Genomic DNA, 57671 nt, shown 5'->3' with positions numbered 1-57671 from the left:
CGTAGTTCGAGGGCGCATCTTCGGCCTTCGGCTTCTCGACCATGCCTTTGAGCTTCATCACGTTCGGGTTGATCGCGTCGGGCAGTTCCTCGACGTCGAAGACGCCGTAGGCGCTGAGCTTGTTGGTGGGGACCTCGATCGCGCACAGGACGGTGCCGCCACGCCGCGCGCGGGTCCGCGCCATCACTTCGAGCACGCCGGAGGGCATCACGAGGTCGTCGGGCAGCAACACCGCGACCGCGTCCTCATCGTCGTCGAGCTGTGCCTCGACGCAGCCGACCGCGTGGCCCAGACCGAGCGGCTTCTCCTGGATCACCGAGGCGACCTCCAGCAACGACGGCGCGTTGCGGACCTTCGCCAGCATCTTGTCCTTGCCGCGCGACTCCAGCGTGTGCTCGAGCACGAGGTCCTCGACGAAGTGGGCGACGACGCCGTCCTTGCCGGGCGAGGTGATGATCAGCAGGCGCTCGGCACCGGCGGCCTTGGCCTCTTCTGCCACCAGTTCGATGCCCGGGGTATCGACAACCGGGAGAAGCTCTTTCGGGACCGTTTTGGTCGCGGGAAGAAAGCGTGTTCCCAAACCCGCGGCAGGAACTATTGCGGTCCGCGGAATAGGGGGTGTTCCGGGGACCGATTCGTATTCCATCTCATCGGTCGGGCTCATCTTCGCATCAATCATTTTCCACCCTACTTTGCTTAATGACGGCATCCAGGGATAAACCTATCGGCAGATCGCTTCGGATGAGAGGCTGCACCCCATCAAATACACGAAGATTACTTTGCGAAAACACCTACAGAGGGCTCGCGCGAATATGTCACCGCAGGTTAAAGCGGCGGCGGACACCCGCCTTGTGACATGGATCGCCCACCTGGAAGATACCGAGCAGTTGGCAGGCGACACCGCCACGATCGCCGCGTACGTGCCGGTCGGTACCGAACCCGGATCGGTCGCCATGCTCGACGCGCTGCGCGATCGTGGTCACCGCGTGTTGCTCCCGGTGGTCGGCCCCGGTCCCCCCGCCCCGCTGAGCTGGTCGGATTACGACGGACCCGAGTCGCTGGCAACGGGCCGGTTCGGCCTGCTGGAACCGACGGGCGCGATCCTGACGAGCGACGCGATCACCACCGCCGACCTGGTCCTGGTCCCGGCGCTGGCCGTCGATCGCAACGGGGTCCGGCTCGGTCGAGGCGCGGGCTATTACGACCGCACCATCGCTGCGGTCGACACAAAACGCCTGGTGGCCGTCGTGTACGACGACGAGGTGCTCGACGCGATCCCCGCAGACGAGCTGGACGTGCCGATGGGATGGAGTCTGACACCCGCAGGCGGCTTCACCGCCCTGGAACAACCCGACCCTGGCACTCGTTAACGTAGAGTGCCAACTGCGCTGTAGAATCCACAAAGTTCTCGGCTAAATACTTCCGGAGGTCCTCGGTGCCCACTTATTCGTATGCTTGTACACAGTGCGATAACCGCTTCGACATCGTGCAGTCGTTCAGCGACGATTCGCTGACCGAATGCCCACAATGTGCCGGTAAGCTGCGCAAACTGTTCAACAGCGTCGGCATCGTCTTCAAGGGCAGCGGCTTCTACCGCAACGACAGCCGGTCGACCTCGACCAGCAGCGAGGCGAGCTCCAGCGACTCCTCGAGCAAGAAGGAGTCGAGTTCCTCATCGTCGTCGAGCGATTCGAGCAGCAGCTCGTCGACCAGCTCTTCAACCCCCAGCGCGCCGGCCGCAACAGCGTCCTGAACCAGCGTTGGTCCACAGTGGCAGCGCCTGCCCACAGCTCGGCCGGGTAGGCGCCTGTCCACCGGATTTTGCAGTGCTGCTGACCTAGCGTTCGGCCATGCCCGAACGCAATCCACTTCAACCCACCGCCCTCGACCGCTTGAGGCACGCACTGCGCCCCGGCTGGACGCGCGCGCTTCTGCTTCGACGGATCTGCGCCGCGGCATTGCTGGTGACGGCGCTGGTCGCGGCCGCGGCGGCCCAGCGCGACCACGAGCTGCGGTCCGTCGTTGTCGCCGCCCGTGACATCGCGCCCGGGATCCATCTGACCTCTGATGACCTCGAGGTCCGCCAGATCAACGCCGCCGCCATCCCGGCGGGCGCGGTCACCGACCCCTCGAAGCTGGTCGAACAAACGGTCACGGGCCCGGTCCACCCGGGTGAGATCTTCACCGACACCCGGGTGCTGTCCAGCCGCCTGCCCGCTGCCCTGTTGGGGCGCGAGGACGCGCGCCTGGTCCCGGTGACCCTGTCCGACTCGTCCATCGTCGACCTTCTCCGGGAAGGCGACGTGGTGGACGTGCTGAGCATCGACGACTCCCCCGATGGCGAAGCACCTTCGGCGTCAACCGTTTTGGTGAAGAACGCCGTGGTGGCACTCGTATTCGCCCCCGGCCCAGCGGGATCAGGCCGCGATGCCCGACCGACCATCTTGGCCATGCCCGAACGGGATGCGCACCGTGTCGCCGTCGCAACCCTCGCCTCGCCGATCACCGTGGTCTTTCACTGAATCCGCATGTTCCATCCACTATCGGGGTCGATAGATGGTTAAGATCGAAAAATGTTCCCCAGCATATGCGCGTTTTCCCAGGTGGGAAGGACCACGACATGTTAAAGGGCTTCAAAGACTTCCTCATGCGAGGGAACGTCGTCGACCTGGCCACCGCCGTTGTGGTCGGTGCTGCATTCACCGCCATTGTCACGGCGTTCACCACCAACATCATTGAACCTCTGATCAATTCACTCGGAGGAACAGATGCGGCAGAGGGCCTCGGTTTCACAATTCTCGACGGCAACCCCGAGACGTTTGTAGATATCGGTGGATTGATCACCGCGATCATCAACTTCGTGATCATTGCCGCAATTGTGTATTTCGTAATTGTGATGCCTTACGAAAAATTGAAGGCATTTGCCGCCCAGGACGGTGACGACGCGGTCGCGTTGTCTGAATCCGAATTGCTCACCGAGATTCGCGACATTCTGCAAGGTAAAGATCCGTCGGAGGAGAAGGCCAAGATCGCGGCGGCCAAGAGCACACAGACCGATAAGGACGAGGCATACATCGAGCGGGCCAACGAGGGCCGCTCGTCCGCACCGATGGCGGGGGCCGCCGGCGCTGCCGGCGCCTACGGCGCGTCCGAGGCAGGCACCCAGCAGTTCTCCGCCCAGACCGAACAACCCGGGCGCCGGCCCGAACAGCCGGGCCGCCCGCTGTCGTACCCACCGAGCCCCCCGTCGGGCTTCCAGCCGCCGACAGGCCCGCCGCCCCATAACGATCCACTCAGCGGCCCACCGCAGGGCTACCAGCCACCGGCAGGCCCCCCTCCCGGCTACAACCCGAATCAGCCGCCGCAGCGTTCAGGACCGCCTCAATACGGGCCCCCGGACTACGGTCCACAGAACCCCGGGTACCGACCCGATCCGTTGAGCGGCCCGCCCCCGGGTTACGTTCCGCCCCCGGAGCGCCCCGACGACGGCCCGGGACGACACAGCCAGTAATTCGAACCGGCATATCCACAAACCAGCTGCCCGCACATTCTTTGTGCGGGCAGTTGGCATTTCGTGACCACTGGACCCGCCGGTTGAACGACTTTCCGGTCGCCGGGGGTGCTGCACAGCAGTAATGCGCGGTCCGGCCTCGCGCAGTTCAAGTGGTTTACTCCCACGGCACGAATTGATCCGTGGCCCTTCCCATTCAGCCGTGGGCGCAGCAATTCGAAATCGGATCACCAACACCGGGTGCGGAAACAACAAAAGCCGGGACACCTTGTGGCGTCCCGGCTTTCGTTGATATTCAGTTGTCGAGCAGGCTTGCTATCAGCCGATGCTGAACGGCTTGCCGTACAGGGTCACAATGCCGGTGGTCGATTCGGTCTCGACGGTCACCTTCACGTAGGCCTTGGCCTCAGCGAAACCGGCGCAGCCGTGGACTGCGAAGGTTTCCTGGCTGTAGGCGATGCCACCGGTCGCGCCCTCGAAATCGAAGCCGCTGTTGTTGCCGTCGGAATCAGAGAAGAAGGCAACGTACTTGGCTTCACCGGGAGAAAGCGTGAAGCTTGCTTCACCACCGGCGTTGTATGCCGGTTCGATCATCGAACCGGAATCTTCGCCGGTCGGCAATGTCGCCTCTACACCGCCGCCGGCACCGGCGCCGGCACCGAAGTTCAGCTGGCAACCAACGATGTAACCGGCTTCGACGTTGCCGCCTTCAGCGCCACCGGAGATGTTGACGGCGATTTTGCCGTCCATCCATACGTTGCGGCTGGTCGGGATGGCAGACATCGCCGGGCTGATGGTCGACTTCTCGCCGAACAGGCTGACAGTCACCGAGGTGCCGTCGTCGAGGGTCTGGGTTACTTTGCCACCGGGGAGCGGTCCGGCGCCTGCGGCACCGACGCCCATCGTGGCGAGCGCCACTGCGGATACACCGGCGATACCGGCGGCCGCCGCGAGACGACGCGAGGTTGTGTTCTTCATGATTCCCCTTACGGAAATATCAATCTGCTTGCGGCAGATAAAAGTGTTTCAAGACTTGGGCGGGATTATCTGCCGACGATCAGTTGAGGCTGAACGGCTGGCCGTAGAGGGTCGACTTCACAACGAAGTCACCGGTGGTGACGACGGTCGAGAAGGCGCGAGCCTGGGCGTATCCGCCACACTGCTGCACGTCGATGCCCTGGTTCTTGTACTGGATCGACGCGTCATTTCCGTCGAAGTCCTTGCTGCCCAGGGAAACAAAGACAGCCTGACCCGGGCTCAGCGGGATCGACAGCGAACCGGAGAGTCCACCGGTGAGACTGAGGACGTCAAGGCTGGCGCCCAGTCCGCCGGAGAAGCCGGTGATGTCGATCTGGCAGCCAACGATGTAACCGGTGGTCAGCGTTCCCGCCGAACCGCCCGAGTAGACCTTGACCTTGCCGTTGACCTCGGCGGAGCGGCCTGCACCGTTGTTGGCGAGCGACGGAACCGGGTAAGCACTCTCGCCGGTGCGCTCGATCTTGATCACGGTGCCATCGATGCCTTCAGTGACCTTGCTGCCCGAAGCCAGCGGGCCTGCGGCGGCGTTTCCGGCGCCCATGCTGGCCAACCCGATGGCAGCAACCGCGGTAATGGCTCCAGCGCCGACAACGCGGCGCAGACCGAACATGCTGAACTTGCTCATTCGTTCCCTCTCACAGGATTGCTGTGTAATCCAAACTCAACCAAATCGTGAGCCTGAAGTGACCTGACGGTTGGTCGGAATACTCCATGGAACGCGTTAACAGGCGGCAAGCCCGACGTTTCCCTGACGTTAATTCCAGCCGTACGTTCATGTCCTTCCACGAACACCCTCGGGGGCGCATCGCGGGACACTTCCAGCCCCCGCACTGGTACTGGACGTATCGAGCGGAACGTTAGTGTGCTGGGCGAATGCAAGCAACAGTTAGCAGTAAGCCTGACCTAAATACCGAGATCCGCTGTCCTGCACCGACAATTGTTGATAATACATATAATTTGGTTAACAACTCGTTAAACCGCAGGACCCGGGCTGTGACGAAAACGGTATTCACTCGTGATGTGGTGGCCGGTTAACGATAAACCATTCGTCAGACTGCATATCCACCCGTGTGTGATCTTCGTCACACTGGCCGTTTGGACGCTCATCACGGGTGGTCGCCGGCAGTTCGTCGCCGAATATTTTGTCCAGCTCCGCTCGCGACAACTTGCGTTTGCCCACCGATTTCTCCGCCACGACAACCAGATTCAGAACTCTGAGATCGACGCGATGAGGTGCTTGGCCATGGGCGTGATGGTGGCCATCCCGTCGCGTACGGCCGCCCGCGAGTTGGCGAGGTTGACAACGATCGTCTGTCCCGAGATACCGGCCAGGCCCCGCGACAAACCGGCGTCCATCGCACCGGCCGCCAAACCCGAACTCCGCAGGGCTTCTTCGATGCCAGGCAACTTGCGGTCGAGCAGATCTTCGGTCGCCTCCGGGGCAACGTCACGTCCACCGACACCGACAGCACCGACCGAGATCACCAGGTCGACGCCACCGATCACCGCGGTGTTGAGGGCGTTACGAATCTCGACCTCGTCAGATTCCACGGCGACGACCGCATCGACGTGAAAACCTGCCTCTTCGAGCAACTCCCCGACCAGGGGCCCGATCAGCGCCTGATCTTCGCCATGCGCGGCACGATCGTCGACAATGACCACCAGAGCCCGTCCCAGAACCTCTTCGGCCAAGTTCAACGACCTCATCTGATTTCCTTCCGCCTCGACCTCTCCCACCTGGGCGGCGAGCCGGGCTGCCGCGGCATCTGCCGCAACCGCATCGGCCTCGCGGATCTCCAGGCCGGAGATGACACCATCTCCGAGTGGAACTCTATCTGTCGGGATGACCGACACCGAGCGCAGTGGTCCACCCGCTGCGGCGTCGGTCGATTTCGGATCAGCAATTGTCAGGTCTGGGAATTTCACGATCTATCGGCCTCCGGTATCCAGGGTGTCGAGGGTTACCTCGGCTGTTTTGCTTTGTCCGTTCACCTCGTAGGTGATTTCGACCTTGTCGCCGGGTGCGTATGACCGAACAGCGGCGATCAGGGCATCGCCCGAGGAGATCACCCGGTCGTTGACCCTGGTGACCAACGCCCCGTTCGGGATACCGGCGTCTGCGGCCGCGCCACCCGGTTGTACGTCACTGATCAGCGCACCGGGTTGGTCGGCCGACGGTGAACCCGAACGGACCGACACACCCAAGCCCGCCTGGGTGGCCTTGCCCGTCGTCTCGAGTTCGTTCGCGACGCGGATCGCCTGGTCTACGGGGATGGCGAACCCGAGCCCGATGCTGCCGCCCGACTCACCCTCGGAAAGGCTGGCGATGGCGGTGTTGATCCCGATCAGTGCCCCGTTGGCATTCACCAGCGCACCGCCGGAGTTACCGGGGTTGATCGCGGCGTCGGTCTGGATCGCATCCATCACCGAGGCCTGGCCGCTCTGGGCGCCCTGCGTCGAGACCGGCCGGTTGAGCGCACTGATGATGCCCGTGGTCACCGTGCCGTCAAGGCCCAACGGGGCGCCGATCGCGATCACTTCCTGACCGACCACCAAATTGTCCGACGTGCCGATCTGAATCGGGGTCAACCCGGTCTTGTCGACCTTGATCACCGCGATGTCGGAGATGGTGTCGGCTCCGACAATCGTTGCAGTGGCGGTGCTTTCGTCGTTGAAGACCACGATCACCTCGGCGTTGGAACCAGCCCCGGAGACCACGTGGTTGTTGGTCATGATCGTGCCGTCCTCGGTGAGGACCACACCGGACCCCGACCCCGCCGATTGACTGCCGATGACCTTGATCGACACGACCGACGGGAGCACCTTCTGCGCCACCGCCTGCACGGACCCTTCGGGAGCGGCGACCGGTTGCGTATTGTCGCGGTCCCCACCGAGAACTCCGCTGCTGTTACCGGGAGAGCCCGACGAATCATCTGCGACGTTCGCCCCGATGACGCCACCCACACCGCCGGCGACCAGGGCCACGACCAGTGCCCCGATGGCGATCCCGGCCTTGAGACCACCCGAGCGTCCGGCCGGCTGCGATGCCGGGGCGGTCCCCGGCGGGTATGACTGAGGACCTGCCGACCGGGCGTCACCGGCGCCGAATTGGCTTGTCGGATTGGCTGATCCATAGCCGGGGTACGGCGACTGCTGACCGGGGTGGGCACCCGGTGACTGCGGATCAGCTTGTGGGCCATAGGGATTGCCGGGCTGCTGCCCGTAAGACGAAGGCTGCTGGGCAGATCGGGGATCAAACGACGCGGGACGAGAAATGGGCTCGCCGCCCTGACCCCATCCCGCCGGTCCGGCAGGACCACCGGCACCTGGTTGGTTCGAGAATCCGCCACCCCCGGGGGTGCTCGATCCCCGTTCGTTGTCGTCGTTGCCGCCCATATCCCACGCGCTTTCTGCCAGGCGCACCAATGCGCTCTCGTTGCCGGCCGAAATCCCGGCACTGCTACATACCCTGCTACGTCGGCCTGAGATGTCGCTGAGACGCCGCTGTTGGTTTGCCCCTCAATTCTCGCACTCACGGGGGCCGCCAACGAGCGGTTCGGCCCGTTCAGATGACACGGACGATCAAAGAGGCGACGAGAGCACCGAACACACCGTCCGCAACGGACTACTGCTGAACGACGCGCGGCGCGATCTCGGCAGGGGTGGGCGAACCGGGCAATGTAATGGTCAGCAGCGCACCACCGGCATCGGACTGGCCGGCGACCACGGTCCCGCCATGGCGAACCACCACCTGCCGGACGATCGCCAGACCGAGGCCCGAACCCGGCATCGAACGGGCTGCGGTCGACCGGTAGAACCGTTCGAAGATCAGTTGCCGGTCCTCCGGCGGAATGCCCGGTCCGGCATCGGCGACGGTCAATTCCGCGCGGTTGGGCTCGACCTGGGTCAGTTTCACCACCACGGGACATCCCGGCGGACTCCATTTGGCCGCGTTGTCGAGCACGTTGAGCACAGCCCGCGACAGGCCCGCACTCTCCCCGAACACGAACCACGGGTTGACATGGACATCGAAATCCACGTCGCTGCGGCGTCGACGCACCCGTTCCAGGCTGCGGTCGATCACCTCCGCGAGATCGATCTCCTCGTGCACCACCTCTGGGGCGTCCTCCCGGGCGAGGTCGACGAGGTCCCCGACCAACGTCGACAACTCCTCGATCTGCGCCATCAGATCGGCGCGCAACTCGGCCATGTCGGACTCGGGAACCTCCCGGGCGCCGGGCTCGGACGAGGCGATCAGCAGTTCGAGGTTGGTCCGCAACGACGTCAGTGGCGTCCGCAGCTCGTGACCGGCGTCGGCGACCAACCGGGACTGGCGGTCCCGCGATTCGGCCAGCGCCCGCAGCATGAGGTTGAAACTCTCTGTCAGTCTTGCCAACTCGTCGTTGCCGACCACCGGGATCGGTGTCAGGTCGTCGGTTCTGGCCACCCGTTCGGCAGCGCGGGTCAACCGCGCCACCGGCCGCAAACCCGCTCTGGCGACGGTTGTTCCGGCCACCGCTGCCAGGATGATGCCGCAGCCGCCGATCACCCCGAGCACCCACGCCAACCGCCCGAGCACGTCGTCGGTGTCCCCGAGGCTCTGCGAGATGATCAGCGTATTGCCGTCGACGAGCTTGCGCGCCAACACCCGCTGATTGTTCGAGGTCCGCAACGACGACTCCGACTCGCCGTCGACGACCTCCTGCTCGGCATCACCGTAGGGCACACTGCCGATCTGAAAACCCCGCCCGCCGGGCATGACCAGCGCCACGGACATGTCGGTGGAGTACACCGTGCCGGCGACCAGGGACTCCGGCGAATCATCGAGGACGCCCATCCGGGCCAGCTCGGTCATCCCGTTGGCCCGGTTGGTCAGCTGTGAATCGACATCGGCGTACATCGCCCGGTACACCACCGCGAAGGCGGCGGCGGCCATGACGGCCACCGCGATACCGACCACGGTGGCGGCCAGGATGGTGATCCGCCAACGCAGAGAGATGGTGCGGGTCAGCGGCGTCGGCTTACGCATCTGACGCGGCAGTTGATCGGCCGGGACGAGGTTCGTCGGACGTTGTGGAGTGATCGGCCCGGTCGGGGTCGACTGCCGATGGTAAAAACTCACAGTTCACAGCTCACGATCTACGGCGGGGTCTCCCGCAGGACGTAACCGACGCCCCGCACGGTGTGGATGAGTCGGATCTCGCCCTCGGCTTCGGTCTTACGACGCAGATAGCCCACGTAGACCTCCAGCGCGTTGCCCGACGTCGGAAAGTCGTAGCCCCACACCTCTTCCAGGATGCGGCTACGGGTCAGGACGCGACGCGGGTTGGCCATCAGCATCTCCAGAAGCGCAAACTCGGTGCGCGTCAAGCTGATCGGCCGGCCGTTACGGGTGACGTCCCGGGTGACCGGATCCATCGTGAGATCTTCGAAGGTCATCGCCTCCGAGTCCGGCGGCGCTTCGGTTGCCGCACGGCGCATCAACGCCCGCAGTCGCGCCAGGAGTTCTTCGAGGGCAAAAGGCTTGGGCAGATAGTCGTCGGCACCGGCGTCGAGGCCCGCCACCCGCTCGGACACCGAGTCGCGTGCGGTCAGGACCAGGATCGGCAGATCGTCGCCGGTGCTGCGGAGTCGACGGCAGACCTCCAACCCGTCCAGGCGCGGCATCATCACATCGAGCACGACCGCATCGGGCCGCTCGCTGGTGATTTTCTCCAGAGCTTCCACACCGTCTCCGGCAGTGACCACCGTGTACCCGTTGAACGTCAGGGACCGGCGCAGAGATTCGCGAACGGCGCGATCGTCGTCCACAACAAGAATGCGCATGACAACAGTCTTACGTGACCTGCTGAGAGAGCGCTGAGTAATCCCCCGGCGCGCCGCGCCTCACCGCATCGGTATCGGGCTTCGGACCCGGCCGGCCAGGTGCCCGTCGACAGGTCAGGCCGACCGCCGCGGGGCCATCGGCAGATGCCAGTTGAACTGCAGGCTCGCCATCCGCAACGCGGTTGCCAGGACGGCGCCGCCGACCATGCCCCACGCCGGCCAGCCCTGCCCGGCTGCGATCACCACGAGCAGCGCCCCGCACATCGCCGGGACCGCGTAGAGGTCGGTCGGGCGCAACAGCAACGGCACCTCCCCGGCGAGGACATCGCGCAGGACGCCGCCACCGATGGCCGTGGTGATACCGATGAGGACGGCAGCCATCGCACTCGCGTCGTGGTCGAGGGCAAGTGACGCGCCGGTGACCGCGAACACGGCCATGCCGACCGCGTCGAGGACCAGGATCGCCCGAAACAACTTGTTGAACGCCGGATGGAAGAAGAACGTGATCAGCCCGGAGATCAATGCAATGGTCAGGTTGGGCCAATGCTGCACCGAGGTGGGCGGCGTGATGCCGAGCAGGAGGTCGCGGACGATGCCACCACCGACACCGGTGACCGCGCCCATCGACAGGATCCCGAAGAGGTCGAAGTCCTTGCGGATGCCGACCAGGGCGCCCGAGCATGCGAAGACCGCGATGCCCGCGTAATTCAGTACGTCCTGCAACACCGCAGGCCTTCCCTGCCTCAGGTTCCGGGCACAACAAAAGGCTGACCGTCAGTTCGACGGCCAGCCTCTGCGTTGAGCCTTGGGGGCTAGATCAGCGGCGATCGAGATCGACGAGGCCCAGCTTCACGGCCTTGACCAGGCGACGGGGCACGCGATGAGCGACGCCACCAACCTTGACCTCTTGCAAGACCGGGTTGTCGGCCTTCCACTGCGAGCGGCGGCTACGAGTATTCGACCGCGACATCCGGCGCTTCGGTACAGCCATGATTCAGCCCTTCATTTCTTCGTTTACGTATCGGGGTTTGTGCGTGTCCGTTCGCCATCTCGGCATTCGGACTTCTGCACTCGTCCTGCGGTGCCTGGTACCCGATGCGCACCCCAGTGGAAAGGAGTGCGAGTCGGAGCTGACATCGACAACCTCTAGAGGGTACCGGTTACCCCCCTCTCAATCCAAAGCGAGTCCGAATCCAGGGCCCGACCAGGGCATCAAGTCCATCGACGGTCACTATACTTGCAGTGTTGGAAAGTTGTTCCTATGCTTTCCAACATGGAAAGTGATGAGGCGCGTGAACTCCTGAAAATCGCCGAACGCGCCGAAGCCTCGCCCTATGTCGACCACCCACCGACACCGTGGTGGTACTACCCCGCAGTCGGCGGCTGGGCGGCGGCGATGATCGGCGCCTTCGCCTGGTGGCGCGAGAGCATCGGACTCTTCGTTGGATCGATGGCCGCACTGATCGTCGTCGAGTTCGTCTTCCTCGGCTGGATGAGCAGGCGGCACGGCGCGTTTCCCATGCCAGGCAAGGGCGCGCCGCCTGCCGAGATCCGGGTGGAATGGAATCGCTACTTCCTGGCACTGCCGATTGTCGCCGGGCTGATCGCCTTGGCGTGGTGGCTCGGTGGCGTTGCGCCGGCAGCGGTGGTCGCCTTCGTCCTCATCACCTGCGGGCTGATGATCTACGAACGGCGCTACGCCAAGGCAGCGGCGGCGGTTCGGGTGCGGCTGGCATGATCGACGGCCTCGACCCGGTGATCCATGCCCCAAAACGCCTCGCCGCCATGGCGATTCTGGCCAACAGCACCACGGCGTCGTTCAAGTTCCTCAAGGAACACCTGGACCTCACCGATTCGGACTTGTCCAAGCAGATGTCGGCCCTCGAGTCGGCCGGGTACCTGACGGCGTCAAAAGCCGGCCACGGCCGGGGCAGCAGCACCACCTACCGGATCACCGCATCCGGCAAACGGGCCTACCTCGCGCATAGAACTGCACTACAAATCCTGCTCAACGGCGCCCCCGCCCCCCGATGATGTGCCGTTTTGGCGACAGAATGCCCAGGTCGGCTCCGCCAAAACGGCACATCATCGGGATTTACACTGGCCTGACCGGGCCGAAGCCCACTACGGTGAGCGGGTGAGCGATCTGACACCCACCGGAGATTCCGAACCCGCCGCCAGTCTGAGCAACGTCCGAGCCGGCGACGCCGACCGGCGTCTGGCTCTCGACATCCTTTCCTTGGCGATGACCAAGGGACACCTGAGCCCGGTGGAGTACGAGGAGCGCGCCGACAGGGCGATCGCGGCCAAGACCTTCGGCGAACTCGACGCCCTCACCGACGATCTGCCCACCAATCAACTACGGCCGCCGACGGCCCAGGCCACCCGGCCCACCTACGCCGCCGATGTCGAACCGACCACCCATCGGATCGCCGTGATGAGCGGTTCCGAACTCAAGGGCCGCCGGGCCGCGGTCGGCGAGACGCTCACCGCGTTCGCCCTCATGGGTGGAGTGGAGATCGACCTGCGTGAGGTGACCTTCACGTCTCCGACGCTGACGATCCGGGCCAACGCGATCATGGGCGGCATCGAGATCGTGGTCCCCCAGGACGCCACCGTCCGGATCAACGGCATCGGGATCATGGGCGGCTTCGACGGCGAGGCCGACGCCGAAGGTTCCGGCACCCCGGGCGCACCGACCATCACCGTCGCCGGACTGGCGCTGATGGGCGGGGTCAGTGTGGTTCGCCGGCCACTGGAACATCACACCCCACCGGCGCTGAAGAAGTGCTGACGATTTATCGGCCCGGTCAACGGGTGTTGCGACGTCGCTTTCCGCCGAGGTAGTCGCCCACCACGGCTGCACCGAGACCGTCGAGATCGGGCGCCACGACCCGGCCCGACACCCTGCGCGCCATCTGATCCACGAAGTGCACCAGGCCGGGGTCGTCCCCGAGACGGAAAAAGCTGACCTGGGCGCCCATTCGCCCGACATTGTCGAGTTCGCGGACGGTGGCGCCGAGCGTCGCCGGATGAGGCGGGTAGTAGAAGAACGGTTCGCCCCCGGGCAGCAGATGTGCGGTCGGCTCCCCGTCGGTCACGATCAGGACCACCGGCTGGGCATTGGGGTGGCGACGAAAGTGCCGCTGCGCGAGCAGGAGCGCGTGGTGCAGGTTCGTACCCTGTTGGCGCATACCGTCCAGGCCGATGAGTTCGCTCATCTCGAGTGTCCTGGCGTAGTGACCGAACGAGATCAGCTGCAGTTCGTCGCTGCGGAATCGGGTGGAGATCAGATGATTCAGCGCCATCGCCGTGCGCTTCATCGGCGTCCAGCGATTCTCCAGCCACATCGAGAACGATGTGTCGACCAGCAGCGCGACCGCGGCCTGGCTGCGTGCCTCGGTTTCGGCGACCTCGACATCGCGGACGTCGATCCGCACACCATCGCGGATCATCGCGTTGCCGGCGTGTCGTTTGTCGCGGTCCTCGGTCATGGTGCGCAGCACCGCATTCGACACCGTCCGGGTGACATCCCACGGTTCGGTGTCACCGAACTCCCATTCCCGTGACGATCCGGTCGGCTCGCCGGCCAGCCCGGCGCGGCGGGTCTGCCGGTCGCCGTGACGTCCCGAGAGTTGCTCGGCCACATCCCGGAAGATCGACTGCCCCAGTTGCCGCATCGCCTTGGGTGAGAGCTTCAGCTGGCCGTCGCTGCCGCGTTCGAGGAGGCCTTCCTCCTTGAGCGCCTTCTCGAGTTCGGCAAGTGTCCGGGCATCGACCGCCGCGTCTTCGCCGAGCTGGCGGGCCAGCGCATCGAGGTCGACGTCGTCGAGTTGCGCACCCGAATACTGTTGGGAGAGTTGATCCGACAAGGACTCGAGCTCGGCAAGATCCTGCAGGGCCCCGGCACCTTCACCCATGCCCATCCCCTGCTGGCCTTCGAAGCTCTGGCCCTCGTCCCAGCCCATCCCCGGACGCGCCTGCCGCAGCTGCGAATCCATCTGCGAGAGCTGGCCCATCAGGTCCGGTGAACCGAAAGCCTGCTGCGCCAGCTGATCGAGCTCGGCCCGCTGCTCCGGCGACAACGAGTTGTAGAACTGCTGGGCAGCGGCACTACGGGCTGCCAGCGAATCGATCAGCTCTTCGGTGTTGGCGGGGTTCTCGGGAAAGAAATCGCCGTGCTCGTCCATGAACTCATCGAACTGCTCAGTGGTGTCCTCGCCACGGTTGTGCGCAGCGAGGAGTTCGTTGAGGTCCTTGAGCATGTCCGTGATGCGTTGCCGATCTTCCTCGGTCGCCCCTTCGAGGGCTTCCTTCATCCCCGCGAAACGCTGATCGAGCAGCTCCCGGCCCAGCAGATCTTTGATCTTGTCGTACTTCTCCTTCGCCTGCGGACTGCGCCAGTTGTAGTCGGAGAGGTCCTGGACCGCCTGCGCGGTCGACGGCGGGAGGTTCTCGATCTGCATCTCGGCGAACCGCGCATCGTCATCGAGGTCGCGCGCGAGTTGCTTGCGCTCGTCGAGCACGGCCTCGTCGAGCAGCTTGCGGATCTCCTCAAACGTCCCGTTCAGGTTGCGGGACTTGAGGATCTGCTCGCGACGCTTGTTGGCCATCTCCCGCAGCTCATCGAGTCCCCGCATGTTCTTGCTGCCGCGACGCAAGAACTCGCGCATCGCGGACTGCGGGGACCCGCCGGCCATCACGTCGTCGCCGATGGCATCGAGCGCTTCGCGCAGGTCCACCGGCGGCGCCAACGGGTCGGGGCCACCGGTGTACCGCAGATAGCGGGAGCGGTGGAAATTGTTGCGGGGCATGTCGATTTCTCTCGGTTCAGCCGTACACGGTCTGGCCGGTGCCGTCGGCTTCTTTGCCGATCCGCCGGGCCAGGAACAGACCTTCGAGCGCCAACTCGAGGGCACTGGCACGTTCTCCGTCGTCGATGACATCGAGTCGCTCGGCGATCTTGTTCACCACCGGCTCGGTGCCCTCGGGCATCGACGTCAGCAGGTCGTTGGCGGAGACCCGATCACCGGTCACCACCGGCTCACTGGCCTCGAGCGCGGTGACCAGCGTCGCCAGATCGACACCACCGAGATGCTCGCGCACGGTGTCGGCGGTCGACTTGCGCAGCAGGTGCTCGAGGATCTCGATCTCGCGGCCTTCTTCACCCGACTCGAACTCGACCTTGCCCCGGAGCACCTCGATCACCGACGAGAGGTCGACGACGCGTGCCACCGCAAGGTCCTCCCCGAGCACTGCGGCCCGGTGCAGTGCCGCGGCGGCAACGGTTTCGGCGCCGGCGATGGCAAAACGGGCCGAGACACCGGACCGCTGATCGATCGCCGGGTTGTCGCGGACGTACCGGGTGAACCGCGCGATGATCTCGATCAGGAACGTCGGCACGGTCGCCGTGAGGTCGGCCTCCTGCTCGATGACCGCGATCTCGTCGGAGAGTTCAATTGGGTAATGGGTGCGGATCTCGGCACCGAACCGGTCTTTCAAGGGCGAGATGATCCGACCGCGATTGGTGTAGTCCTCCGGGTTGGCGCTAGCCATCAGGACCACGTCGAGCGGCAGCCGGAGGCTGTAACCGCGGACCTGGATGTCGCGCTCCTCCATCACGTTGAGCATGGCGACCTGGATGCGTTCGGCCAGGTCGGGCAACTCGTTGATCGCGATGATGCCGCGGTGCGCCCGCGGGATGAGCCCGAAGTGGATGGTCTCCGGATCGCCCAGGCTCCGTCCCTCGGCGACCTTCATCGGGTCGACGTCGCCCACCAGATCGCCCACCGAGGTGTCGGGGGTGGCGAGCTTCTCGGAGTAACGCTCGCTGCGATGACGCCACCCGATCGGCAGATCGTCCAGCAGGTTCGCGGCCTTGCGGATCGAGGCCGGGGTGATCGGTTCGTACGGGTGCTCGTCGAGTTCCGAACCCTCGATGACCGGGGTCCACTCGTCGAGGAGACCGACGATGGTTCGCAGCAGACGGGTCTTGCCCTGCCCGCGTTCACCCAGCATCACCACGTCGTGTCCGGCGAGCAGTGCGCGCTCGAGATGCGGGATCACCGTGGTCTCGAAACCCAGGATCCCGGGCCACGGGTCGACGCCGGCCCGCAGTGCGTTCAGCAGATTGTTACGGATCTCGTCCTTCACGCTTCGCTGCACATGACCCGAGGCACGAAGTTCGCCGAGGGTCCGTGGAGAAGGGTGTGCCGAGCGGGTTGTCGTCGTGTGGGGTGTGCTCACCTCTTCTACGCTACGAGGCTGCGCCCGGAAGCGCACTTGTTACGCCCGCAGAGGAACTCGCGAGCGACTGTTGCGCCCGTCCCGGGTTGCCTCCGCGACACGCCGACAGAGCCCGGCTGCCCCCGGTGGCTCGCGGTTCGACAAACTGGGGAGATGACAAGCACCACACCGTCTCCAGCAGCGGCATCGGGACCCGACCCCACAGCCCCCACCGGAGCACTCGACGGGATCAGGGTCCTCGAGTTGGGTTCGCTGATCGCCGGCCCTTTCGGTGCCCGTCTGCTGGGCGACCTCGGCGCCGACGTGATCAAGATCGAGGCCCCGACGTCGCCGGACCCACTACGCGGATGGGGCCAGGCCGAACGCGACGGACACCACTTCCTGTGGACCGTCTACGCGCGCAACAAGCGCGCGATCACGCTGAACCTTCGCAGTGAACGTGGCCGCGAGATCTTCCTGGAGCTCGTCGAGCAGGCCGACATGATCGTCGAGAACTTTCGTCCCGGCACCCTCGAAAAACTGGACATCGGCTACGACGTACTCCGTGAACGCAATCGGGGCATCATCCTCGTGCGCGTCTCGGGTTACGGACAGACCGGGCCCGATGCCGGTCGCGCGGGGTACGCCTCGGTCGCCGAGGCCGAGAGCGGACTGCGCCACCTCAACGGCTACCCCGACCAGCCACCGCCCCGCATCGCCCTGTCCCTCGGGGACACGCTTGCCGGGATGTTCGCCGTGCACGGCGCGCTGGCAGCGCTCTACCGCCGCACCGTCACCGGCGAAGGCCAGATCGTGGACGTCGCACTGAACGAGGCCTGTCTGGCGGTTCAGGAATCGACCATCCCCGACTACGACCAGGGCGGTGTGGTCCGCGGACCGTCCGGCACGCGGCTCGCGGGTATCGCACCGTCGAACATCTACCCCACCGGCGACGGCGGCATGGTGGTCATCGGGGCCAACCAGGACACCGTCTTCCGGCGCCTCTGCATCGCGATGGGCCAACCCGAACTGGCGACCGATCCCCGATTCGCCGATCACGGGGCCCGCGGCGAGAACCAGGACGCGATCGACGAGATCGTCGCCCAGTGGACCGCCGAACAACCCAAGGACCACCTCATCGAGGTGCTCAAGGCGGCCGGAGTGGTCGTCGGGCCGATCAACACCGTCGCCGAGGTCGTCAACGATCCCCAACTGCTGGCCCGCGACATGATCACCCCGCACTTCGACGAACGCATCGGCGAAGACGTCCTCGGGCCGGGCATCGTCCCGAAACTGACCGGCACGCCGGGCCGGATCCGCAATGCGGGTCCGTCGGTCCCGGGCCGTCACAACACCGAGGTGCTCAGTGAACTCCTGCACCTCGACGACGACGCCATCTCGGCATTGAAGGCCGACGGCGTCCTCTGACCCCGTCCCACCGACTCCTCGCAAACGAGCCGGTAATACGAAGACGAGCCACATATTTGTGGCTCGTCTTCGTATTACCGGCTCGTTTGGGGACTGCCGGCTCCTGTGGGGATGTCTGCTCAGCGGAAGGCCAGCCAGATCGCCAGCCCGAAACCGGCTGATGCGATGGCAATTCGCAGGGGTGTGGCCGGAATCCTGGACGCCACCGGTGGTCCGACCCAGCCGCCGGCCAGGCAACCGAGGCCCATCGCGGCGGCCGCGCCCCAGTCGATGGATCCGAAGATCACGAACACCAGGGCGGCAACGGCATTCGAGGCGGCCAGCAGCACCGACTTGAACAGTGTTGCCTGCCAGATCGTCTGCGTCGTCGCGATCAATGAGACGGCCAGGAAGATGATCCCGGCACCGGCACCGAAATAGCCGCCGTAGATCGCGATGACGAACACCGCGACGGGCAGTATCCCGGGGATGTCGCGATGACCGGACATCTGGCGAATCATCGGCTGGCACAACACCGCAAGGGCCGCGACCGCGACCAGGTACGGGACCACGGCCTCGAACGTGCTCGCCGACGTCAGCAGCAGGACCACCGCACCGACCAGGCCGCCGGCACCCGCGCAGCCGAGCAACGCCAGCAGGCGGCGGTCGAACGTGATCGATGCCCGCGCGGACGTCGCACTGCCGATACCCACCGGGATCAGCGCCACCGTATTCGTGACATTGGCGGTGATCGGCGGCAGGCCCGCCAGCAACAGAGCCGGATAACTGACGATCGAGGCGAGCCCGGTCACGTAACCCACCACACCGGCAAGAAAGCCGGCGGCAATCAAGAACGCCAGTTCTGCCACCGGCGCAACGTACCGCATCGCTCATGCACCCCCGCAAACGAGCCGGAAATACGAAGACGAGCCACAAATATGTGGCTCGTCTTCGTAAAGGTGGCTCGTTTGCGGGGGGGTCAGTGGGCGAAGTGCCGGGCCCCGGTCAGATAGAGGGTGATGCCTGCCTCGTTGGCGGCCGCGATCACCTCGTTGTCACGAATCGAACCACCGGGCTGCACAACAGCTTTCACGCCACCGTCGATGAGCACCTGCAGTCCGTCCGGGAACGGGAAGAACGCATCGGACGCACCGACGCTGCCGCGAGCCCGGTCACCGGCACGCGTCACCGCCAGATGTGCGGAGTCGACGCGGTTGACCTGACCCATACCGACACCGACCGACGCCCGATCCGACGCCAGCAGAATTGCGTTGGACTTCACCGAGCGGCAGGCCCGCCAGGCGAACTCGAGGTCGGCCAGGGTTGCCGCGTCGGCGGCTTCGCCGGCGGCCAACTGCCAGTTCTCCGGCGAGTCACCGTCGGCGTCGAGGATGTCGCGGTGCTGGACGAGCACCCCGCCGCTCACCGGCTTCAATTCCACGGCGTCGCGGCGCGGGGGCTGCGCGAGCAGCACCCGGACGTTCTTCTTGCGGGTCAGGACCGAGAGCGCGCCATCTTCGAATGCCGGGGCGACGACGACCTCGGTGAAGATCTCGGCGATCTGCTCGGCCATCTCCAGACTCACCGGACGGTTGGCCGCGATCACGCCGCCGTAGGCACTGACCGGATCACACGCGTGCGCCTTGCGATGTGCCTCGGCGATGTTCTCCGACGTCGCGATGCCACAGGGGTTGGCGTGCTTGATGATCGCGACCGCGGGATCGGTGAAGTCGTAGGCGGCCCGCCAGGCGGCGTCGGCGTCGGTGTAGTTGTTGTAGCTCATCTCTTTGCCGTGCAGCTGCTCGGCCTGGGCCAGACCCGGGGCCTCGGTGCTGCTGACGTAGAGCGCGGCCGGCTGGTGCGGGTTCTCGCCGTAGCGCAGGACCGACGAGAGCTCCCAGCTCTTGCCCGCCCAGACGGGGAACTCGCTGTCGGGCTCGGGCGCGACGACGCGACCCATCCACTCGGCGACCGCGATGTCGTAGTCGGCGGTGTGACGGAACGCCTTGGCGGCCAGCGACTTACGCTCGGAGAGGGTGAAGCCTCCGGCTTCGACCGCGGCCAGGACATCCGAATAGTCGGTGGGGTCGACGACGACGCCGACGGATGGATGGTTCTTGGCGGCACCGCGCACCATCGACGGTCCACCGATGTCGATCTGCTCGACGCACTCATCGGGAGTCGCACCGGAGGCCACGGTCTCGGTGAACGGGTAGAGGTTCACGATGACCAACTCGAACGCGGCGATACCGAGTTCGGCGAGCTTCTCGTTGTGGGCGTCCTTGCGGGTGTCGGCCAGGATGCCGGCGTGCACCATCGGATGCAGGGTCTTGACCCGGCCTTCGAGGCACTCGGGGAAACCGGTCAGTTCGGAGACCTCGATGACCGGGACACCGGCCTCGGCGATCTTCTTGGCCGTCGAACCGGTCGATACGATCTCGACGCCGCCGGCGTGCAACCCCTTGGCGAGTTCGGTCAGCCCGGACTTGTCGTACACGCTGACCAATGCCCGACGGAAGGGCTTGCGCTGCAGGTCATTACTCACGGAATGTGGGCCTTTCGTCCTTCGATGACAACACCTTTGGTGGCGATCGAACGCACCACCGCGACAAGCAGCACCCGTTCGACCATCTTGATTCGTTCGTGCAACGTGATCTCGTCGTCGCTGGTCTGCACGGCGACCGGGGCCTGCGCGAGGATCGGCCCGGTGTCCACACCGCTGTCGACCAGATGAATGGTCGAGCCGGTCACTTTCACACCGTGGGCCAGTGCATCGGCCACCGCGTGTGCGCCGGGGAACGACGGCAGCAACGCGGGGTGCGCATTGATGATGCGGCCACCGAAACGGGCGATGAACTCCGGACCCAGGATCTTCATGAATCCCGCCGCCACCACCAGGTCTGGTTTGAACGCGGCAACGGTGTCGGCGAGCTTGCGATCCCATTCGGAACGGTCACTCATCATCGGGACGATCGCCGTGTCCACGCCGCGTCGACGCGCCGCCTGCTCAGCTGCGCAGTCCCGGTCGGTCACCATCGCGACCACGGTGCCCGGATAGTCGTCGTCCTCGGCAGCGTCGAGCAATGCCGAGGCCAGCGAACCCGCGCCCGACGCGAGGATGACAACGGACACCGGGGTGACTGACGGCATGGCGTCCAGTGTGGAACTCCTCGAACTCTGGGTTTGAACGGAAAATCGACGGACGACGCGGGCCTCTCATCGAGTGACCCGCAGATGCCTCGTCTCGCGCTGTCGAGCCTAATCGCTGCCGTTTCAGCGAGGCCGTCGGGTACCGAACTCGTCGGTCGAGACCAGTTCCTCGCCGCCGACCGCGTCGATCATCTCGGAGTCGGCGTCGTCCCAATCGGTCTCGGTGACCCAATCGTCGACATCCCAGCCGTCGATCGCCGGAGCGACCTCGTCCAGGGCATCGGCGTCCCGATCGAGGATCGGGATCGCGGCCGGCTCGTGATACTCGATTTCGAGCTCCGCCGGGGCCGCCTCCGCGACCTCGTCGGAGTCGTCGTACTCGTCGAAGTCCTCGGGGGCGTAATCGTCGTAGATGAGGTTCATGGCCCGCGCGCGAGTTCGTCGGGTCGACGGCAGGGCGCTGTGGATCAGTGCCATCACCGAGCCGACGACGGCGATCCAGCCGAATGCGAACACACCCACCACCGGCAGGTTCACGGCGACCTCGCCGAGCACACCGAGTCGTCCACCGGACACCGCAGCGGCGGCCACGATCGCCAGCGACGTCAGACCTGCGGCCACCACGACCGTGCGGATGTTGCGCAGCAGTGACATATCCACGCACAGACGCGCGATCACCAGGGACACCCCGGCGACGCCGCCCAGCAGGATCAGACCCCACGGGCCGCCACCGCCGTCGGGAAGCACCGCCAGGATCGGCAGCGGCGGCACCTGTCCGCCGACCGAACCGAAGAGGTCCGCGGTCGCGCCGCCGACCTGTACGGGGGCACCGACCAATACGGCCGCCGCGCCGATCACCACGTTGGGCAGATAGAGCAGTGAGAGCAAGAACAGTCCGAGCGTGCCGGCCACACCGTTGCCCGACGACAGCAACTCACCGGCAACCGACCAGTTGATGATGAGCCGGAACGCGACGACCAGCGCGCCGAGCGTGAACAGCCCGGTCACCGCGATCAGGCCGCAGCGCAGTCCTTTGAGAACCCAATCGGCCACGCCGGTCCGCACCACGATCGTCGGCCACCATTTGTAGGCGACACCGCCGGCGGCGCCCAGCGCCTGGACCGCGAACGTGCAGACGAAGGCCAACAGCGCATTCGGGCTCTGCAAGGTCATCACCGTCGACGCGTCCATCACCACGGCCAGCGACAGCACGGTGGCGAGCAGGGGCCCGCCCACGGCGGCCAGGACCACCGCGGCGACCTCCGAATGCGGACGGTCGATGTCGGTGGCCCGGGCCGTGGAGCGTCCCACCGCGAACATCATCAACAGGGTGGGAGCCAGGGGCATCACTCCGACGGTCACATCGCCCACGGTCATGGGCACCTGATGAATGGCGAACCACATCGAGGCCACCGTCGCGGGCAGGCTCCCGAGACCGTCTCCCACGGTCAGCAGGGTGACCTTCGCAACCAGGATCAGTAGTCCGAGCGTGGCCGCTGTGGTCCCGAAGGCGAGCTGGACCAGCGCCCGGGTCGAATCCGCGGCACCGACCTCGGCGGCACGGCGTGAGCGGCGTATCTCGCGCAGACGCGCGGCGAGGTTTTCCGCTGTAGAACTGACCACTGGCCCAGGGTGTCATTTGTAGCGCACACCGATGGGCAGGCGCGCCGACGAATGCAATTTTACGAATTGATGAATTGCCACACCATTGTTCAAAACACACCGGACAGTTGCGACGTCTGCCGCCGCAACTGTCCGGTGTGTAGTTCGGTACGGGAATTGTTCCCGTACCGGCATTCAGCTGATTTCTAGCGTTCCGGCGACTTGAACTGTGTCGTCTGATCGCCGGTCTGGCTCGGGCGGTCCTCGGCGCTCGAGGCGCCCGGCGCCTGGTACGAGGTCGCGCCCGGATGTGCACCCGGTGCCGGAGCACTCGGCTGCGCCGACGGAGGTGTGCTCGGCTGCGGTGCGGTCGACGGGTTGGCGGACGGAACCGCCGTCGTTGCATCGGAACTGCCGGGCTTGCTCGTGCCCGCCGATTCCGAGCCGGTGGCGCTCTGGCCGTAACCGGCCTGCGCGTACGGGTTGCTCTGCGCGGCCTGGTGGCTACCGGAGCTCGACGCGCTCTGGCCCGATGACGCCTGGCCGTAGCCCGTTCCGTAGCCGGACGACTGTCCGTACGCGCTGCTCTGTCCGTAGCTCGGTGTCGACTCGGTCGAGGCCTGCCGCGAGCCGGACGAGGTGGACGCGGTGGACGCTGCCGAGTCGGCGGACGCGGTCTTGATGATGCCGGCCTCGACGAGCATCCATGCCACCGCGACGGCAGCCTGAATGATGCCGAAGACGATCACCAGGATGAATCCGAGACCGGCGTCGCCTTCACCCTTGGTGAAGAACTGGAACAGGATCAGCAGGCCACCGATCACCGACATCGCGGCGACCACACCGCTGAACTTCGTTTCCTGCCGGAGCAGCAGCGTCGACAGTGCGATCAGGCCGGCCGCACCGAGGATCGTCAGCGCGGTGGCCTCCCACTGGAACATGTGGTTGTTCTCGAGGCCCTCCATGTCGATCACCGGAGCGAAGCCGAGGAAGAAGTTGATCAGGCCGAGCGCGCCGAGTGCGTAAACCAGGTAGTTCCTGATCGCGGCGGGCAGGCCCTGCCGGGCCGCGGGCTGTGAATAACCCTGCTGGCCGTAGCCGTAGGCCTGCTGGCCGTAACCCTGTTGCCCGGCGGGCTGCTGTCCGTAACCCTGCGGCGGCTGCTGGCCGTAACCCTGCTGACCGCCCGACTGCTGTCCATAACCCTGCGGCGGCTGCTGGCCGTAACCCTGCTGACCGCCCGACTGCTGTCCGTATCCCTGGGCCGGCTGCTGGCCGTAACCCTGACCGTATTGCTGCGCTCCGGCTTCGGGTTGTCCCGCGCCGGGGTACTGGGAGCCTTGGTACGGCTGCTGCGAGCCGTAGCCGGACCCCCCGGGTTGATAGCTCATTTTCCACTCCTGCGTTTGAGGACTTGGTGTCGCGACCCACGCTAGTACATGCGTCTGGGCCGACGGCGGCCGATTTGGTCGGGTTGTCCTGCTTACAACCTACGGTCAGCGCCTGAACAGGCCGAACTCGCTGATCGTGGCCACCGATGAACTTCCGAGGCCGACGTATTTGCCGCTTTCATCAGCATATTTGATACCGACAATCATTGGTGGGACTCGCCGATTCCCACCGATAGGCTCGGCGACGGAATTACCGCAACGAATATTCCCGAACCACAAAGCCGATGCGAATACTTTCGGCGAACCCGTCAGATATCGAGAATCTCCCGCGCCTGCAGTCGCATCTGGACCTTGCGAACCTTGCCGGTCACGGTCATCGGGAACTCGTCGACCAGGTGCACGTATTTCGGGATCTTGTGTCGGGCGATCTTGCCGTCCGCAAACGCTTTGAGATCGTCCACCGTGAAAGCCTCTGCACCGTCGCGCAATTGAATCCACGCCATCAGTTCCTCGCCGTATTTCTCATCCGGTACGCCGATGACCTGGGCATCGAGGATGTCCGGGTGTGTGTAGAGGAACTCTTCGATCTCCCGCGGGTAGATGTTCTCTCCCCCGCGGATCACCATGTCCTTGATCCGGCCGGTGATCTGGACGTAACCGTGTTCGTCCATGACCGCCAGATCGCCGGTGTGCATCCAGCCGTCGGCGTCGAGTACCTCGGCGGTCTTGTCTGGCTGATTCCAGTACCCGATCATGACGCTGTAACCGCGGGTACAGAACTCACCGGTCTCACCGCGCGGGACGATGTCACCGGTCGCCGGGTCGACGATCTTGATCTCCAGATGTGGTCCGACGCGCCCCACTGTGCCGACCCGGCGCTCGAAGGTGTCGTCGGTGCGGGTCTGCGTCGAGACGGGCGCGGTCTCGGTCATTCCGTAGCAGATCGACACCTCCGCCATGTGCATCCGGTCGATGACCTGACGCATGACCTCCGCCGGACACGGAGACCCGGCCATGATGCCGGTTCGCAGTGAACTGAGGTCATAGCTCTCGAAATCGGCCAGCGCCAATTCGGCGATGAACATCGTCGGCACACCGTACAGACTCGTACACTTCTCCGCCGCAACGGCTTTCAGCGACAACGCGGGGTCGAAACCGGGCGCCGGGATGACGATGGTTGCACCATGGGTCGTGGCCGCAAGGTTGCCCATCACCATGCCGAAGCAGTGGTAGAACGGCACCGGGATGCAGATCCGGTCCGCATCGCTGTAACCGCACAACTCACCGACCAGATAGCCGTTGTTGAGGATGTTGCGGTGGGAAAGCGTGGCACCCTTCGGGTTTCCGGTGGTTCCCGAGGTGTACTGGATGTTGATCGCGTCGTCCTGACCCAGCGACCCGGCGATGTCGTCCAGGGCGGTGAGCTCGGATTCGGTTGGTGTGGAACACAATTCGTCCCATGCCGGACTGTCGAGCAACACCACCGATTGCAAGGCATCGCAGGTTTCGAGGGCGGTGTCCAGCATGCCCGCGTAGTCGGCGCCGCGGAATTCACGGGCGGCGATGACCGTGCGCGCACCGGATTGGGTCAGCGCGAACTCGATCTCGGTCTGCCGGTAGGCGGGATTGAGGTTCACCAGGATGACGCCGAGTTCGGCTGCGGCGTATTGGGTCAGCACCCACTCGGCGCAGTTCGGAGCCCACAAACCGAGGCGATCGCCGGGCCCCAGACCACTGCGCGACAGACCGGCGGCAAGGGCACGAACCTGCTGCCGCAACTGCGCATACGTCCACCGACGACCGGTCGGCACGTCGATCAGGGCGTCGCGGTCGGCGAATCGCTCCGCGGTATCACGAAGCGATTCGCCGATGGTCAGGTTCAGCAGTGGTGGTTCTTCTTCACCTTTGGCGTATGACAGCGGCGCACTTTCGGCGCCCCTTGCCGACGAGCGGTCAGACATCGTTGTCTCCTCACTGGTCACACCCGGTCAATCCGTGGCTGGATCAACCCTCCTCATGATGGCCTCGGCCTGTCCGAGAAGTGGCGAATCGATCATCTGGCCACCGACCCGGAAGACACCGCCGGGATTGTCGGCTGCGGCCGCGAGGACTTCGCGCGCCCACTTGACCTCGTCATCGGTGGGACGATAGGCCGCCCGCACGATCTCGACCTGGGACGGATGGATACAGGCGGTGGCCTCGTAACCCTGATTCACCGCGTCGAGGGCCTCGAGTCGCAAACCCTCGGTGTCGGCGATCTCGATATGGACCGCGTCGACGGCGAAACGCCCGTGACTGGCACAGGCCAGCCGGACCATGCCGCGAACCTGACGGGCCACATCGCGGTACCGGCCGGTGTTCGCTTCACCGGCGGTGAACCGGCTCGACCGCCCACCCATCGCGGCGATCAGATCTTCGGCGCCCCACATCAATCCGATGCAGTTGGGTGCCGCGGCGATCTGATCGGCCTGGATCGCCCCCAGCGGGGTCTCCACCAGCGCCACCACCTGGTAACCGATCTGCAGCAACTGGTCCGCGCTCTCGGCCTTCGCCAGCATCACCACGCGGTAGTCGGTCTGCGCCAGCGCCTTGAGATCCTTGAGATGATCGCCCGTGCCCGCCGGATTGATCCGGACCATGGTGAGGTTCGGGTCGATCGGGTTGTTGATCAGCGCCTCGCGCGCATCGTCGCGGGCTTCGGGACGGACCGCGTCCTCGAGATCGATGATCACCGCGTCGGCACGTTCGGCAGCCTTGGCGTATCGCTCCGGCCGATCGGCCGGGACGAACAAAATCGCCGGCCCCGGTGGACTCCAGTTCGTCACCGATTTCCCTCCTGTGCGTCTATCTCAATGGTCACGGGTTCTTCCGAACCAATGTCGATCGCTGTGCCACAGCAACTATGTCACCATGCTGATTCTTTCCTATATGACGCAGTGACACCACGCCTTCGCCGGGCCTGGATTTGCTTTCCCTTTTGCCGGTGCACACCGTCTCGGCGTACAGCGTGTCGCCGCCGAAGAGCGGCTTCGGGAAGGCGATCTCCGAAAAACCGAGGTTGGCCACCAGGGTTCCCTGGGTCAGCTGACTCACGGACAGACCGACGATGGTCGAGAGCGTGAACATCGAATTGATCAGGCGCTGACCACCGAATCCCGGCTGCTCGGCGGCGAACGCCGCATCGAGATGCAGGGCTTGGGTGTTCATCGTCAATGTCGTGAACAGCACGTTGTCGGCCTCGGTGACCGTACGGCCCGGACGGTGTTCGTACACGGTGTCGATCTCGAACTCTTCGAAGTACAGACCGCGCTGTGTGACGCGCTTCGGTTCGGTTTCCGGTGTGGTGCTCATGCGAACCCCAGCTCACGTGCGATCAGCATCAACTGGACCTCGGTGGTGCCCTCACCGATCTCGAGGATCTTCGAGTCGCGGTAGTGGCGGGCCACCGGGTACTCGTTCATGAAGCCGTAGCCCCCGTGGATCTGCGTTGCCATCCGGGCGTTGTCCATCGCCGCCTCACTGGACACGAGTTTGGCGATCGCGGCTTCTTTCTTGAAAGGCTTGCCCGCCAGCATCTTCGACGCTGCGTGGTAGTAGGCGGTGCGGGCGGTGTGGGCCCGCGCCTCCATCCGCGCAATCGAGAACGACACCGACTGGTAGTCGCCGATGGGCCGGCCGAAGGACTGCCGTTCCTTGGCGTACTTCACGCTCTCGTCCACGCATCCCTGAGCGACACCGGTCGCCAGTGCGGCGATGGCGATCCGGCCCTCGTCGAGGATCGACAGGAAGTTGGCGTATCCGCGGCCGCGTTCGCCGAGCAGGTTCTCTTCCGGGACCCGGGCGTCGTCGAAACTCAGCGGATGGGTGTCGGAGGCATTCCAGCCGACCTTGTTGTAGGCCGGTTCGGCGGTGAATCCCGGTGTGCCACTGGGCACGATGATGGTCGAGATCTCCTTGCGGGGACGGCCGTCGGCGCCGGGTGAACGCGTACCGGTCACAGCGGTGACCGTGACCAGCGAGGTGATGTCGGTGCCGGAGTTGGTGATGAACTGCTTGGAGCCGTTGATCACCCACTGACCGCCGTCCTGCTTGGCGGTGGTGGCCGTGGCCCCGGCGTCCGAGCCGGCACCGGGTTCGGTCAGACCGAATCCGGCCAGCCTCTTGCCGGCGGTCAGGTCGGGCAGCCAGGTCTGCTTCTGCTCTTCGTTGCCGAACCGGTAGATCGGCATCGCACCCAGGCCGACGCCTGCCTCGAGGGTGATGGCAACGGACTGATCGACCTTGCCGAGTTCTTCCAGGGCCAACGCGAGGGCGAAGTAGTCGCCGCCCATGCCGCCGTATTCCTCGGGGAACGGCAGACCGAACAGGCCCATCTCCCCCATCTGCCGGACCACGTCGTACGGAAAGCTGTGCTCGGCATCATGTTTGGCCGATACCGGCGCAACCACCTGCTGCGCGAAGTCGGCAACGGTTTTGCGGAGTTCGTCGTATTCGGTCGTCAAGTCGTCGGTGACGGTCATGCGGGTGTTCCTTCCGGGTTGTCTGTCACTGCGCGTTCGGCCACTATCGCAAGCGATTGGCCGGCGGCGACCTTGTCGCCGACCTTCACCGAGACAGTGAGATCACCGCCGCGTGGTGCAGTCAGGGTGTGTTCCATCTTCATCGCTTCGACCACCAGCACCGGGGCACCGGCCTCGACCGCTTCGCCGCCGGGATTGAGCACCGCCACAACGGTTCCCGGCATCGGGCTGGTGATCTCACTGAGTGCTTCGTCGGTGTCCGACGACTTCAGGATGTGCGCGGTGGCAACCTCCCAGATGCCGCCGGGACCACTGATCCAGTAACTCTGGTGGTTCTCGTGACCCAGTTCGGCGTCCGGATCCGATTCGGCGATGAGCCAGCGCGCACCGTCTCCGTCCACGGTCAGGCGCTCGCCGAACAGTGCCGCCGACGCGCTCCAGTCACCGACCTCCACGCGGGCATCGGTTTCGGGGCCGGTCACCGCCACGGTGAGTTTCTCGTCACCGACCTGCAGACGGGTGCGCGTGGGTGCGGCGCCGCCGATCCGCCAGCCGACCTCGGAGGTCCACGGCGTGCCCGCATGCCGCGCGCGTCGGGTCCGGTGCAGACCGACCAGTGCCAGCGCCTCGGAGGGGACGGCCGGCGGCGTGTAGTCGACGATGAGGCGATCGAGCAGTTCGGTGTCGAGGTCACCGTCGCGGACCCGCGGCTCATCGAGCACAGACCGACAGAAGTCGATGTTGGTGCGCACCCCGAGCACATGGGTGTCGGCCAGTGCGGCCCGCAGCCGTTCGATGGCATCCGCCCGGTCATCGCCGTGGACAATGACTTTGGCGAGCATCGGATCGTAGTCGCTGCCGACCACTCCACCGGTGACGATGCCGGAGTCGACCCGGATCCCGGGGCCGCTCGGCTCGTCGACCAAGAGCAGTTCACCACCGGTCGGCAGGAATCCGGCCGCCGGATCCTCGGCGTAGACGCGGGCCTCGATGGCGTGACCGGTCATGGTCACATCGTCCTGACCGAAGTCCAGTTTCTCACCGGCGGCCACCCGCAGTTGCCACTCGACCAGATCGATGCCGGTGACCAGTTCGGTGACCGGATGTTCGACCTGCAGGCGGGTGTTCATCTCCATGAAGAAGAACTCGTCGGGGCGATGCGCCGAGACGATGAACTCCACTGTTCCGGCACCGGTGTACCCGACCGATCGAGCCGCGTCGCAGGCGGACGCGCCGATCCGGGCGCGGGTGGTGGGGTCGAGCAGTGCCGACGGGGCCTCTTCGATGACCTTCTGATGCCGCCGCTGCAACGAACATTCACGTTCACCGAGATGCACGACGTTGCCATGGGTATCGGCGAGGACCTGAACCTCGATGTGGCGTGGGGTGTCGACGAACCGCTCCAGGAACAGGGTGTCGTCGCCGAACGCGGCTCCGGCCTCACGGCGGGCGGTGTTCAACGCAGCCGGCAGTGCGGCCGGATCCTCGACCCGATGCATCCCCTTGCCACCGCCGCCCGCGCTCGGCTTGATCAGCACGGGGAATCCGATATCGGCTGCCGCAGCAATCAATTCGTCGTCGGTCAGCCCCGGTCGAGAGATGCCCGGGACCACCGGGACGTCGCGCTCGGATACCGCCGCACGCGCCGCGATCTTGTCACCCATGACCTCGATGGCCCGGGTCGGCGGGCCGAGGAACAGGATCGAGGCCTCCTGCAGGGCGCGGGCGAAAGCCGCGTTCTCCGAGAGGAATCCGTAACCGGGGTGCACCGCGTCGGCACCGACCCGCTTGGCCGCGCCGATCACCTTGTCGATGTCCAGGTAGCTCGCGGTCGCCGCCGCCGGGCCGATGTGGACCGCCTCGTCGGCGAGCCGAACATGCAGTGAATCGGCGTCGGCATCGGAATATACTGCAACGCTGCGGATTCCGTGGGCCTTGAGGGTGCGGATGACCCGGCAGGCTATCTCGCCGCGGTTGGCGATGAGAACTTTTTTGACTGTCTTGGTTGCCATGGTGGTGCCTCTCACATCCGGAAGACGCCGTAGGACACCGGCGCCAACGGCGCGCGGTGTGCGGAAGCCAACGCCAGCCCGAGTACGGTGCGGGTGTCGGCCGGGTCGATGACGCCGTCGTCCCACAACCGGGCGGTCGAGTAGTAGGCGTCGGACTGCTTTTCGAACTGTTCCCGGATCGGGGCCTTGAACGCCTCTTCGTCCGCCGGATCCCATTGCTCGCCGCCGCGTTCGATCTGGTTGCGGCGCACAGTTCCGAGCGTGTCGGCAGCCTGAGGCCCACCCATCACCGAGATCCGGGCATTGGGCCACATCCACAGGAAGCGAGGCGAATACGCCCGGCCACACATCGAGTAATTGCCGGCACCGAACGAGCCGCCGATGATCACGGTGAACTTGGGAACCCGGGCACAGGCCACCGCGGTGACCATCTTGGCACCGTTCTTGGCGATACCGCCCTGCTCGTACTCACGTCCGACCATGAAGCCGGTGATGTTCTGCAGGAACACCAGCGGGATCTTGCGCTTGTCGCACAGTTCGATGAAATGCGCTCCCTTGAGTGCACTTTCGCTGAACAGCACGCCGTTGTTGGCGATGATGCCGACCGGATGGCCGTGAATGTGGGCGAACGCGGTCACCAGCGTGGTGCCGTACCCCGACTTGAACTCGTTGTATTCACCACCGTCGACGACGGTCTCGATCACGGCACGCACGTCGTAGGGCGTGCGGGCGTCGGTCGGAACGATGTCGTAGAGGTCGCTCTGTGCGGCTTTGGGTTCCCGCACCGGCTGCACATCCCACTGCGGCGCCTCCTGGGGACCGAGCGTTGCCACGATGCGACGCACCCGCTCGAGCGCGTCTTCGTCGTTGTCGGCGAGATGGTCGGTCACGCCCGAGACCGTCGAGTGCATGAGTCCGCCGCCGAGGTCTTCGGCGCTGACGTCCTCGCCGGTCGCGGCCTTCACCAGCGGCGGACCGGCCAGGAAGATGGTGCCCTGGTCACGCACGATGACCGTCTCGTCACTCATCGCCGGCACGTATGCGCCACCGGCGGTCGAGGATCCCAGGACCGCCGAGATCTGGGCGATACCGGCGGCACTCATGTTGGCCTGGTTGTAGAAGATGCGACCGAAGTGGTCGCGATCGGGGAACACCTCGTCCTGCTCCAGCAGCATCGCGCCGCCTGAGTCCACCAGGTAGATGCAGGGCAGCCGGTTCGCGGCGGCGATCTCCTGAGCGCGCAGGTGCTTCTTGACCGTCACCGGGTAGTACGTGCCGCCCGAGACGGTGGCGTCGTTGGCGATGATCAGGCATTCCCGCCCGGCCACCCGGCCGATCCCGGCGATGACCCCGGAGGCCGGAGCCTTGCCGCCGTACATGCCTTCGGCGGCCAACGGCGCGATCTCGAGGAAGGGACTGCCGGCGTCGAGCAAGGTGTCGATGCGGTCGCGGGGCAGCAACTTGCCCCGGGACAGGTGACGCTCGCGGGCCTTGTCACCGCCGCCACGCGCGACGCGATCGAGCCGTTCGCGCAGTTCGGTCACGTTCTTTTCGTGCGCCTGCCGCCACTGGCCTGCGACTGCGGTTGTGGACACCTGCGCCCACCTTTCAGTTAGGAGCGATTAACTGAATTGGACGTTACGCGCTTCCGGGTCCAATTGTCACGTGTTTCGCCGCGGCGATGTCGCGGTTGCCCGCGTCGATCCCGCCCTCGAGCGTGCCAATCCAACCGCCGAACGTGCCAAACCAACCGTCGAGCGGGCCAAAACCGACAGTTGAACCTCTCCGGCCGACGACCCCACCACCGAGATCGGTCCCGCACCTCCACCGGAGCCGGAAACTTTGGCACGGTCAACGGCGGTTTCGGCACGCTCGACGGTTGGTTCGGCACGGTCGACGGATGTGGGCGCGGTCACAGGTTGCAGTACGATCGGCTTACCGCACTGCATGTCCTCGTCCCACCACCCCCGGGGCGATCACAACGAAATAGAGAGCCGGGTAAACAGCCATGACCCTCGTCCAGCACGACCGCAGCGACGCTGCAGGTATCGAATCGTTTTCACTTGATGACCGGTACACCCGGGAGTCCGGGACCGTCTATCTCACCGGTATCCAAGCCCTGGTGCGCATGGTCCGAGACCGCGCCCGGCTCGACCGCCGCCAGAACCTTCACACCTCCTCGTTCATCTCCGGATACGAGGGTTCGCCGCTGGCCGGATACGACCTCGAGATCGCCCGCCGCGCGCAGTACCTCGACCCGTACGACATCGTCCACCGCCCCGGCCTGAACGAAGAACTCGCCGCAACCTCGGTGATGGGTTCGCAGTTGGCAGCCCAGGTCGGCACACTGGCCACCGGCACAGACGGCATCACGCGGGACGGTGTCGTGGGCTATTGGTACGGCAAGGCACCGGGTCTGGACCGCGCTACCGACGCACTGCGTCACGCCAACATCATCGGCACCCACACCACCGGCGGAGCCGTGGCCCTGGTCGGCGACGATCCCGGCGCCAAGAGCTCCACCGTCCCGTGCGCCTCCGAGATGGCGCTGGCCGACCTCTACATGCCGATCCTCTACCCCGCCGACTCCCAGGACATCCTCGATCTCGGTGTCCACGCCGCCATCATGTCGCGGGTCTCCGGACTGTGGACGTCGTTCAAGATCTCCGCACATGTGGCCGACGGTGCCTCCACGGCCGACGTCCATCCCGATCGCATCCTGCCCATCTACGGCGACCTCGGCACCAGCCTCCACCTACCGAGCGGAAAACTGTTGGGCGCCAACCTGATGGAGCTCGAGCAGAATCAGCTGACGGTCCGGCTGCCACGCGCCGTCGAATACGCGCGCATCAACCGACTCAACCGAATCGTGCAACGCAGCCCCGACGACCGGATCGGCATCGTCGCCGCCGGCAAGACATACATGGACGTCCGGGAGGCGTTGCGGCTCATCGGTATCACCGACGCCGACCTCTCACGACTCGGCATCCGAATCCTGAAGATGGGCATGGTCTATCCGTTCGAGCGCGAGATCATGGACGAGTTCATCTCCGGACTCGATGAGGTGATCGTCGTCGAGGAGAAGCGTGACTTCATCGAGACGATGATGCGCGACATCCTGTTCCGCCGCCCCGACGTCCCCGCGATCGTCGGCAAGACGCACGAAGACGGGTCGACCCTGTTCTCCCGGTTCGGTGAACTCGACATCGATGCGGTCACCCGTGGCCTCGCCGGCCGGCTCGCCCGCAACCATCGGATCCCCCAAGCACAGAACTGGCTCGACACCACCGGCCGCAGCCGGGGACGCATCGAGCTCCCGCTGGCGGTCCGTACCCCCTACTTCTGCTCCGGATGCCCCCACAACAGCTCCACCAAGGTGGCCGATGACACCCTTGTCGGTGCCGGAATAGGCTGCCACGCAATGGTTCTGCTGATGGATCCGGACCAGGTCGGAGACGTCGCCGGCGTCACCCAGATGGGTGGTGAAGGCGCGCAGTGGCTCGGTATGGCCCCGTTTGTCAGCCAGCAACACTTCGTGCAGAACATCGGCGACGGCACGTTCATGCACTCGGGGTCGCTCGCCCTGCGATCGGCGGTCGCCTCCGGCGCGAACATCACCTACAAACTGCTGTTCAACGGCACGGTGGCGATGACCGGCGGCCAGGATCCGGTCGGTCAGATGACGCTGCCGCAGATCGTGAATCTGCTGCAGGCCGAACGGGTCAGCCGAATCGTCGTCACCTCCGATGATCCGATCCGAACCCGCGCACTGCGGCTGCCCGCCGGGGTCGAGGTACGGCCGCGCGAGGAAATGATGGCCATCCAGCAAGAGTTGGCGGCCACCGCCGGAGTCACCGTCCTCGTCCACGATCAGGCCTGCGCCGCGGAGAAGCGCCGTAAGCGCAAGCGCGGCAAGGCCCCCACCCCGACCCAGCGCGTGATGATCAACGAACGCATCTGTGAGGGTTGCGGTGACTGCGGCGAGAAGTCGAACTGCCTGTCGGTACATCCGGTCGACACCGAGTTCGGCCGCAAAACGCGGATCGATCAGAGTTCGTGCAACTTCGACTTCTCCTGCCTGAAGGGTGACTGCCCGTCCTTTGTCACGGTGACACCGTCCGGCAAGGAGAAGGTCCGCAACACCGTCGCCGACATCGGTTTTGACGCACTGCCCGAGCCCTTTTCGTCCACATCCATCGACAACGGATTCACGTTGCGCGTCACCGGAATCGGCGGTACCGGTGTCGTGACGGTCTCCCAGGTGATCGCCACCGCCGCCGTCCTCGACGGTCATGTCGCCCGGACAGTCGACATGACCGGCCTGGCACAAAAGGGCGGTGCGGTGGTCAGCGACGTCAAGGTCAGCGCCGGCGTGGTCGAGCAGGCCGCCAAGGTCGCCACCGGCGACTGCGACATGTACCTGTCCTGTGACGGTCTGGTGGGGGTCGATCCCGCAAACCTCAAGGTCGCCTCCCCCGACAAGACCACCGCCGTGGTGTCGACCACCAAGGTCCCCACCGGAGCCATGGTCATCGACACCTCGGTCTCCTATCCCGACCACGCCGCGATCGCGGACTCCATCAGCCACTCGGTGGCGCGCGCGATCTACCTCGACCCCGGAGCGTTGACACTCGATCTGTTCGGCGACGAGCAGTACGCGAACATGTTGATGGTCGGCGCCGCCTATCAATCCGGCGCGATGCCGATCTCCGCCGCCTCGATCGAACGTGCGGTGCAACTCAATGGGGTTGCGGTGGAACGCAATGTGCAGGCGTTCCGGCGCGGACGTCAAGTTGTGGCCGACCGGGACGCGGTCACCGCGGCCATCTCCGCCACGCATCCGGTCCCGTCCCCGTGGCAGCCGAGTGAGGACGCGGTGCGGTTGACCGCGCAGTTGACCGGCGTGCGACCCGCGGTGCGGCAGACCGTCCAACATCGCGTCGACGAACTCGTCGCATACCAAAGCCTCGCCTACGCAGCCGAGTACGTCTCGTTCGTCACCCACGTCGCGGAGCGCAGCGGTATCGACGACCTGACCGACGCGGTGGCACATAACCTCTTCAAGCTCATGGCGTACAAGGATGAATACGAGGTCGCCCGACTGACCCGTGATGCGGCGTTCGCCGCCGAGGTCGCCGACCAGTTCGGCGACGACGCCGAGGTCGCGGTCCGACTACATCCCCCGACCCTGCGGTCGATGGGTATGAAGAAGAAGATCGCCCTCGGCCGCCGGGCGGCACCGGCGCTCGCGGCGCTGGCCAAGGCAAAACGGCTGCGCGGCACCCGGTTCGACACATTCGGCCGGGCCACCGTCCGCACCACCGAGCGGGCGTTGATCGGGGAATACCGGGCGATGATCGACCGGGCACTGACCGGACTGGCCGACGGGACCATCACCCCGGACCACCGGCATGAGGTCGTCGCGCTCGCCGCGTTGCCGGACATGATCCGCGGCTACGAGAGCATCAAGCTGGCCAACGTCGACCGCTACCGGGAGGCCGTCGCCGATCGGACCGCCACCCTCGGCATCTGATCCGCGTCCCCGGCTCCCGAATTCGCGCCGCTTACTCACGAACGCGCCGGTTGCAACCGGCGCACACGCAGGCAAGTGGCGCGAATTTCGGGAGGGCCAGGAGCTCGTCAGGGGCGGGCGGCGGTCAGCGCCGCCCGGGCCATCTGCGCCAACAGCCTCTGCTGGCGGGCGATCTCGAGTTCGGGTAACCGCGGGGACGAGTTGATCAGGCCGAAGGCGGCGTGCACGCGAGTTCGGCCCTCCTGCCGTGGGATCGACGGGTCGACCCGCACGAGAACGTCGGTCCACAGTTCGACGTACTGGCGCTGCAACCGCCGGACCTCACGGCTGGCCTCCGGCGTCAGGGACGACAGGTCGCGGTCCTGCACGCGGATCAATTCCGGTTCGGTGGTCGCGAAGTCGACGTGGAACTCGATCAGCCGATCCAACGCATCGGCGTCATCGGTGGATTCGTCCACCACCGCCTGCCCGCCGGCATGCAGGCGTTGCGAGATGGTGATCAGCATTTCCGCCAGGACGGCGTCCTTCCCGGAGAAATGCCGGTACATCGCCGGACCACTGACACCGACCGCGGCGCCGATGTCCTCCAGTCGCACACCGGCAAAACCCCGTTCGGCCATCAGCCGGGCAGCCGCAGCGAGCAGTTCACGCCGGCGTGCGGCCTTCGCCAGTCCACGACGGGTCACCGGTGCCGGCGACGGGGAGCCCTCCGTCGCAGATGTCCCCTCGGTTGCAAAAGTCATGGTCTGTCGAGACTACCGAGGTACACCCCTGCCACTGCAACGAATCGGTCTGTTCCACAGACTTCACATGACTGGTACGGGGTCCGGTGAGCCTGCACCCCGACACCTCACCAGGCGTAGATGACCCGGCTGCGCAGCACCATGTCCTGAATCGACCGACGACGTCGGTCGACGGCCACCCAGGCCAATCCGATCGGAAAGAACGCGCAGAACGCCGCCCGCAGCAATGCGCGGGCCGGACCGAGTCGACTTCCGTTGCGACTGACCACTTCCAGCCCCATCGCCACCGAGCCGACGGTCCGCCCCGACACCGTCCAGCAGCCGGTCAGATAGATCAGCACCACCGAATACGACGCGATACCCGAGGCCACGATGTTGGGGTTCGGCGCGCTGAACGATCCGGTGGTCAGCAGCAGGTCCAGCAGCACGATGAAGAGATACATCATCCCCAGGATCACGACGACGACCAGGACGTCGATCGCGGATGCGGTGCCGCGGCTGACGATCCCCGCCGTTCGGGTGTCCAGTGCGTCCTTGCTGGTGTGATGCGGCGGGTGCGTCGCATCTGTCATGACTGACCGGCCGGCGACTCAGGCGACCCGCGGCGGTGCACATCGACGACGACTTCGGTGACCGCGGTGGTCGGCGGCGGCGCGAGCGCACCGTTGACCACACGCCCACCGTTATGAGGAGTCGGCTTGCGGCCCAGCAGTTTTCCGAAGACTCCCGCCACGACGTCGTCGGCACGCGCGCCCTGGACCCGCACGTCGTCCAGTACACCGTTGGTCAGGGTGGTGGTCGAATCCCGGACGATCGCCTCCAGGTCGACGCCGTCGATGACCTCGTTGGCCAGTCCGATCAGGTCGACGCGGGCGAGTATGGCGTCGATGTCGATCCGCGCCGCGATCAGGTCGATGTCGACGCCGTCCACCGCGCGATTGAGATCCACCGTCTCGATCACCGCGTCGATGTCGACGCGGCCCAGGATCGCGTCGATGTCGATGCGGGCGGCGATGCCGTCCAGATCGATCTCCGTGGCGATCTTGTCGAGATCGACATGATCGAGAACGAGTTCGGTCAGATCGACCTCGTCGACGAGTGCGGTGATCACCTCACGGATGAGAACTTTCAGAGCGGATCGGGTCAGCGCGATCGTGCCGTCGAGGACCTGTTCGCCCAAGGCGGTGGCCGAGACGGCTCCGCGCTCGAGCAACGGCCCGGCGACCGGGAGACGGACTGCCACACCGTAGAGTCCGCGGACTCCACGCACGACATTCGACGCTGTCGACGCACCAGTGACCATTGGCCTACCGCTCTCTTCGCCGCTGTGAAAGCCGGTGCCTTGCCCCCCTACCGCTCATAAAACGATACTCGACCTCGGTGTTCTGGCGACAGCATCGGACGAGCCGCGACTACGGCGCGCCTTTGAGGACGAGCAGGGTCGCAGCCGAGTCCTCCACGGCAACAAGCTTGTGCGTCACGCCCGCGGCCACCCGGACCGCCGTACCCGGTGAGAGTTGCACGCGCTCACCGGCCACCGAGAAGTCGATCAGGCCATGCTGACCGATCACCAGGATCTCCATCGTCGATCGGTGATCGTCGATCACCTGACCGGCCCGCAACGACAGGTGTACGACGTTCGCCCCGGCGAGCTTGGCCACGACGTCGATCTTCGGCCGGTCGGTACCGGAGTCGACCACCTCGTCGAGACCGGTGAGCACCGTGAATTCCACTGGCTGCCCTGGGTTTTCTGCCGGGACATCGGTCATGGATCAGCCTTCCGCGCGGGGTGTGGTAGAGCAGTTATTCGACACTACGTGTCCGACCCCACCCGGGGCGAGCACCAACCGCAAACGGCGATGGCGCCGACCGGGGAAACCCGGGTCGACGCCATCGCCGTCTAGAGCGCGGTGCGCTACTTACAGATTCTTGTACAGCTCGCGAGCCAGAGCAGCGGTCTCGGACGGCGTCTTGCCGACCTTGACGCCGGCCGCCTCGAGTGCATCCTTCTTGGCCTGCGCGGTGCCCGAGCTGCCCGAGACGATGGCGCCGGCGTGGCCCATGGTCTTGCCCTCGGGAGCGGTGAAGCCGGCAACGTAGCCGACAACCGGCTTCGTGACGTTGGCCTTGATGTAATCGGCCGCACGCTCTTCGGCGTCGCCACCGATCTCACCGATCATGACGATGATCTTGGTGTCGGGGTCCGCCTCGAACGCCGCGATGGCGTCGATGTGGGTGGTCCCGATGACCGGGTCGCCGCCGATGCCGATGGCGGTCGAGAAGCCGATCTCACGCAGCTCGAACATCATCTGGTAGGTCAGCGTGCCCGACTTCGACACGAGGCCGATCGGGCCCGAGCCGGCGATGTTGGCCGGGGTGATGCCGACCAGCGACTCACCCGGGGTGATGATGCCGGGGCAGTTGGGTCCGATGATCCGGGTCTTGTTGCCCTTGGACACGTTGTAGGCCCACGCGTATGCGCTGTCCTGCACCGGGATGCCCTCGGTGATGACCACGAGCAGACCGATCTCGGCGTCGATGGCCTCGATGATCGCGTCCTTTGCGAACTTCGGCGGCACGAACGCGATCGACACGTCGGCGCCGGTCTTCTCGATGGCCTCGGCAACGGTGCCGAACACGGGCAGCTCCACGCCGCCGTCATGGCTGACGGTGGTGCCGGCCTTGCGGGCGTTGACGCCACCGACGACCTGGGTGCCCGCCTTGAGCATCAGAGCGGTGTGCTTGGTTCCCTCGCCACCGGTGATGCCCTGGACGATGACCTTGGAATCTTTGTTCAGAAAAATCGACATTGGTCTACTGCTCCTACTTGCTCGCCAGTTCGGCGGCCTTGTCGGCAGCCTCATCCATGGTTGCGACGACCGTCACCAGCGGGTGGTTGGCCTCGGCGAGGATGCGACGACCCTCTTCGACGTTGTTTCCGTCCAGGCGAACGACGAGCGGCTTGTTGGCCTCGTCGCCCAGGGTCTTCAGTGCGCCGACGATGCCGTTGGCAACTGCGTCACACGCGGTGATGCCGCCGAAGACGTTGACGAACACGCTCTTGACCTGCGGGTCGTTCAGGATGACGTCCAGGCCGGCAGCCATGACCTCAGCCGAGGCGCCGCCGCCGATGTCCAGGAAGTTGGCCGGCTTGACGTTGTTGTGCTTCTCGCCCGCGTAGGCGACCACGTCGAGGGTCGACATGACCAGACCGGCACCGTTACCGATGATTCCGACCTCACCGTCGAGCTTGACGTAGTTGAGGTCGTTTTCCTTGGCCTTGAGTTCGAGCGGGTCGGTGGCGTCTTTGTCTTCGAACGCCTCGTGACCGGGCTGACGGAACGCAGCGTTCTCGTCGAGGGTGACCTTGCCGTCGAGGGCGAGGATCTCATCGGTCGGTGTACGCACGAGGGGGTTGACCTCGACCAGGAGTGCGTCTTCGTTGATGAAGACCTCCCAGAGCTTCTGGATCGTGACGGCCGCGGCATCGAGCACCTCGGCGGGCAGCTTGCCGGCTTCGGCGATCTCGCGAGCAAACGCGAGGTCGACACCCTTGACGGCGTCGACGGGGATCTTGGCCAGTGCGTCGGGGTTCTCTTCGGCGGTGACCTCGATCTCGACGCCACCCTCGACCGAGCACATGGCCAGGTAGGTGCGATTGGTGCGGTCCAGCAGGAAGGAGATGTAGTACTCCTCGGCGATGTCACTCGCCTCTGCGACCAGCAGTTTCTTGACAACATGGCCCTTGATGTCGAGGCCAAGGATGGCCTCTGCATTCGCAACGGCGGCGTCGACGTCGGCGGAGTACTTCACGCCGCCCGCTTTTCCGCGGCCGCCGACCTTCACCTGCGCCTTGACCATCACGGGCTTGCCGATTTCTTCGGCAATTTCACGTGCGCCGGCAACCGTGTCGGTAACACGTCCTGCCGAGGTCGGCACCTCGTGCTTGGCGAAGAGTTCCTTCGCCTGGTATTCGAAGAGATCCATTCAGCTCACCATCTCGTAGGTTTGTCCGCAGTTGGTGCCCGCGGACCATCGATGACTGTAACTCCGCGGCAAACGCCGCCGGCCACTGCTACCGCCGCTTGTGCCTCAGATCACGTACTGATTGTTCACTCTGCAAATAGTTGAGGGATTCGTCCGCGACCAGCAGGGAGGCATATCGACAAAGCGTACGCAATTACGTGATCCAGGTCACAATCGGGCCCCCAAATCGGCGAGCGGTTGCGGCGATCGCAATCGTTTCGTTACCGTCGCTAGGTCAGAAGGTCACGGATTTGTCTCAGTAAACTTTCCGTGCAGTGCGGTGGAACTACCTCGGACTGGTTCTGTACAAGCTAGGAAGGCTCAATCAGTTGGACGCTCGTGAAATGAACACCGGAAACGGCGCAGGTAGGCGCGCCTCGGCCGGAACTCTAGACGAGCAACGCCCTGATGCTTTACGCGACGACGAGATCACCAACATCATCCCGGTCGACGACTTCGGTCTCGTGCAGTACGCAGACGGACCCCTGAGCCAGTGGCGTAACGATTCGACCGCAGCACCCCGTGCGAGCCGTCAGTCCACCGGAACCCGCCGTTTCGACCGCGACGCCTACGACCAGCCCCGCCAGGCCGAGGTGACGCAAGACATCGTTGTCGCCGACATCGAGTTCGACGAGATCGTCCACGAACATCCCTTCGAGGTTCGTGGCGCCGAATTCGACGACTTCGCCCCGTTGGGCGATGCTCCCGAGTGGTCTCCACAGAAGCAGCGTTCCCCGGTTCGCTCCGGTGGTAAACATCGCGTCGCCGCACCGCCGCAGGCACTGAAGGGGCGCGCCGCGCTCCTGGCAGTCGCCGCCGGTGCCGCAATGGCAGCAGCAACCGGATCGTTCGCCCAGCAATCCGACGAGGCCGCACCCACCACGACCGCGAAGGCCGCCACACCGACTCCGGCGGCTTTGGTCAGCACCGGCAGCGCCCCAGCGGCCGCGGTGGCCACCGCACCGGTACCGGTCAACATGGACACCTTTACGGCCCAGCTGGCCACCGGCCAGGCGATTGCCGACGAGAGGATCGCCGCGGAGATCGCAGCGCGTCGTCCGACGATCGTCTCCCCGATCGATCTCGGCGCCTACGACTTCACCTCCGCGTACGCCAGCCGGTGGGGAACTTTCCACGGCGGCATCGACATGGCCGCGCCCCTGGGCACGGCCATCCACGCTGTCACCGACGGCGTTGTGATCGCGGCCGGCCCGGCAGCCGGATACGGCAACTGGGTTCAGATCCAGGCGCCCGACGGCACCGTCACGATGTACGGCCACATGTCCGCCAGCGGCGTGCACGTGCAAAAAGGTCAGACCGTGATGGCAGGCGACATCATCGCCGAGGTCGGCAACGAGGGCTTCTCCACCGGACCCCACCTCCACTTCGAGGTCTGGAAGAACGGCAACACCAAGATCGACCCGACGCCGTGGCTCGCAGCGCACGGCGTGCAGCTCTCCGGCTACGCCAGCTGACCCGAACCCTTTGCCCGCGCAGGCTTTCAGGCCTGCGCAATCACTGCAACACCGGTAGACAACAGGAAAGCCTGCATCGATTCGATGCAGGCTTTACCTGTCGGGTGGTGCGGAGCCGGTCGGCTCAGAGCTTTTCCACGGGCAATCCGCCGAGCGACATCAGTGTGATCTGGCCGGCGCTGCCGAAGTCGAACTTGACCCTTTCGGTGGGACCGGAGCCTTCCTTGGCGACCACCTTGCCCATGCCGTACTTGGCATGGGTGACCCGGTCCCCCACCTCGACGTGGACCTGCTTGTTGCGCCCGCGGGTGGGTGAGCCGAACGATTCGCGGCGCCGCGAACCGGACTCGCCCGATCCACCGAAACGCCCGTCGCCGAAACCGCGGCCGTTGTCGCCGTAGTCACGGGTGCCATCACTGAGCCCACGCCCCATGCCGCGCTTCGGTTCGGTTCGCCGCCAGTCGATGAGATGCTGCGGAATCTCTTGCAGGAAGCGAGATTCCGGATTCTGCATGGGCGTGCCCCAGGCCGAGCGAACCATCGCCCGGCTCAGGTAGAGGCGCTTGCGGGCACGGGTGATGCCCACGTAGGCCAGTCGGCGTTCCTCCGACAGCTCGGCCGGATCACCCAGGGCCCGCATATGCGGGAACTGCCCGTCCTCCCAGCCGGTCACGAAGACCACCGGGAACTCGAGCCCCTTGGCGGTGTGCAGGGTCATCAACGTGACCACACCGTCTTCGTCGTCGGGTACCTGGTCGGCATCTGCCACCAACGCGACCCGCTCCAAAAATGCTGCCAGAGAACCCGGTTCGGGCTCGCCCGGATCCGGTTCGAGATCCGGATCGGTCGGCTCGGCAGGCAGGACGCCGTCAGCGGCCTCACCGATCTGGGTTTCGGGCACCCGGGCCGCGGCGACCTCTGCAGCTTCGGCACTGAACTCCCTTGCCACCGAGATCAATTCGTTGATGTTGTCGAGGCGGGCACCGTCTTGCGGATCCGACGAACCTTCGAGTTCATAGCGGTAGCCCGTCCGCTCGACGATCGCATCCACCAGTTCGCCGATGTCACCGGCCTCGCTGCCGGCATCCATCTCGGCGATGTCCGCGGCGTCGGATCCGGCCTCGCCGAAGTTCGACAGGAAATCTTTGCGCAGACCCTCGATGAGTTCGACGAACGACGAGATCTGTTTGACCGCGCGGGTTCCGAGCAACGGGACCTTGCCCTCGGAACCGTCGATCAACGCCTGGTAGAAGCTGACCCCGGTGTTCTCCGAGTGCACCGCGACGCAGGCCTCGGCACGATCACCGATCCCCCGTCGCGGGGTGTTCAAGATGCGGCGCAAACTCACCGTGTCGTCCGGGTTGGCCACCGTCCGCAGGTACGCGACGATGTCGCGGACCTCTTTGCGCTCGTAGAAGCGAACCCCACCGACCACCTTGTACGGGATGCCCAGCCGGATGAACACCTCTTCCAGCGCACGTGAGGCGGTGTTGGTGCGGTAGAAGGCGGCGATCTGGGAGTAGTTGAACTCCCCGGAATCGGTGAGCGCGTCGATCTCGCGGGCGATGAACTGGGCCTCGTCGTGCTCGTTGTCGGCGACGTAGCCGACGATGAGTTCACCGTCGCCGGAGTCTGTCCACAGCTTCTTCTCGCGGCGACCGACGTTGCGGGAGATGACGGCGTTGGCCGCTGACAGGATCGTCTGGGTGGAACGGTAATTCTGTTCCAGGAGAATCGTTTCGGTGTTCGGGAAGTCGCGTTCGAACTCCTCGATGTTGCGGATCGTCGCACCCCGGAAGGCGTAGATCGACTGGTCGGCATCACCGACCACGCACAACTCGGCCGGCGTCACGTTGCCGATGGCCCCGGTACCGACCAGTTCGCGGACGAGAATGTACTGCGCGTGGTTGGTGTCCTGGTATTCGTCGACCAGGACGTGCCGGAACCGGCGCCGGTAATACTCGGCAACCTCCGGGAATGCCTGCAGCAAACCGACGGTCTCACCGATCAGGTCGTCGAAGTCGAATGCGTTCGCCGAGCGCAGTCGCTGCTGATACTGCCGATAGATCTGGGCGATCGTCTTCGCGGCGGGTTCGCTGCCCTGTTCCGCTGCGGCCATCGCCTCATCGGGGTCGACGAGTTCGTTCTTGAAGTTGGAGATCGAGATGCCGACCCCACGCGGGCTGAACTTCTTGGGGTCCAGGTCCAGATCCCGCACGATCATGCCCAGCAGCCGCCGCGAGTCGTCCGCGTCGTAGATGGAGAAGTTCGAGTTCATCCCGCTCAGCAGAGACGCCTGGGCCCGCAGGATGCGGACACACGTCGAGTGGAACGTACTGACCCACATGCGTTGCCCACGCGGACCGACCAGGTCGACAACCCGCTCCCGCATCTCGGCCGCTGCCTTGTTGGTGAAGGTGATCGCCAGGATCTGACCTGGACTGACGTCACGTTCGGCGAGCAGATAGGCGATCCGCCGGGTGAGCACGGCGGTCTTGCCCGACCCGGCCCCGGCCACGATCAGCAGTGGCGAACCGGCATGCAGGACCGCGGCCCGCTGCTGGGTGTTGAGCCCCTCGAGCAATTCTTGGGCACGCCGCGATTCGGCGCGGGCGTCCTCGTGCAGGTTTCCAGTGGCCATGCCCGGCAGCGACGGGTGGGGAGCAGCGCTTTTCATCGTGTCCCAAAAGTACCCGCTCGCACCGACAGCTCACGACTCCGCCGGGTCCGCCGTGGGTTCGGTAACATCATCGCCACTCGAGCTCGGGCCACGATTGGTACGCATGTGCCACGTGGGCCATTCGGTGGGCGATGCGGCGGTGTGGGACCCGCACCACGGCTGCCGGGACTGCAGCCGGACAAACGATCGGGTGGGGGGCACCACGTTGAACAGCACTGCAATTCCCAAGGTCGCGCTGGGCATCGCCGTGGTGGCACTGATCGCGGTCGTCGTGGCGATGTTCATCCCGCGCGCCACCGGCGGGACCGGTGTGGCGCCCCCGTCGATTCTGGCCGAGAAGCAGCTCGAGGCGATCGCGGTGGAGTTCGCGAACCGGCCCGGCGCCACGTACTCGGGCACGGTCACCTCCGGCACCGACAAGATCAACCTCGTCGATGTCGAGGTGACCGCGGGTGGTGACGTCCGCGGCACGATCAAGGTCGGGGGCGAAACGGCCGACATCATCGGCGTGAACGGTCAGACGTACGCACAGGGTTCGGCGGACTTCTGGAAGAGCCATCTGGAGAAGCCGAAGATGAACTATGCGGCGGTCGCCGCCGATTGGGCGGCCCTCGACCCGGCGACATTCCCCGACCTCGGCTCACTCCTGGCACCGCCCGCACTCGGCCTGGCCCTGACCGCCGACGATGCATCGCTGGACATGACCGCCAAGGGACGGGCCACCGGTGTGGTCGGGACACCCGATGAGCGCTTCACACCCGGGACACTCCCCGACGTCGTCCTCGACGAGGACGGCACCATCACCGCAGGCGGCGCCCTGCGCACCACGACCGTCACCGACACCATCGACCTGTCGACCGTCGCCGGTCCGCTGGAACAGCCCCGCGGCTCGGTCGTCGAGGTCGACCTGTCGGTCGAACCCCTCGGCACCGACGAGGTCGGCGGGATCTACGAGGCAATCGAGGAGCAGGCCGCGACACTCACCCACATCCCGGCGCCCTATCTGAACCCGAACCTCGACGCCAGCGGCTTCCGCCTCGCGGTGTACCCGGCGCCGTGCACCCCGCCGGTCTGTGAGTACATCGTCACCTATGTCGCAACGACCCCCGGCGCCACTGCTCCGGGATCCATCACCATCGTCGGCGACATGACTCTCAGACTCAACGACCGGCCGGTGGGCGGTACCTGCACCCGTACGGTCGTCATCCCGCTCAACGGCCGGGGTGAGACGCGGTGCCCGTTCCAGGTCGGAGCCGGTGAGGACGGCACCCTCCAGGGTGACGTGGCCTATGTCTTCACCACCTACCTCGATCAGGACGCCTCCGTCCTGACCCGCGCGCTCACCGCCAACAAACGGGTCTCCACCGCCGAGCCGTCCGGCATCTGGAGCCGAGACGGATTCAAGGGCACGCCGCAGAGCCGCGACTACAACCAGCAGATCACCGGCATCAACTCCACATTCACCTACGTCGTCGGCGGGCAGGCCTTCGACGGCCGGGCACCGGACGGCACGCTGCTCACGACGTTCGGTCCGGACTACTCCGGCAACATCGGCAGCGACGGCGCATTGAGCAGCAGCTGGGCAGGTACCGAGGCGATGATCGTCGCCGCAAAGGCCCAGACCGCCGCCGCGGAGCGCACCCCGGTCCGGTGGGTGTTCGCCGAATCCGACGCCGCCGACGCCACGATGCGAACACTCGACGAAGCCGGGATCAGCGACATCGAGGTCGTCACCGTGCCGGCGGTCTGATCTCGCCGGCGGTTCAGGGGACCCGGACCAGTTCGCCGACCCGGCCCTGGCCGATGTGGAGGCCCAGTCCCGGCGTCAGCGGTCGCGCCCGGATCTGGTCCCCACCCCCGTCCAGCTGGAGATACACCGTGTTCAGTCCGGCCTTGATCGGCGCGGTCACCGGATCGCCGTCGGCCAGACCGACCTCGATCTGTCCGTCCGAGGTCGCGCAGTACGGCAGCGCCACCTTCCACGACCAGACCAGCAGCGGTCCGTCGAGCTGCAGATCGGTGGGACCGGTGACCTCCGGGTCGGCGCAGTCACCGGCCCCGGCGGCGCTGGTACGGATCGGCGTAATGTCTGCCGGGGCCAGGCGTCCGGCGTCGTCGAGGACCTGCAAGGTGTCCGTCGGAGCATCGAATTCGGGCCGGTCCGGCAGCCCGCCGAAGACCTTGCTGACGGTGTTGTACGGCTTGACCAGCGGTAGTAGGACCAGGATCGGGACCTGGTGGTCGAACATCGGGGTGTCGCGGGCCTGCGCCAGCGACGTGCGCGCGTTGGCGAGGTAGTCGCCGGTCGGGTCGGTCTGCCATTCCTTCGAGAACTGGTGGGTGGCGAACAGCGAGCTGACGATGAACGCCCCGGTCGCGGCCACCGCGACCGGGCGCAACCACCGCCGATGACCGGCCGCGACATCCCGGTTGCGTACCGGCGCCACCAGTGTCAACGCCATCGCCATGGTGATGACCAAGGCGCTGTCGGGCAGATACCGGAGAGTCTGGGCCAACTCGACGGTGGTGTGGTCGCCGGTCCGGTTCCAGATGATCGGTATCTGCAACACGACCACGTAACCGGCCACGGCGGCCAGGATCCAGCCGACCCGGCGGCGGGTGTACAGGACGTAGCCGACCGCCGCCGACACCAGAAGCCAGGCGACGACGGTCAGTGGTAGGCCGACCGATCCGAACGGCGGACTCGGCAGCCAGCGCTCCCAGTCCCACGGACCACCGAGCATCCCGGGGATGAGGCCGGCGTTGATCGAGCGCCACGTGATGTTCAATGCCTGCGACACCGAGTGGCCGTCGGGGTCCACCGGCACCACGATCAGATACAGACCCAGCCAGGCCGCAGCTGTCGCGCACAGCCCGATCCAGAGCTCCCGCGCCGATATCCAGGCGGTGCGCACCGCCTGGCCCGCGGTTACGGCGGGACCGGACAGCAGGCACCACAACACCGCCACCGCCATGGCCACCGGCACGATGAGCACCGATTTCTCGAAGAACGCCAGACCGATCACAAATGCCACCAGCGCCCGGCCGATCGCCAACCGCCGGTTCACGACCCGCCCGCGACACAGCTGCACCACCTCGGCCACGACCACGGCCATCGCGATCTGCATCGGCAGCGCATTCAGGCCCGCCGACCACCACGTATATGCCGGCACGGTCAGCGGGGTGAAGAGATAGAACGCCAACGGGACCAGGATGGCCGGACGCAGCCGTCCCGCGATCACGATCAGCATCCGCAGCACGGCCAGGGACGCCAACACCTGCAGGATCACCAGTGTGAGCGCCGGGACCGCCCAGTTCAGCGGCGCCAGATCGGTGCTGATGCCCGCGACGAGGAATGCCCCCGGCATCAGGTGTCCGTCGTGGCCGTACATCAGGTATTCCCAGGAGAAGGTCGAGTGCTCCGAGGCCCGGCCGATGAGGATCAGGTCGTCCCAGTAGAAGTTGCCGCCCGCGACCAGCGCGATCCGCACCATGAGCTGGATGAGGATCAATGCCGACGCGATCCAGAGCACCGTCGCACCCCGAGATGTCGCCCGCACCGGGTGTCCCGGTTCTGGCGATGAGGAGAGCAGCGGAGACGAAGCCGAAGGCGAAGCTCGACCAACCCATTTCCCGGCCGCTGTGGACAGATGCACAACGACCACTCTTACCAGCGTCACCACCGTGCGTGGCACACTTGGGCCCGTGACTGCTGACCAGCCGATCGACCTGTCCGGCCTTGATCTCGGGTCTGACGTGGGAGATCTCCCCGAGGACATCGATGACCTGCGCCGCGAAATCGACCGTGTCGACGCGATAATCCTCGCCGCGATCAAACGACGGACCGCGGTGTCCAAGCGCATCGGACAGACCCGGATGGCTTCCGGCGGTACCCGCCTCGTACACAGTCGTGAGATGAAGGTGCTCGACCGGTTCAGCGAGCTCGGGCAGGAAGGCCACACCCTGGCCATGTTGCTGTTGCGTCTGGGCCGCGGACCGCTCGGACGCTAGCGAGGGGGGTCGCGCCGGATTCGGATCACGACGAATCCAAGTGTGGTCTCCCCCGGGGTGTTGCCTGCAGGATTGGTCGACCCGGGGGGAACGGATCTCCTCGACGCGATCGGATCCGAACCCGGACACAGGAGTGGTGAATGGCCGAGAACGTACTGCTGATCCATTGGCACGACCTCGGCCGGCACCTCGGCTGTTACGGGGCCGGGGGCGTCGACAGTCCGACGATGGATGCGCTGGCTTCCCAGGGAATCCGATTCAGCAATGCCCACGCCACGGCACCGCTGTGCTCACCTGCCCGCGGTTCGCTGTTCACCGGGCGGTACCCCCATTCCAACGGTCTGACCGGTCTGGCCCACCACGGATTCGAATATCACGACGACGTCCGGACACTGCCGGAGATCCTCGGCGAGAACGGCTGGTACAGCGCGCTCTTCGGGATGCAGCACGAGTCGAGCGACCCGGAGCGCCTGGGCTTCGACGAGTTCGACATCTCCGATTCGGAGTGCGACTACGTCGCGGCGCGGTCACAGGAGTGGTTGCGCACCGTGGGCGTCGACGAACAGCGCCGCCGGCAGCCGTTCCTGCTGACGGCCGGCTTCTTCGAGACCCATCGGCCCTATCCGCCCGAGGACTACGTGCACGCCGATCCGAAGAATGTGTCGGTCCCGGCCTTTCTGCCCGACGCCCGGCCCGTTCGTGAGGATCTCGCGGGACTGCTCGGGTCGATCACCAAGGCCGATGCCGCGGTGGGCCGATTACTGGACACCCTCGCCGAACTCGGCCTCGATCGCACCACCTGGGTCGTGTTCGTCACCGACCACGGCCTGGCCTTTCCCCGCGCCAAATCGACGCTGTATTCCGAGGGCACCGGAGTGGCGCTGATCGTGCGGCCGCCCACCGGCCGCAACATCACACCGTTCGTCTACGACGACCTGTTCAGCGGCGTCGACCTGACACCCACCCTCCTGGACCTGCTGGGTGTCGACATCCCTGAGGCGGTGGAAGGGTGTTCACACGCCGAGACGATCACCGGCATCGCCTCGGCCACCGTGCGCGACGAGGCGTTCACCGAGAAGACCTACCACGACAACTTCGATCCGATCCGGGCGATCCGCACCGATCGGTACAGCTACATCGAGAACTACGCCGATCGACCGGCCCTGAGTCTGCCGCTGGACATCCGCGACAGTCCGTCGGCCAGGGCGCTGGACGGTTCGCAGGATCTGCCGCGGGCCCCACGGGAGCTGTACGACCTGCTGGCCGATCCGCTGGAGTTGAACAATCTGGTCGACGATCCTCGCGTCGCCGACGTGCTCGCCGACCTCCGCGAGCGCCTGAACCGGTGGCGCACCGACACCGCGGACGTGTTGCCCACCGAAGCCGAGGGCAACAGGTTCGCGCTGGAGTTCATGGCCCGCTATCGCCGTCAGCTCGACAAGATCGACGAACAGAATGCGGAGCGGTCGCTGCCGTCTCGACGGCCCCGGGCCAGCGAGCGCGAACTCCGCGGCAGGCCGACGACCGCCGAACGGCCCTGACCGTGGTCTTCGGCATCTGCCGGAGACTTCGGGTCAGTCGGAGATCACCGCCTCACCGCGGGGCAACAGCAGTCCGACGGCGACGGCGGCCGCCAGCACCCCGACAGAGCCGGCGATCAGCGCGATCTGCAGACCACTGACAAATGCCGAATCCGCTTGTGCGGCAACCTGACCACCGGCGTGGACCGCTCCGGCGAACGACTCCTTCGCCTTCTCCACCAGACCGGCCGGCGCTCCGGGCAGCTCGAGATGGTTGCGGTAGCCCTGCGTCATCAGGCTGCCGAGTACGGCGATGCCGAGGGCTCCACCTACCTCTCGGGACAGATCGTTCATCGCCGACGCCACACCCTGCTGCGCCGCCGGAAGCGCGCCGGTGATCGCACTCGTCGCGGGCGTCATGGCGGTCCCCATCCCGATCCCGAGGGGGATGAGCCCGGCGAGCATCACCCAGTACGAGGTTCCGACGCCGAGTTGCGAGAGGACTGCCAGTCCGGCGGACACCAGGACCAATCCGGTGACGCACACCGGGCGCGTGCCGAACTTGTCGACCAGCTTCGGTGACAGTCGTGCCGACGGCATCATCACCGCGGCCATCGGGAGCATCTGGATCGCGGACATCAGCGCCGACCCGCCCCGCACGATCTGCAGGTATTGCAGCACCACGACGATGAACCCGAAGAATGCGAAGAACTGCATGAAGATCGACAGGCTCCCGGCGCTCAGTCCGCGATGGCGGAAGATCCGCGGATCGAGCATCGGAACCTTCCGACGCAGTTCGAATCCGATGAACAGGGCCAGGATCACCAGTCCACCGACGATTCCGGTCAGTGTGCGCGCCGACAGCCAGCCCGCCTCGGGTGCTTCGATGATCGAGTACACCAGCACGACGAGTCCGGCGATCGACAGCACCGCACCACCGATGTCGAGCCGGGGGGCCTCAGCGTCGGCCGACTCGGGTACCACCCGCCACGCCGCCACCAGCGCGACCGCCGCCAGTGCCACGTTGAGACCGAAAACCGAACGCCACGACCAGAACTCGAGCAAGATGCCCGAGCACAACAAGCCCAGGATGGCGCTGCCTCCGGCCACACCGGCCCAGATACCGACGGCCTGCGTCCGCTTCTCGGCCGGGAAGGTCCCGGTGATGGTCGACAACGTCGCCGGCATGACCAGCGCCGCCCCGAGGCCCAGAATCGCGCGCAGCACGATCAGTTCTTCTGCCGAGGTTGCCGCCATCGCGACCACCGAGCCCACGCCGAAGATCGCCAGTCCGGCGATCAGGGTTTTGCGTCTGCCGTAGCGGTCCCCGATGGCTCCGGCGAGCAGCAGGAACGAGGCGAAGATCAACGAGTAGGCGTCGATGATCCAGGACAGCTGCGTCTGATCGGCGTGCGTGGCGCGGGCGATGTCCGGCAGGGCGACGTTGAGCGACGACATGGCGGCGACAACGGCCGCCAGGGCGATGCACACCACGACCATGATGGCGCGCGTATTGAGCGGCCTCGGTGTGGTGAGAGGTGTGGTTGTCATGGCGTCCGGCTTTCGGAGGTATCCGGGTGAAACCTGATTCTGAATAACGTTCCAATGATTTGGAATGTCACTCCAAAGGATGGCATATACTGGTCGGGTGGGCAAGAGTGAACCAGAACCGAGAAGCCGGAGAACCAGTCGGCAGCGGGAGGCCGGTGCGGCCACCCGGGCGCAGACCCGGCGCCGGGTGCTGGACGCGGCCATCGAGGTGTTCACCGAAAGTGGTTATGCCGCTGCGACTGTGGCAAAGATCGCCGATCGCGCAGACGTATCGGTACAGAGCCTGTACTCGTCATGGGGCAGCAAACGCGGCCTGTTGCGCGGAATGCTGGAGTCGCAGGTGATCGGGCACCATCCCGGCTCGGTCAACCCCGATGACATGCCGCCGGCCATTCTGGGCAACTTCGATCCGGTCGCCGCCGGGCCCCGGGACCTGATCGCGCACCTGACCCACCAGTTCCGGCTGCTCGCCGAACGCGCCGCCGTCGGTTTCCGGACCTATGCGCAGGCCGCCGCGGTCGACCCCGAGGCCGCCGGCGACTGGCAGTCGCTGATGGAGATCCGGCGGATGAGCATCCGCAATCTCCTGACCAATCTGGACCCGGCTGCGCTACGACCCGGATTGACACCGGAGGCCGCCGGGGACACGGCCTGGGTGATCGCCAGTCCGCAGACCCATCAGCAGCTGGTGGACACCGCCGGATTCACCTACGACGAGCTCGAGGACTGGATCCGGGTGACCCTCACCCGCGCCCTGCTGCCCGACATTCCTGACCGGGGCCACCGCAGCTGACAGCTGTCTCGCTCGGGGCCTTTGCCCGCTGCCACAAGCAGCCACTCGCCGACAGGCGCATCGACGGGCATCGTCACGATTCAGGTCGTCCGGTCGGCTGATGCGCCGCGCCATCGGAGGATTCATACCGCAACCCGGGTCGAGGTCGGCGACGAAGCGCCGGCGATGACGCGGGTGCGCTTGGCGGCAAAGAGGATCAACGCCGCGGGGATGATCCAGTTCAGCAGAAGCCCCCCGGGGTGGTCCCCCGCGATCGTCGTGGTTTCCGCCAACATTCCGGCGACAGTGTGAGCAACCGCGGTCACGAATACGACTGCGGCCCAGAGCAGGCTGATGGTTCGGTTCTTGGCCCGGAAGATGGGTGAGTTCCACACGGCCGCATCAACGGTATCGCGAGCGTATTGCTCGGTGAACGGAATTGTGAAGGCAGAGACTGCCATGACGATGGCCAGCACATAGGTCGACCCGCCGCGCCCGAAGTTGACCAGGAACTGATCGACCCGGTCGCTGCCCACGGTGCCGACGGCGGCGATAATACCGAACGTCAGAACTCCGGCGATGTCGAGAATTTTCCAGCTGCTTCGGATGGCCTCGACGATGGTCAGTGCCAGGGCAACCGCCGCCGCCAAACCAGCTGCCAGAGCAACGTGGTCGGCACCGAACCTCTCCGCGGCGACCGAAAAAAGGATCCACGGGGCGAATCCGATGAGCATCGACTTTCCGTTCATGATTTCTGTCCTTCGAAGTGTTGGTGGTCGCGTGTCGAGGAACCTCGGCTCGTGAATGTCATTGCTGCGAGGTTGTTTGGTCAGTTGTGCGACGGCAGCGTGGCCGGTTGGTAAATCTCGCGATACTGTTCGCCGGCCGGCGCGTGGTAGGTGCATACGCGTTCGCCGAAGTCGACCTCGAACCGCATCACACCCGTCGACCAGATCGAGTCCACGAACTCCGGGAAGGTGCTCCGCCCGGCCTGATTGGTACGTATTGCTTCCACGACTGCCGCCTCGTCGTAGGCCGGAATGTCGACGACATCCTCCCTGGCCGTCGCGCCGGGCTGCAGAACAGAGCCGGTCGCCGTCACAAACGCGCCCGCGCGCGAGTTGACGTCAAAGTAGTACCGAGTCACTCCCGCCTGCCTCAAAGCCTCTGCCCAATAAGGGAACCCACCGACCGCAGGGCGTAGGTCAGTCCCGCGCCGCTGGGCCGCCTCGACGGTGTCAGTGCTTGTACTCATCGAAATCCTCCTGTTTTCCGGAATTACCGCGAAGAGATGTGACGTGATGGAACCAAGATAAGATTCTGACAAGTTATTGTCAAGATGTCGCATGGTTACCGTTTTGGATTTTTCGGACATATCCGATGTCTCTTGGCATGCTGGTACCGTTCGTCCATGGTCAATGACGCGTCGACGGAGATGGGGATCCTGTACTCAGAGTTGTTCGAGGCGGCCGGAGTCGGTCGCCGTCTCGGCGAGAGCATGGCTGCCCAAGAAGGCCAGACCCAGAGCCACTGGCAGACCATGTGGGTGATCGAGACGGCCCCGCTGACAGTTCCCCAGATCGCTCGCCGCCTTGGTGTCACCAGGCAAAACACCCAGCGCGTCGCCGCCGAACTCGAACGCGAGGGCTTCGTCGAGTTCGCACCGAACCCGGACCACAAGACATCACCGCTGGTTCAGCTGACCGCCCAGGGACGCGACACCCTCCATCGGCTCGACGAAAATGCCGCCCACTGGCATGCCGACATGCTCAAAACCTTCACGATCGACGACGTCGCCGCCCTGCGCGCCCTGCTGCAAAAATTCGTGGCGGTCAACAAGCAGTCGCTCGAACGCTCCGCTCCGGATGCCCACTCCAGAACACGACGTCGCGCGGCGACACGATAATTCTCGCCGGCGCCCAGACTCGTTTGACGCCGGCGTTGTGCCGGAATTCCGTCAGGGTGCTCATCGTGTCCTCACAGACGCCTGCCAGGTTCGGAGACGACAGTGGTGGTCAGTCAACGAACTCCGAGACGGGCGAGGTGCACCATGCCGGACAACGCCGCCATCAGCGGGCTCGGCACTGACGTCGTCGTTTCGGTCGCCGACCCGGCGCTGCTCGACCGCGCCGTCGAACACACCGCGGCGGTCGCCGCCCGCCTCGATGCCACCGTCAACCGCGACTGCGGATCCGCCGAGATCGAGGCGGTCGATCTCGCGAACGGCCAACCCGTACTCGTCTCGTCGCTGCTCGATCAGCTGATCATCGAGGCCCTCTACTTCGCCGATCTGACCGACGACGCATCGGGCGTGGTCCACTGCCCGGACACCGATCCGCCGATCCCGGCGTGGCACCGGGTTCAACTCGGACGGGGAACGGTGACCATCCCGGCCGGTGGTCGCCTCGAACTGATGACCACGGCCCGCGCGTTCCTCGCCGACCGGACCAGCCGACTGCTGACCGACACGCTCGGCGGCCCGGTGACGATCCAGGTCGGCCCGGTGACCTCCTCGGCGGGCGGCGCACTCGCCCAGGTGAGCTCCGCCGACCTGGCGGCCATCGATCCGTGCCGGACGGCGACGATCCTGGACCGTGTCAGCGTCGTCGCGGACAGCGCGGCCCTGGCCTTCGCAGCGGCGGTCATGGCCCACCGTCATCCCGACGACGCGGCCGGATGGCTCCACGATCACGTCCGGGCGGCAAAACTCGACAGCCGCCGGCACACGGTGACCACGGTCGGGGCCTGGCCGGTCGCCGACCATGCGCTGGTGGCCTGACCGATCGATTGGGTCAGGTACCTTCCGCGGGCGCGCCGACCGTGCGAAAACCGGCGTTGCCCATCGAGGAGACCGGCGTGTTGTGTGAGCGGGCGGAGTTCCGGTACCGGTTGCAGTACGAGTCGTGGCACAGGTAGGAGCCGCCCCGCAGAACCCGCGACCGGCCCCGTGGCGGTCCTTGCGGGTCCTGGTGGTCGGCGTTGCGGTAGTACCGCGGATCGAAGCGGTCGGCGCACCACTCCCAGACGTTGCCCGCCATCTGCCACAACCCGAATCCGTTGGGCACATAGCTGCGCACCGGCGCCGTCCCGAGGTATCCGTCGTCCGCCGTGTTGCGGTCGGGAAAATCCCCCTGCCAGATGTTGCACAACCAGCTGCCGTCGTCCGCCATCAACTCATCACCCCAGGGATATCGGGCACCGGCCAGGCCCCCACGGGCCGCGTACTCCCATTGCGCCTCGGTGGGCAGGCCGCGGCCGGACCACTGGCAATAGGCCTGGGCATCAACCCAACTGATGTGCACCGCAGGATGATCATCGAGGCCGTCGACACCCGAGCCATTCCCGAACGGCGCACGCCAGTTCGCGCCTGCCACGGCGAGCCACCACGGCGCATCGGGGTAGCGATCGATCACCTCGCCTCCCGGCGCGACGAGCAGGTGGAACACCGCCGAGAAACCCTGTTGCTCGGCGACCGTCAGATAACCGGTCTGCCCCGCGAACTCCGCGAAGTCCGCGGTGGTGACCGGGTGTGTGTCCATCGTGAACGCACTCACCGACACCTCGTGCAACGGCAGTTCGCCGTCGGCGGCGAACCCGTCGCCGGTGTGGTCGCCCATCACGAAATCGCCGGCCGTGATCGCCACCTGCGGGACGCGGTGAATGCCGGTGGCCTCGATCGCCGGTGTCGCATCGTCCTGACCCGACCCGGAGGCAGGTGTGCAGCAGCTCATGGAACCCGATGCTAGGCCGCTTGATCGAGTCGGTGTGCTCGCCGCCACCCGAGATGAACAGTCTGACTAGGCTGATGGTCGAGGTACGGCAGTGAAGAAGCACATTCGCACCACCGATGAAGGGGCTGTCACGATGACGAGCGTTCCGACTGAGCCAAACCGAAAGTTCGATCTGACCGGGTCACAGCCCTGGCAGGAACTGTCTGCGCATCAGCCACATGTGTACGCGATGCATCTGCGGGAGATCTTCGCCGTCGACCCCACTCGCGGAAGCGATCTCACCATCGACGTCGGCGATCTGCACATCGACTATTCCAAGCATCGGGTACTGCGCGAGACCCTGGACCTGCTGCTCGATCTGGCCCGCCAGACCGGCGTCACCGACAAGCGCGACGCGATGTTCTGGGGCGAGCACATCAACACCTCCGAGGACCGCGCGGTCCTGCACACCGCACTGCGACTCCCCCGCGATGCCACCCTCAAGGTCGACGGCCAGGACGTGGTCGCCGATGTCCACGCAGTCCTGGACGCGATGGGCGAGTTCACCGACAAGCTGCGGTCCGGGGAGTGGAAGGGCCACACCGGCAAGCCGATCAAAACCGTGGTGAACATCGGTATCGGCGGTTCCGACCTCGGCCCGGTGATGGTCTACAAAGCGCTGCGCCACTACGTCGACACCGACATCCGCTGCGAGTTCGTCTCCAATGTCGATCCCGCCGACCTGGTCGCCGCACTCGACGGGCTCGACGCGGAGACCACGCTGTTCATCGTCGCGTCCAAGACGTTCACCACCCTCGAGACGTTGACCAACGCCTCGGCGGCCCGGACGTGGCTGCTCCAGAAGCTGGGTGCCGGCCCCGAGGCCGTTGCGAAACACTTTGTCGCAGTGAGCACCAACGCCGAGAAGGTCTCCGAATTCGGGATCGACCCCGCCAACATGTTCGGTT

General features: G+C 65.6%; 52 protein-coding genes (2 of these 52 only partly in view). 17 read left to right on the top strand and 35 right to left on the bottom strand.

Annotation, left to right across the window (positions count from 1 at the left end; translation table 11 throughout):
* Positions 1–679, bottom strand: the 5' portion of a protein-coding gene (locus AC51GT_RS18775; protein ID WP_496326599.1) for a UTP--glucose-1-phosphate uridylyltransferase. It extends 269 nt beyond the left edge of the window; only the first 679 of its 948 coding nucleotides appear in the window; it begins with the start codon at positions 677–679; its stop codon lies beyond the left edge, outside the window.
* A 133-nt stretch (positions 680–812) separates the two neighbouring features.
* Here AC51GT_RS18775 and AC51GT_RS18770 point away from each other — a divergent pair, with 133 nt between their 5' ends.
* The 4 genes from AC51GT_RS18770 (at position 813) to mscL (ending at position 3511) form a co-directional block, all read left to right on the top strand.
* Positions 813–1370 carry a 5-formyltetrahydrofolate cyclo-ligase gene (locus tag AC51GT_RS18770; RefSeq protein WP_496326598.1) on the top strand — a complete coding sequence of 186 codons (558 nt, stop codon included), beginning with the start codon at positions 813–815 and terminating at the stop codon, positions 1368–1370.
* Between the two features lie 65 nt (positions 1371–1435).
* On the top strand, positions 1436–1753 hold the full coding sequence (locus AC51GT_RS18765; protein WP_496326597.1) for an FmdB family zinc ribbon protein: 318 nt from the start codon (positions 1436–1438) through the stop codon (positions 1751–1753).
* 97 nt (positions 1754–1850) lie between these two features.
* Positions 1851–2522 (top strand): SAF domain-containing protein, encoded by a 672-nt coding sequence (locus AC51GT_RS18760; RefSeq protein ID WP_496329758.1) that lies wholly within the window; start codon positions 1851–1853, stop codon positions 2520–2522.
* A 98-nt stretch (positions 2523–2620) separates the two neighbouring features.
* The gene (gene mscL / locus AC51GT_RS18755) at positions 2621–3511 is read left to right on the top strand and encodes a large conductance mechanosensitive channel protein MscL (RefSeq protein WP_496329757.1); all 891 of its coding nucleotides are present in this window, start codon (positions 2621–2623) and stop codon (positions 3509–3511) included.
* Positions 3512–3829: 318 nt separating this feature from the next.
* Here mscL and AC51GT_RS18750 read toward each other — a convergent pair whose 3' ends face one another.
* From AC51GT_RS18750 to rpmF, 9 genes are all read right to left on the bottom strand, one after another.
* Positions 3830–4489: an MspA family porin gene (locus tag AC51GT_RS18750; protein WP_496326594.1), complete on the bottom strand. Its 660-nt coding sequence runs from the start codon at positions 4487–4489 to the stop codon at positions 3830–3832.
* Between the two features lie 79 nt (positions 4490–4568).
* Complete coding sequence (locus AC51GT_RS18745) at positions 4569–5174, bottom strand: MspA family porin (protein ID WP_496326593.1); 606 nt, start codon at positions 5172–5174, stop codon at positions 4569–4571.
* Between the two features lie 384 nt (positions 5175–5558).
* A complete protein-coding gene (locus tag AC51GT_RS18740; protein WP_496326592.1) occupies positions 5559–5744 on the bottom strand; it encodes a hypothetical protein in 186 nt (61 codons plus the stop codon).
* 11 nt (positions 5745–5755) lie between these two features.
* Complete coding sequence (locus AC51GT_RS18735) at positions 5756–6403, bottom strand: MogA/MoaB family molybdenum cofactor biosynthesis protein (protein WP_496326757.1); 648 nt, start codon at positions 6401–6403, stop codon at positions 5756–5758.
* Positions 6404–6478: 75 nt separating this feature from the next.
* A complete protein-coding gene (locus AC51GT_RS18730) occupies positions 6479–7945 on the bottom strand; it encodes a S1C family serine protease (RefSeq protein ID WP_496326756.1) in 1467 nt (488 codons plus the stop codon).
* A gap of 229 nt (positions 7946–8174) precedes the next feature.
* The gene (locus AC51GT_RS18725) at positions 8175–9578 is read right to left on the bottom strand and encodes an ATP-binding protein (RefSeq protein ID WP_496326755.1); all 1404 of its coding nucleotides are present in this window, start codon (positions 9576–9578) and stop codon (positions 8175–8177) included.
* Positions 9579–9688: 110 nt separating this feature from the next.
* Positions 9689–10375, bottom strand: a complete 687-nt coding sequence (locus AC51GT_RS18720; protein WP_496326591.1) for a response regulator transcription factor — start codon at positions 10373–10375, stop codon at positions 9689–9691.
* A gap of 114 nt (positions 10376–10489) precedes the next feature.
* Positions 10490–11101 (bottom strand): trimeric intracellular cation channel family protein, encoded by a 612-nt coding sequence (locus tag AC51GT_RS18715; protein ID WP_496326590.1) that lies wholly within the window; start codon positions 11099–11101, stop codon positions 10490–10492.
* Positions 11102–11192: 91 nt separating this feature from the next.
* Positions 11193–11366, bottom strand: coding sequence for a 50S ribosomal protein L32 (gene rpmF / locus AC51GT_RS18710; protein WP_482137664.1), 174 nt, complete (start codon positions 11364–11366; stop codon positions 11193–11195).
* Positions 11367–11648: 282 nt separating this feature from the next.
* Here rpmF and AC51GT_RS18705 point away from each other — a divergent pair, with 282 nt between their 5' ends.
* From AC51GT_RS18705 to AC51GT_RS18695, 3 genes are all read left to right on the top strand, one after another.
* On the top strand, positions 11649–12113 hold the full coding sequence (locus AC51GT_RS18705; protein ID WP_496329756.1) for a hypothetical protein: 465 nt from the start codon (positions 11649–11651) through the stop codon (positions 12111–12113).
* Positions 12110–12409 carry a transcriptional regulator gene (locus AC51GT_RS18700; RefSeq protein WP_496329755.1) on the top strand — a complete coding sequence of 100 codons (300 nt, stop codon included), beginning with the start codon at positions 12110–12112 and terminating at the stop codon, positions 12407–12409. The genes AC51GT_RS18705 and AC51GT_RS18700 overlap by 4 nt, the downstream gene beginning before the upstream one ends.
* Positions 12410–12512: 103 nt before the next feature.
* Entirely contained in the window at positions 12513–13169 is a 657-nt protein-coding gene (locus AC51GT_RS18695) for a DUF1707 SHOCT-like domain-containing protein (protein WP_496329754.1), read from the top strand.
* Positions 13170–13185: 16 nt separating this feature from the next.
* On the opposite strand, the gene AC51GT_RS18690 is transcribed toward AC51GT_RS18695, so the two are convergent.
* Positions 13186–15189: a vWA domain-containing protein gene (locus tag AC51GT_RS18690; RefSeq protein WP_496326586.1), complete on the bottom strand. Its 2004-nt coding sequence runs from the start codon at positions 15187–15189 to the stop codon at positions 13186–13188.
* 16 nt (positions 15190–15205) lie between these two features.
* A complete protein-coding gene (locus AC51GT_RS18685) occupies positions 15206–16621 on the bottom strand; it encodes a sigma 54-interacting transcriptional regulator (RefSeq protein WP_496329753.1) in 1416 nt (471 codons plus the stop codon).
* A gap of 153 nt (positions 16622–16774) precedes the next feature.
* Between AC51GT_RS18685 and AC51GT_RS18680 the strand changes: the two genes are divergently transcribed.
* Entirely contained in the window at positions 16775–18028 is a 1254-nt protein-coding gene (locus AC51GT_RS18680) for a CaiB/BaiF CoA transferase family protein (RefSeq protein ID WP_496329752.1), read from the top strand.
* Positions 18029–18147: 119 nt separating this feature from the next.
* Here AC51GT_RS18680 and AC51GT_RS18675 read toward each other — a convergent pair whose 3' ends face one another.
* The 11 genes from AC51GT_RS18675 to AC51GT_RS18625 all read right to left on the bottom strand — a co-directional run bounded on the left by AC51GT_RS18675 (position 18148) and on the right by AC51GT_RS18625 (position 32277).
* Complete coding sequence (locus AC51GT_RS18675; protein WP_496329751.1) at positions 18148–18894, bottom strand: sulfite exporter TauE/SafE family protein; 747 nt, start codon at positions 18892–18894, stop codon at positions 18148–18150.
* Positions 18895–18986: 92 nt separating this feature from the next.
* Complete coding sequence (purH, locus tag AC51GT_RS18670) at positions 18987–20552, bottom strand: bifunctional phosphoribosylaminoimidazolecarboxamide formyltransferase/IMP cyclohydrolase (protein WP_496326582.1); 1566 nt, start codon at positions 20550–20552, stop codon at positions 18987–18989.
* Positions 20549–21157, bottom strand: a complete 609-nt coding sequence (gene purN, locus AC51GT_RS18665; protein WP_496326581.1) for a phosphoribosylglycinamide formyltransferase — start codon at positions 21155–21157, stop codon at positions 20549–20551. The genes purH and purN overlap by 4 nt, the downstream gene beginning before the upstream one ends.
* 123 nt (positions 21158–21280) lie before the next feature.
* Positions 21281–22780, bottom strand: coding sequence for a cell division protein PerM (locus AC51GT_RS18660; protein ID WP_496329750.1), 1500 nt, complete (start codon positions 22778–22780; stop codon positions 21281–21283).
* A 185-nt stretch (positions 22781–22965) separates the two neighbouring features.
* The gene (locus AC51GT_RS18655; protein WP_496329749.1) at positions 22966–24150 is read right to left on the bottom strand and encodes a DUF5336 domain-containing protein; all 1185 of its coding nucleotides are present in this window, start codon (positions 24148–24150) and stop codon (positions 22966–22968) included.
* A gap of 308 nt (positions 24151–24458) precedes the next feature.
* A complete protein-coding gene (locus tag AC51GT_RS18650) occupies positions 24459–26111 on the bottom strand; it encodes an AMP-binding protein (protein WP_496329748.1) in 1653 nt (550 codons plus the stop codon).
* A gap of 27 nt (positions 26112–26138) precedes the next feature.
* The gene (locus AC51GT_RS18645; RefSeq protein WP_496326577.1) at positions 26139–26975 is read right to left on the bottom strand and encodes an HpcH/HpaI aldolase/citrate lyase family protein; all 837 of its coding nucleotides are present in this window, start codon (positions 26973–26975) and stop codon (positions 26139–26141) included.
* A gap of 31 nt (positions 26976–27006) precedes the next feature.
* Positions 27007–27501 carry a MaoC family dehydratase gene (locus tag AC51GT_RS18640; protein ID WP_496329747.1) on the bottom strand — a complete coding sequence of 165 codons (495 nt, stop codon included), beginning with the start codon at positions 27499–27501 and terminating at the stop codon, positions 27007–27009.
* A complete protein-coding gene (locus tag AC51GT_RS18635) occupies positions 27498–28670 on the bottom strand; it encodes an acyl-CoA dehydrogenase family protein (RefSeq protein ID WP_496326575.1) in 1173 nt (390 codons plus the stop codon). Before AC51GT_RS18635 ends, AC51GT_RS18640 begins: the two co-directional genes overlap by 4 nt.
* A complete protein-coding gene (locus tag AC51GT_RS18630) occupies positions 28667–30682 on the bottom strand; it encodes an acetyl/propionyl/methylcrotonyl-CoA carboxylase subunit alpha (RefSeq protein WP_496329746.1) in 2016 nt (671 codons plus the stop codon). The genes AC51GT_RS18635 and AC51GT_RS18630 overlap by 4 nt, the downstream gene beginning before the upstream one ends.
* A gap of 11 nt (positions 30683–30693) precedes the next feature.
* Positions 30694–32277 carry a carboxyl transferase domain-containing protein gene (locus AC51GT_RS18625; RefSeq protein ID WP_496326573.1) on the bottom strand — a complete coding sequence of 528 codons (1584 nt, stop codon included), beginning with the start codon at positions 32275–32277 and terminating at the stop codon, positions 30694–30696.
* Between the two features lie 413 nt (positions 32278–32690).
* Here AC51GT_RS18625 and AC51GT_RS18620 point away from each other — a divergent pair, with 413 nt between their 5' ends.
* Positions 32691–36215 (top strand): indolepyruvate ferredoxin oxidoreductase family protein, encoded by a 3525-nt coding sequence (locus tag AC51GT_RS18620; protein WP_496329745.1) that lies wholly within the window; start codon positions 32691–32693, stop codon positions 36213–36215.
* Between the two features lie 107 nt (positions 36216–36322).
* Here the strand turns inward: AC51GT_RS18620 and AC51GT_RS18615 are convergent, their stop codons facing one another.
* From AC51GT_RS18615 to sucC, 6 genes are all read right to left on the bottom strand, one after another.
* On the bottom strand, positions 36323–36958 hold the full coding sequence (locus AC51GT_RS18615) for an SACE_7040 family transcriptional regulator (protein WP_496326571.1): 636 nt from the start codon (positions 36956–36958) through the stop codon (positions 36323–36325).
* 107 nt (positions 36959–37065) lie between these two features.
* Positions 37066–37530 (bottom strand): RDD family protein, encoded by a 465-nt coding sequence (locus AC51GT_RS18610; RefSeq protein ID WP_496326570.1) that lies wholly within the window; start codon positions 37528–37530, stop codon positions 37066–37068.
* Positions 37527–38201 (bottom strand): hypothetical protein, encoded by a 675-nt coding sequence (locus AC51GT_RS18605; RefSeq protein ID WP_496329744.1) that lies wholly within the window; start codon positions 38199–38201, stop codon positions 37527–37529. The genes AC51GT_RS18610 and AC51GT_RS18605 overlap by 4 nt, the downstream gene beginning before the upstream one ends.
* Positions 38202–38370: 169 nt before the next feature.
* Positions 38371–38727 (bottom strand): cupin domain-containing protein, encoded by a 357-nt coding sequence (locus tag AC51GT_RS18600; protein ID WP_496326568.1) that lies wholly within the window; start codon positions 38725–38727, stop codon positions 38371–38373.
* A 150-nt stretch (positions 38728–38877) separates the two neighbouring features.
* Positions 38878–39768: a succinate--CoA ligase subunit alpha gene (gene sucD / locus AC51GT_RS18595; RefSeq protein WP_496329743.1), complete on the bottom strand. Its 891-nt coding sequence runs from the start codon at positions 39766–39768 to the stop codon at positions 38878–38880.
* Positions 39769–39781: 13 nt separating this feature from the next.
* The gene (gene sucC / locus AC51GT_RS18590; RefSeq protein ID WP_496326566.1) at positions 39782–40945 is read right to left on the bottom strand and encodes an ADP-forming succinate--CoA ligase subunit beta; all 1164 of its coding nucleotides are present in this window, start codon (positions 40943–40945) and stop codon (positions 39782–39784) included.
* Between the two features lie 383 nt (positions 40946–41328).
* On the opposite strand from sucC, the gene AC51GT_RS18585 reads away from it, so the two are divergent.
* Positions 41329–42459 (top strand): M23 family metallopeptidase, encoded by a 1131-nt coding sequence (locus AC51GT_RS18585; RefSeq protein ID WP_496326565.1) that lies wholly within the window; start codon positions 41329–41331, stop codon positions 42457–42459.
* Positions 42460–42583: 124 nt separating this feature from the next.
* On the opposite strand, the gene AC51GT_RS18580 is transcribed toward AC51GT_RS18585, so the two are convergent.
* Complete coding sequence (locus AC51GT_RS18580) at positions 42584–45100, bottom strand: UvrD-helicase domain-containing protein (protein WP_496329742.1); 2517 nt, start codon at positions 45098–45100, stop codon at positions 42584–42586.
* A gap of 244 nt (positions 45101–45344) precedes the next feature.
* Between AC51GT_RS18580 and AC51GT_RS18575 the strand changes: the two genes are divergently transcribed.
* Positions 45345–46889 (top strand): hypothetical protein, encoded by a 1545-nt coding sequence (locus AC51GT_RS18575; RefSeq protein WP_496329741.1) that lies wholly within the window; start codon positions 45345–45347, stop codon positions 46887–46889.
* 13 nt (positions 46890–46902) lie between these two features.
* Here the strand turns inward: AC51GT_RS18575 and AC51GT_RS18570 are convergent, their stop codons facing one another.
* Entirely contained in the window at positions 46903–48672 is a 1770-nt protein-coding gene (locus tag AC51GT_RS18570) for a hypothetical protein (protein WP_496329740.1), read from the bottom strand.
* A 172-nt stretch (positions 48673–48844) separates the two neighbouring features.
* Here AC51GT_RS18570 and AC51GT_RS18565 point away from each other — a divergent pair, with 172 nt between their 5' ends.
* Entirely contained in the window at positions 48845–49150 is a 306-nt protein-coding gene (locus AC51GT_RS18565) for a chorismate mutase (RefSeq protein WP_496326561.1), read from the top strand.
* 140 nt (positions 49151–49290) lie between these two features.
* Complete coding sequence (locus AC51GT_RS18560; RefSeq protein WP_496329739.1) at positions 49291–50691, top strand: sulfatase family protein; 1401 nt, start codon at positions 49291–49293, stop codon at positions 50689–50691.
* A 33-nt stretch (positions 50692–50724) separates the two neighbouring features.
* On the opposite strand, the gene AC51GT_RS18555 is transcribed toward AC51GT_RS18560, so the two are convergent.
* Positions 50725–52221, bottom strand: coding sequence for an MFS transporter (locus AC51GT_RS18555; protein WP_496329738.1), 1497 nt, complete (start codon positions 52219–52221; stop codon positions 50725–50727).
* 97 nt (positions 52222–52318) lie between these two features.
* On the opposite strand from AC51GT_RS18555, the gene AC51GT_RS18550 reads away from it, so the two are divergent.
* Entirely contained in the window at positions 52319–53014 is a 696-nt protein-coding gene (locus tag AC51GT_RS18550) for a TetR/AcrR family transcriptional regulator (protein ID WP_496329737.1), read from the top strand.
* Between the two features lie 122 nt (positions 53015–53136).
* On the opposite strand, the gene AC51GT_RS18545 is transcribed toward AC51GT_RS18550, so the two are convergent.
* Positions 53137–53742, bottom strand: a complete 606-nt coding sequence (locus AC51GT_RS18545; protein WP_496329736.1) for a hypothetical protein — start codon at positions 53740–53742, stop codon at positions 53137–53139.
* A gap of 80 nt (positions 53743–53822) precedes the next feature.
* Complete coding sequence (locus tag AC51GT_RS18540) at positions 53823–54248, bottom strand: DUF1398 family protein (protein WP_496329735.1); 426 nt, start codon at positions 54246–54248, stop codon at positions 53823–53825.
* A 156-nt stretch (positions 54249–54404) separates the two neighbouring features.
* On the opposite strand from AC51GT_RS18540, the gene AC51GT_RS18535 reads away from it, so the two are divergent.
* Together AC51GT_RS18535 and AC51GT_RS18530 are read left to right on the top strand one after the other, a co-directional pair.
* Entirely contained in the window at positions 54405–54899 is a 495-nt protein-coding gene (locus AC51GT_RS18535) for a MarR family winged helix-turn-helix transcriptional regulator (protein WP_496326555.1), read from the top strand.
* A 144-nt stretch (positions 54900–55043) separates the two neighbouring features.
* Positions 55044–55772, top strand: coding sequence for a hypothetical protein (locus AC51GT_RS18530; protein WP_496329734.1), 729 nt, complete (start codon positions 55044–55046; stop codon positions 55770–55772).
* 13 nt (positions 55773–55785) lie between these two features.
* Here the strand turns inward: AC51GT_RS18530 and AC51GT_RS18525 are convergent, their stop codons facing one another.
* Positions 55786–56724 carry a formylglycine-generating enzyme family protein gene (locus AC51GT_RS18525; protein WP_496329733.1) on the bottom strand — a complete coding sequence of 313 codons (939 nt, stop codon included), beginning with the start codon at positions 56722–56724 and terminating at the stop codon, positions 55786–55788.
* A 133-nt stretch (positions 56725–56857) separates the two neighbouring features.
* Between AC51GT_RS18525 and pgi the strand changes: the two genes are divergently transcribed.
* Positions 56858–57671 carry the beginning of a glucose-6-phosphate isomerase gene (gene pgi, locus AC51GT_RS18520; protein WP_496329732.1) on the top strand. Its footprint extends 869 nt past the window's final position, so 814 of the gene's 1683 nt are visible here — the first part of the coding sequence; its start codon is at positions 56858–56860; its stop codon lies beyond the right edge, outside the window.

Source organism: Williamsia sp. z34, from assembly GCF_059553395.1.
Note: the sequence above shows the minus strand (reverse complement) of the source record. Positions and strands in the feature narration are given on the sequence as shown.

What these genes read in the sequence shown, in the direction of transcription:
- AC51GT_RS18760 (WP_496329758.1), top strand. Translation starts at nt 1,851, where the DNA reads ATGCCCGAACGCAATCCACTTCAACCCACCGCCCTCGACCGCTTGAGG.
- AC51GT_RS18725 (WP_496326755.1), bottom strand. Translation starts at nt 9,578, where the DNA reads ATGCGTAAGCCGACGCCGCTGACCCGCACCATCTCTCTGCGTTGGCGG.
- AC51GT_RS18555 (WP_496329738.1), bottom strand. Translation starts at nt 52,221, where the DNA reads ATGACAACCACACCTCTCACCACACCGAGGCCGCTCAATACGCGCGCC.
- AC51GT_RS18615 (WP_496326571.1), bottom strand. Translation starts at nt 36,958, where the DNA reads ATGACTTTTGCAACCGAGGGGACATCTGCGACGGAGGGCTCCCCGTCG.
- AC51GT_RS18745 (WP_496326593.1), bottom strand. Translation starts at nt 5,174, where the DNA reads ATGAGCAAGTTCAGCATGTTCGGTCTGCGCCGCGTTGTCGGCGCTGGA.
- AC51GT_RS18585 (WP_496326565.1), top strand. Translation starts at nt 41,329, where the DNA reads ATGAACACCGGAAACGGCGCAGGTAGGCGCGCCTCGGCCGGAACTCTA.
- AC51GT_RS18770 (WP_496326598.1), top strand. Translation starts at nt 813, where the DNA reads ATGTCACCGCAGGTTAAAGCGGCGGCGGACACCCGCCTTGTGACATGG.
- mscL (WP_496329757.1), top strand. Translation starts at nt 2,621, where the DNA reads ATGTTAAAGGGCTTCAAAGACTTCCTCATGCGAGGGAACGTCGTCGAC.
- AC51GT_RS18650 (WP_496329748.1), bottom strand. Translation starts at nt 26,111, where the DNA reads ATGTCTGACCGCTCGTCGGCAAGGGGCGCCGAAAGTGCGCCGCTGTCA.
- AC51GT_RS18635 (WP_496326575.1), bottom strand. Translation starts at nt 28,670, where the DNA reads ATGACCGTCACCGACGACTTGACGACCGAATACGACGAACTCCGCAAA.
- AC51GT_RS18620 (WP_496329745.1), top strand. Translation starts at nt 32,691, where the DNA reads ATGACCCTCGTCCAGCACGACCGCAGCGACGCTGCAGGTATCGAATCG.
- AC51GT_RS18545 (WP_496329736.1), bottom strand. Translation starts at nt 53,742, where the DNA reads ATGAACGGAAAGTCGATGCTCATCGGATTCGCCCCGTGGATCCTTTTT.
- AC51GT_RS18535 (WP_496326555.1), top strand. Translation starts at nt 54,405, where the DNA reads ATGGTCAATGACGCGTCGACGGAGATGGGGATCCTGTACTCAGAGTTG.
- AC51GT_RS18630 (WP_496329746.1), bottom strand. Translation starts at nt 30,682, where the DNA reads ATGGCAACCAAGACAGTCAAAAAAGTTCTCATCGCCAACCGCGGCGAG.
- AC51GT_RS18560 (WP_496329739.1), top strand. Translation starts at nt 49,291, where the DNA reads ATGGCCGAGAACGTACTGCTGATCCATTGGCACGACCTCGGCCGGCAC.
- AC51GT_RS18675 (WP_496329751.1), bottom strand. Translation starts at nt 18,894, where the DNA reads ATGCGGTACGTTGCGCCGGTGGCAGAACTGGCGTTCTTGATTGCCGCC.
- sucD (WP_496329743.1), bottom strand. Translation starts at nt 39,768, where the DNA reads ATGTCGATTTTTCTGAACAAAGATTCCAAGGTCATCGTCCAGGGCATC.
- AC51GT_RS18750 (WP_496326594.1), bottom strand. Translation starts at nt 4,489, where the DNA reads ATGAAGAACACAACCTCGCGTCGTCTCGCGGCGGCCGCCGGTATCGCC.
- AC51GT_RS18655 (WP_496329749.1), bottom strand. Translation starts at nt 24,150, where the DNA reads ATGAGCTATCAACCCGGGGGGTCCGGCTACGGCTCGCAGCAGCCGTAC.
- AC51GT_RS18680 (WP_496329752.1), top strand. Translation starts at nt 16,775, where the DNA reads ATGACAAGCACCACACCGTCTCCAGCAGCGGCATCGGGACCCGACCCC.
- AC51GT_RS18540 (WP_496329735.1), bottom strand. Translation starts at nt 54,248, where the DNA reads ATGAGTACAAGCACTGACACCGTCGAGGCGGCCCAGCGGCGCGGGACT.
- AC51GT_RS18700 (WP_496329755.1), top strand. Translation starts at nt 12,110, where the DNA reads ATGATCGACGGCCTCGACCCGGTGATCCATGCCCCAAAACGCCTCGCC.
- AC51GT_RS18690 (WP_496326586.1), bottom strand. Translation starts at nt 15,189, where the DNA reads ATGCCCCGCAACAATTTCCACCGCTCCCGCTATCTGCGGTACACCGGT.
- AC51GT_RS18530 (WP_496329734.1), top strand. Translation starts at nt 55,044, where the DNA reads ATGCCGGACAACGCCGCCATCAGCGGGCTCGGCACTGACGTCGTCGTT.
- AC51GT_RS18640 (WP_496329747.1), bottom strand. Translation starts at nt 27,501, where the DNA reads ATGAGCACCACACCGGAAACCGAACCGAAGCGCGTCACACAGCGCGGT.
- rpmF (WP_482137664.1), bottom strand. Translation starts at nt 11,366, where the DNA reads ATGGCTGTACCGAAGCGCCGGATGTCGCGGTCGAATACTCGTAGCCGC.
- AC51GT_RS18580 (WP_496329742.1), bottom strand. Translation starts at nt 45,100, where the DNA reads ATGGCCACTGGAAACCTGCACGAGGACGCCCGCGCCGAATCGCGGCGT.
- sucC (WP_496326566.1), bottom strand. Translation starts at nt 40,945, where the DNA reads ATGGATCTCTTCGAATACCAGGCGAAGGAACTCTTCGCCAAGCACGAG.
- AC51GT_RS18705 (WP_496329756.1), top strand. Translation starts at nt 11,649, where the DNA reads ATGGAAAGTGATGAGGCGCGTGAACTCCTGAAAATCGCCGAACGCGCC.
- AC51GT_RS18610 (WP_496326570.1), bottom strand. Translation starts at nt 37,530, where the DNA reads ATGACAGATGCGACGCACCCGCCGCATCACACCAGCAAGGACGCACTG.
- AC51GT_RS18600 (WP_496326568.1), bottom strand. Translation starts at nt 38,727, where the DNA reads ATGACCGATGTCCCGGCAGAAAACCCAGGGCAGCCAGTGGAATTCACG.
- AC51GT_RS18720 (WP_496326591.1), bottom strand. Translation starts at nt 10,375, where the DNA reads ATGCGCATTCTTGTTGTGGACGACGATCGCGCCGTTCGCGAATCTCTG.
- AC51GT_RS18730 (WP_496326756.1), bottom strand. Translation starts at nt 7,945, where the DNA reads ATGGGCGGCAACGACGACAACGAACGGGGATCGAGCACCCCCGGGGGT.
- purN (WP_496326581.1), bottom strand. Translation starts at nt 21,157, where the DNA reads ATGCCGTCAGTCACCCCGGTGTCCGTTGTCATCCTCGCGTCGGGCGCG.
- AC51GT_RS18525 (WP_496329733.1), bottom strand. Translation starts at nt 56,724, where the DNA reads ATGAGCTGCTGCACACCTGCCTCCGGGTCGGGTCAGGACGATGCGACA.